We start from the raw sequence: 56,412 nt of genomic DNA on the forward strand, positions 1-56,412 counted from the left end.
GAAAGCGTCTCGGCGCTGGACGTCTCGGTGCAGGCGCGCGTGCTCGACCTCCTGAAGGAATTGCAGCGCGAATTCGGCGTCGCCTATCTCTTCATCTCGCACGACATGGCGGTGGTCGAGAATATCTCCGACCGTGTCGCCGTCATGTATCTGGGCCAGATCGTCGAGATGGGCACACGCGACCAGGTTTTTTCCAACCCCCGCCATCCCTACACCAGGCGCCTGATCGAAGCCGTGCCGGTGCCGGATCCGGCGCGTCGCCGAAGCCGTTTCGCCCGCCTCGACCAGGAAATCCCCAGCGCCACCCGCCGCATCGGCGAGGCGCCGCTGAAACTGGCGCTCAGCGACGTCGGCAACGGCCATCTCGTCGCCGCCGAGGGCTGAGGCCATCCGGGCCCAGACAAGCTCGGTCTGCGGCAGGTCGAGCTTCACATAGTCGTGTCGCACGCCATGGGCCGTCTCGCCGTCATGAAATCCGGGGCCGCCCCTTGCCCTTCCGCCTCATTTTCCTAATGTTGCATAGTGCTTGCGGATGACGATCGTAGGGGGCGGGCGGATTCATCCACATTGGGAGGAAGTAAACTCATGAAGCTACGCCATGTCGTTTCCGCCGCGCTTCTCGCGGCCACCACTATCCCCGCCTCGGCCGCCGAGATTTCCGATGGCAAGGTCAAGATCGGCATCCTCAACGATCAATCCGGCGTCTATGCCGATTTCGGCGGCAAATGGTCGGTCGAGGCGGCCAGGATGGCGGTCGAGGATTTCGGCGGCAAGGTGCAGGGAGCGCCGGTCGAGATCATCAGCGCTGACCACCAGAACAAGCCCGATATCGCCTCCAACATCGCCCGCCAGTGGTATGACACCGAGCAGGTCGACGCCATCATGGAGCTGACGACCTCTTCGGTCGCGCTCGCCGTGCAGGGGATTTCCAAGGAAAAGAAGAAGATCGACATCGTCACCGGTGCGGCGACCACCGACCTCACCGGCAAGCAGTGCTCGCCCTACGGCTTCCACTGGGCCTATGACACCCACTCGCAGGCGGTGGGCACCGGCGGCTCGCTGGTGCAGCAGGGCGGCGACAGCTGGTTCTTCGTCACCGTCGACTATGCGTTCGGCTATTCGCTGAAGGAGCAGACCGCCAAGTTCGTCGAGAGCCATGGCGGCAAGGTGCTGGGCGAGGTGCGTTATCCCCTCGGCGCGACCGACTATTCGTCCTTCCTGCTGCAGGCGCAATCTTCGGGCGCCAAGGTCATCGGGCTGGCCAATGCCGGCCTCGACACCTCCAATTCCATCAAACAGGCGGCCGAATTCGGCATCGTCCAGGGCGGCCAGCGCCTGGCGGCGCTCCTGTTCACACTGGCCGAGGTGCATGGGCTCGGCCTGCAGGCGGCGCAAGGCGTCGTGCTGACCGAGGGCTATTACTGGGACCGCGACGACAAGAGCCGCGAATTCGGGCAGCGCTTCTTCAAGCGCACCAACCGCATGCCGAACATGATCCAGGCCGCGACCTATTCGGCGGTGACGCAGTATTTGAAGGCGATCGACAAGGCCGGCACCGACGAGACCGAAGCGGTCGCCAAGCAACTCCATTCGCTGCCGGTGGACGACGCCGTCATCACCGGCGGCAAGGTCCAGGCCGATGGCAACATGGTCCACGATATGTATCTCTACCAGGTCAAGGCGCCCAGCGAGAGCACCAAGGACTGGGATTATTACAAATACCTCGCCACCATCCCCGGCAAGGAGGCGTTCCTGAGCGAGAAGGACAGCGGCTGCGCGACGGCCGCCCAGTGACCGGCGCGGCCACGGTGCCGCCTGATCTGAACGCGGAAGAGCCGCGGGTGGTGCTTTCCGCTCGCGGCCTGCGGCGTGACTTTGCCGGCTTCGTCGCCGTCAGGAATGTCGATCTCGATGTCCGCCATGGCAACATCCATGCGCTGATCGGCCCCAACGGCGCCGGCAAGACGACCGTTTTCAACCTGCTGACCAAATTCCTGGCGCCGACCAGCGGCAGGATCGAGCTGCTCGGCCACGACATCACCCGCACCTCGCCGGCCAAAGTAGCGCGGATGGGGCTGGTGCGCTCGTTCCAGATATCGGCGATCTTTCCGCATCTCAGCGTGCTCGACAATGTTCGCGTCGCGCTGCAGCGGCCGGCCGGGCTCGGCATCCAGTTCTGGCGCTCGCTGGCGGCGCTCGACCGGTTGACGCCGCGTGCCATGGAACTGTTGCGGTCCGTCGGCCTCGACGATGCCGCGAACAGGCTGGCCGGCGATCTTTCCTATGGCAGGAAACGCGTGCTCGAGATCGCCACGACGCTGGCGCTGGATCCCAAAGTGCTGCTGCTCGACGAGCCGATGGCCGGCATGGGCCATGAGGACGTGGCCACGGTTTCCGCCCTCATCCGCTCGGTGGCGGGCGACCGCGCGGTTCTGATGGTCGAGCACAATCTGACCGTGGTGGCCGATCTCTGCGACTGGATAACGGTGATGCAGCGCGGCGAGGTGCTCGCGGCCGGCGACTACGCCACCGTCAGCCGCGACGAGCGCGTCAAGGTGGCTTACATGGGCACCGCCGATGACTAGCGCTTCGCCCCTGCTCGCGGTCCGCGGCCTCAATGCCTGGTATGGCGAGGGCCATGCGCTGCACGGCGTCGACCTCGAAGTGTTTGCCGGCGAGACGGTCACATTGCTCGGCCGCAACGGCGTCGGCAAGACGACGACGCTGCGCGCCATCATGGGCCTGATCCGCCGGCGCACCGGCAAGGTCGTTTTCGACGGCGCCGACCTGATGCGGCTACCGCTGCACCGCACCGCGCACCAGGGCATCGGCTTCGTGCCGGAGGAACGCGGCATCTTCTCGACGCTGACCGTCGACGAGAACCTGGTGCTGCCGCCGGTCGTCGCCCCGGGCGGCATGAGCGTCGAGGAAATCTTCGATCTGTTCCCCAATCTGAAGGAGCGGCGCAACAGTCCCGGCACGCGGCTGTCGGGCGGCGAACAGCAGATGCTGGCGATCGCGCGCATGCTGCGGACCGGCGTCAAGATGCTGCTCTTGGACGAACCGACCGAGGGCCTCGCGCCTGTCATCGTCCAGCGCATCGGCGAGCTGCTGGCGACGCTGAAGCAGCGCGGCATGACCATCCTGCTGGTCGAGCAGAATTTCCGCTTCGCCAGCCGTGTCGCCGACCGTTTCTACCTGATGGAGCACGGCAAGGTCGTGGCCGGGTTTCCCACCGGCGAACTGGCGGACCGCATGACGCTGCTCCACGAAATCCTGGGTGTATGATGGCGCCATGACGATGATCTTCGGCATCCCCGTCCAGGCATTGCTCGGCCAATTGCTGGTCGGGCTGATCAACGGCTCCTTCTACGCCATGCTGAGCCTTGGCCTGGCCGTGATTTTCGGCCTGCTGCGCGTCATCAACTTCGCCCATGGCGCCCAGTATATGCTGGGCGCCTTCATTGGCTATCTCCTGCTCACCCATCTCGGCATCGGCTATTGGCCGGCGCTGGTCCTGGCGCCGCTGATTGTCGGCATCTTCGGCGTCGTGGTCGAGCGCCTGGCGCTGTCGCGGCTCTACGACACCGATCCGCTCTACGGCCTGCTCTTCACTTTCGGCCTCGCGCTCGTGCTCGAAGGCATCTTCCGCTACTATTACGGCGTGTCGGGAAACCCCTACGCCGTGCCGCCGCTGCTGGCCGGCGGCACCAATCTCGGCTTCATGTTCCTGCCCATTTATCGCGGCTGGGTCGTGGTCGCCTCGCTGATCGTCTGCTTCGGCACCTGGGCGCTGATCGAGAAGACCAGGCTCGGTTCCTATCTGCGCGCCGCGACCGAGAATCCTCGCCTCGTCCAGGCATTCGGCGTCAACGTGCCGTTGCTTTTGACCCTCACCTACGGCCTCGGCTCGGCGCTGGCCGGGCTCGCCGGCATCCTGGCCGCGCCGATCTACCAGGTCAGCCCGCTGATGGGATCGGATCTCATCATCGTCGTCTTCGCCGTCGTCGTGGTCGGCGGCATGGGCTCGATCCTCGGCGCCATCGTCACCGGCTACATGCTTGGCCTCGCCGAAGGCCTGACCAAGGTTTTTTACCCCGAGGCCTCCAACCTGGTGGTCTTCGTCATCATGGCGATCGTGCTTTTGGTCCGGCCGGCCGGCCTGTTCGGAAAGGACGCCTGAGATGGCGGAAGAGACATCCGACATGGCCGGGCTTTCGCTGCGCGAGGCATCGGCCAAACCCTCGCCAAGGCTCGAATGGGTGCTGGTCGGGCTCGGCATAGCGGCGCTGCTGGCGGCCCCGTTCTTCGTCTACCCGATCTTCCTGATGAAGATGCTGTGCTTCGCGCTGTTTGCCTGCGCCTTCAATCTCCTGCTCGGCTATACCGGCCTCTTGTCCTTCGGCCACGCCACCTTCTTCGGCGGCGCCGCCTATTTCACCGCGCACGCCGTCAAGGTCTGGGGCTGGCCGCCGGAAGCCGGCATCCTGCTCGGCATGGCGGGTGCGGCCCTGCTCGGCCTCGTCATGGGCTTCTTCGCCATTCGCCGGCAAGGCATCTATTTCGCCATGATCACGCTGGCGCTGTCGCAGATGTTCTTCTTCTTCTGCGTGCAGGCGCCGTTCACGCAAGGCGAGGACGGCATCCAGGGCGTGCCGCGCGGCGTCCTGTTCGGTGTCCTCGACCTCAACGCCCCGATGAACATCTATTATTTCGTGCTTGTCGTGGTCCTTCTCGGCATCTTCGCCATCTGGCGCATCGTCAATTCGCCCTTCGGCATGATCCTGCGTTCGATCCGCGAAAACGAGAACCGCGCCATTTCGCTGGGCTATTCCGTAGCCGGCTACAAGCTCGCCGCCTTCGTCATGTCGGCGGCGCTGGCCGGGCTCGCCGGCTCGCTGAAGGCGATCGTCTTCCAGTTCGCCACGCTCACCGACGTCACCTGGCAGATGTCGGGCGAGGTCATCCTGATGACGCTGCTCGGCGGCATCGGCACCATGGTCGGCCCCATCATCGGCGCCAGCCTCGTCGTCGGCCTGGAAAACACGCTCGCCACCTCAGGTTTCCCCGTGACCATCGCCACCGGCCTGATCTTCATGGTCTGCGTGCTGGTGTTTCGACGCGGGATTGTGGGGGAGCTTTACGCGCGGGTGCTGGGAAGGGCGGGGAAGGGGTGACCTAGGGTTTGCATCGCTACTGGCGATCCTTTACCGCATGCCTATCACCGAATTGATGATCGCACGATCTCGTCGACATAGGTCTGCAGTGCCTTCTTCACGGTTTCACGCGGGCCGGTCATCGCTGTTTCTACCGGAGTGAGTCGGTTTGATTGGCCGTCTCGTTCGCCTGCTGCCTCACTGCATCTATCAGGTCTCGTGTCGCCTGAGCGACCTTGGCAAAGGGTAGTCGATGAACGCAGTACACGCCGCCCGGATTGCCGGGCTTGCACAAATCGGGCGCAATGCACTGGCAAGGCAACGGCGGCTCAACCGTGCGGTGAAGCACCCCAAGAGGTCCCCAGATGTCGGGTGGCGTGAGGCCATAAAGCCCCACAACCGGGGTTCCGACTGACGCAGCCAGGTGCATTGGGCCGCTCTCGTTTCCCAGAAAGATAAATGCATCCGCAAGCAAAGCAGTTAATGTCTCAAGCGAGATCTTACCAACAACGCTCGCCAATGGTGACGCTGCCATGTCCAAGATTGTCTGCGCGGTTGAGCCTTCATTAGGTCCACCAACCAGTAGTGACCGCAGGCCCGTCGCGGCATAAACCTCGTCGATTATTGCAGCGAACCGTTCAGGTTGCCAACACCGCCCTTCGAACCTTGCTCCAGCGTGCACAGCGACGAAAGCTTTTACAGCCAGCTTGCTTTGCGCCAGAACCTGGGTAGACGCGCTTCGCCCAACCGGTGTGGGTTCAAGCCTCGGCGTCACTTCGCGTAATTCTATCCCAAGGGCTTCAAGCGGGGACAAATATCGGTACAAATAGTGCGCGCCTCCATGACCAAAGGGTTTAGCAAATATATTAGCAGGCTGACCTTCCCAAAACTTCAGGGGCTTTTCCGGGGGGGTGTACCCAACGCGCAGCGAAGCGCCGATTGACCTGTGCAATATCCTTGACGTCTTCGAGTCAGTTACATCAATGGTGAGATCGAATTTTCGGCGACGGAGGTCAGCTACCAAGCTTGAATATTCCTTCACCCGCTGAAGCAGACTTCTACCAGCACTTCTACCGTCGAACCCGATGGCCACGTCCGCGATATTCTGGCTGGTTACGAAGTCTCGCAGGCCAGGAGCGCAGAGCATGGCTATCGCAGCGTTTGGTAAGCGAGGCGCAGATTTCGCACGAGCACCGAAGTCAGAATGATGTCCCCGATGTACTTCGTCTGAATAACGAGAATGGACTTGATAGTCTGCCGATCAACCATCGAGATATTCAGCACACCAACCTCCTGGAGGGCGGGTAATGTTGGTCGTTGGTCGGTTCGCAGCTCCGAGAAATGGATATCTCATCGGAGCTAGATCATCTTTGCTATAGCGTTCGGGACAGCCCATGTTGCAATCCCTAAGAAGAACTCGTCATCGCATCTGTCCCTGCCATAAGGGCAATCCAGTTTCCGCGGCGAAGTCCCTATCCTCCGCGTAGATTGGCTCGCCTCTACTCACTACCAGGCGAAGCAAATCCGCATCTTCGTCGGCATGATATCGAAAGGCATTTCGGGTGTCGTATCCATGCCCAGCCTGGGACAGGGACAACCCGCTGACTACAACAGGGGCGAAGCCGGCGAAACGCGCCAACATGATCGCGAAGGCTCCGGTGGAGATTTTCCGGTGCCAGCCGCGGGACACATGATATTTGCCGCTAAGCCGCCAGACGATGTTGGCAAGTTGCCATTTGGTGAGCGCCTGCAAGGTATCAAAACCATAATTGAAGGTGCGACAACCAGCTTTCAGCTTGTCTTCAACGTCCGGCCAAACCGGCACGATCAGATGTTTCGCCTGCCGTCCCTTTAACAAATCGCGCTTGTAGAAGTCCTGTTCGCTCGCGCCGACTAAAATGCCGCGGCGGATGACTGCGATATCAGGAAGGCGGAGGCCGAACGTTTCCGCCAAAAGCTGGGAAGCATTGACGGTCACAAGTGCCCAATCGACACCATGTCCCTCCGGGAGGCGAAAATTCGGCGCCGACCCCATCACCAAGGCGGGACCAGTGGCCCTGGGCAACCGAAGAGTTGGCTTTGAGAAGATTGGCAAGAAATCCAAAAGCGGAGTTTTCATGCAGGAACCTGAACGGCATGTTCCTCAAACGCGCGCAGAATGCTCTCTTCTCGCCTCCACAATTCGTCCCATTGCGTGGTGCCGGACCAGCCCGCAAACCAAGGACCGCCGAGCGTGTAGTGCGCCAGCGAGACATCGGCGGGATCGAGTTCCGAAGCCGAAGCCCCTACGAGGTAGTTCCATGCCAGAGGCAATTCCCCGATCTCGTGGTCCTCAAGCCATTTGAAGGCGTGGAGGTCACGTCCAGGCCACGTATTGAGCATCTCGTTGGTCAGCCGTTTGTTGGAGGGATGATCTAGATTCCACAAAACGACCGACGACCAGTTTTTGCGGCGATAGAACGTCTGCATTTGTCCGTCCATCTTGACCGCTTCGGATTCGCGTTGCTGGTGCTTAACCGCCATAATCGCGTAGGAAGGATCGACTAGATCGAGCAGCTTGGCTGGATCCTTCAGAAACAGGACATCACAATCGCAGAACATGGCCCAGCCGCCTTGCCTTATAAACGGAACGGCAAAGCGCGATATGGCAAACTCTGTCGCCATCGGCGCCTCGGAAATCGGGCACCAGAGCTTACCATCCCGTACCACCATCGGTCGCTTCATAATTCCTTGGGCTTCAAGGTCTTTGAGCACCAATGGTAGTATCTGCAACGGCCTGCTTGTCCGCCGATAAGCGCTCCATCGCGCTACGTCTAGAACGCGGGATTCCCGTGGATCATAGCCGATGTAGATTGGTATCATGCCGCAACCCTATAATTGTGCAAATTTCCTCGAATTAAGCAGGGAAGCACTGCAAGCGGAAGACCGAAGTACAGCGGATCACTTGGTCACGATGGCGAGCGTGCACGGTGATCGGCACCAAATGCGCTATTGGAAAAGATCTCGGGAGAAGCGGCCCACGGCCTCTTCCCCGTCCTTGGCGTACCAAGGGTAAATCGTAGTCTTCGGCATTGCGCGTTCCTTTCAATCTGAAGTCAGCGTTCGTTCCTACCTTCTGAAGTAGGTCGCCAACTGTTTTTCTCCACCTTGCGGAAAAAAGTCGGCAGAAGCAGCTATCCACTCCGCGTCGGAGCGCAAATATCTTGACAGAACCCGGCCGCGGCTTGGCCGAGCCCGATCGTGTCTACCGGCTGTGGAACCTTGGCCCTGCAACGCTTTACAAGCGGGAACTAAGGACAAGTCGACATCACATATGGGTCACGGCTAGGTACGGTCCTGGCGCACCCGTCACGTCTGATGCGTCGTCACCAACGCCCGCTTTTTGGCGGCGGCACAGCTGACTTCGATAATCGAGATGAGGCGCAAAGCGGCCGTCCAACCGGTAGAGTTATGGACGTCTCTCTCCGGTCATTCGGGACGGCAGGCACTAACCGATGTCGGTTTCCTATTCACCCATAACACCCCCGCTCCACCGCCAGCCTCTTCACCAGCGCCAGCACCCCATCGATCGCCGGCGTCGGCTTGCCCGTCAGCCGGCCCAGCTCCTGCACGGCGCCCACCAGCGCGTCGATCTCCATCGGGCGGCCGCGTTCCAGGTCCTGCAGCATCGAGGTCTTGTGGTCGCCGACGTCGCCGGCGCCCTTGATGCGGCGGTCGACGTCTATGGGGAAGCGCACGCCGAGGCTTTCGCCGATCGCTTGCGCTTCCAGCATCATGGCGCGGGCGAGCATGCGGGTGCCCTCGTCGGCGACGATCGCGGCAAGCGTCGAGCCGGTCAGCGCCGAGATCGGGTTGAAGGAGAGATTGCCCCACAGTTTTATCCAGATCTCTGCGCGTATGTCGTCGCGCACCGGCGCCTGCAGCCCGGCCTTGACCATCTCCCCGGCCAGGAGCGTGACCCTTTCGCTCTTCTCGCCCGAGGGTTCGCCGAGCGAGAAGCGTTTTCCTTCGACATGGCGGATCAGGCCGGGCGCATCGACCTCGACGGCGGGGTAGACCACCGAACCGATGACACGCCGCGGGCCGAGCCGGTCCCAGATCGTGCCGCCGGGGTCGACCTGCTGCAGTCTGGTGCCTTCGAGCGCGCCGCCGTTTTTGTGGAAATACCACCAGGGAACGCCGTTCTGCATGGTGACGACCGCTGTGTGGTCCCCAAGCAGCGGGGCGATCTGGTCGAGCGCGGGCGCGACGGAATGCGCCTTCAGCGCCAATACGACATAGTCCTGTTCGCCAAGCTCTTCCGCCTTTGCGGCGGTCCTGACCGGGGCGGTCGTTTCCTGTCCTTCCTCTATCAGGCGCAGGCCATTGGCCTTGATCGCGTCGAGATGCGCGCCGCGGGCGACGATCGACAGCTCGGTGCGGCCGGCAATCGCCAGCTTGGCCGCGAGGTAGCCGCCGATGGCGCCGGCGCCGAAGATGGTGATCTTCATCATCAGAGCCCGAGCTTGGCGGCGAGCCCGATGCGCTGCAGCTTGCCGGTCGCGCCTTTGGGGATCTCCTCCAGGATCAGCACCTTGCGCGGCACCTTGAAGTCGGCGAGCCGCATCGCGGCATGGGCGCGGATATCGCCCTCGCTGGCGCTCATGCCTTCGCGCAGCACCACGGCCGCGGCCACCTCCTCGCCGAGCTTGTCATGCGGCATGGCGAAGGTGACGACCTGCGCCACCGCCGGATGGTCCATCAGCACATTGTCGACTTCGAGCGGCGAGATCTTCTCGCCGCCGCGGTTGATGATTTCCTTCAGCCGGCCGGTTACCCTGAGGTAGCCGTCATCGTCGAGCACGCCCTGGTCGCCGGTGTGGAACCAGCCATGCGCGAAGGCCGTGGCGTTGGCGTCCGGGGTCTTCTCGTAGCCTGAGGTGACATTGGGGCCGCGAATGACGATCTCGCCCGTTTCGCCGGCCTGCATTAGCCGGCCGTCCGGCGCCATCACGGCGACTTCGGGTCCGCCGGCGGCACCGACGCTGCCCGGCTTGCGCAGGCCGGGCGGCAGCCGGTTCGACGCCATCTGGTGCGCGGCCTCGGTCATCCCATAGGCTTCGATGACCGGGCAGCCGAAAGTCGCCTCGAGCTCGGCCATCACCTGCGCCGGCAGCGAGGCCGAGGACGAGCGGATGAAACGCAGGCGCGCCGCCGCCAATGCTTCCGGGTTACGCGCCGCGCGCGCCAGGATCGCCTGGTGCATGGTCGGCACGGCCGTGTACCAGCTCGGCTTCGCGTCACTCAGCCACTGGAAGAAGCGCAGCGCGTTGAAGCCTGGCGTGCAGTAGATGCTGCCGCCCGATGCCAGCGACGACAGCACCGCCGCGATCAGCCCATGGATATGGAACAGCGGCATGATGTTGAGGCAGCGATCGCTAGCCGTCAGGCCGAGCGTCGCGCCGATATGGCGGGCGGAGGCCGCGACATTGGCATGGCTGAGCGGCACCAGCTTGGGCCGCGACGTCGTGCCGGAGGTGTGCAGCAAAAGCGCGATGTCATCATCTCCAGCCATGGCGGGAGCCGCTTGCGGTCCGACCGCCGCGCCTTCGATGGTGAAGCTGCCGGCCGGCGCGTCCGGCGGCGCGATGAGCCGCAGCACGCCGATGCCAAGGCGCTCGGCCACAGTCACGGCAGGGCCAGTCTCGGTCTCGGCGACCAGGATCGCCTTGGCGCCGATGTCGGTCAGGTAGAAATCGAGCTCGTCCGCCCGGTAGGCGGGGTTGAGCGGCGCCGTCGAGGCTGTGGCGGCGACAGCGATGAAGGCCGTCGCCATCTCCGGCCCGTTGGGCAGCACGATCGCCACCCGGTCGCCTCGGCCGATGCCGCGTGCATGGAGCTGCGTGGCGGTGGTGGCGATCAGCGCGCGCAGCCTGCCATGGGTCAGCGTCGGCCTGTCGGGTGCCAGGATCGCCGGCGCGTCGTCGGCGCCGGCGACGAGGCGGTGGGAAAGGTCTGTGTGGATTTGGGTCATGGTCACCAGCTATGTTTCAAGACTATGGCTTGCGAAAGTCCATCTGATGTCAGCGCCGCCCCTCATTGCCCTGCCGGGCGTATAGGGACGGGGAGAAAGGGGCAGTTTCGGTCTCGGCGCCTGTTCAGCGTGGGCGATTGGCGAAACTGTCGATGACAGTGTCCCCTCTCCCCGTCACTATACGGGGAGAGGATGCCGGCAGGCAGGTGAGGGGCAGCGCCCGCGCCCGGTAGTTCCTCAATACCCCAGCGCCATCCCGTCCTTGCGCGGATCGGATGCCCCCGTCAGCGTTCCCTTTTCCCAGTCGATCAGCACCGCCTGGCCGCCGCCGAGCGGATGGTGCGGCTCGGTGATGGCGTGGCCGCGCCGCCGCAGGCCTTCGACCGCCTCGGCGGGCACGTTGCGCTCCGCCTCCACCATACCGTCATTGTAGAACACGCGCGGCGCGTCGAGCGCTTGCTGCGGGTCCATGCCGAAATCGATCATGTTGGTCAGAAGATGGACATGGCCGAAGGGCTGGTAGCCGCCGCCCATGACGCCGAACGGCATCACCACGCGGCCGTTTTTGGTCGCCATGCCGGGCATGATCGTGTGCATCGGCCGCTTGCTGGGCGCGATGGCGTTGGGGTGGGCCGGATCGAGGCGGAAGCTCGAGCCGCGGTTCTGCAGCACGACGCCGGTCTTGGGACCGACGACGCCGCTGCCGAACGAATAATAGGTCGAGTTGATGAAGGAGACCGCGTTGCGGTCGCGGTCGACGATCGAGATATAGACCGTGTCGCTGCCCGGCAGCTGCACGTCGGGCAAATGGGTCATGGCGCGCTCGCGGTCGATCTCGGCGCGCAGCCGGTCGGCATAGGCGGCCGAGAGAAGCTGCCTCACCGGCACCGGGACATGGTCCTGGTCGCCGACGAAACGGTCGCGGTCGCGATAGGCCAGCCGCCCGGCCTCGATCTCCAGGTGCAGGCGCTCGGCGCCGTTAGGGTCGAGCCCACCGAGCTTGAAGCCCGACAGCACGTTCAGCATCAAAAGCGCCGTCAGCCCCTGGTTGTTCGGCGGCATCTGGTGGATCTCGTGGCCGCCATAGCTGACGCTCACCGGCGCCACATAGTCGCCCCTGGTCGCGGCGAAATCGTCCGCCGTGTGCAGCCCGCCCAGCTCCTTGAGCCGGCGCACCATGTCGTCGGCGACCGCGCCTTCGTAGAACCCGGCGCGGCCCTGTTTGGCGATCACCCGGAGAGTGGCGGCCAACGCCGGCTGCTTGTGCACGTCGCCGGCCTTCGGCGCCATGCCGCCCGGCAGGAAGATGCGCGCGGCATGCTCGTCGGCGGAAAGATCGGTTTCGGGTTCGGCCCAGTCGAAGGCGACGCGGTCGTGCACGACATAGCCGCTCTCGGCATAGTGGATCGCCGGCGCCAGCACTTCGGCCAGGCTCTTGCTGCCATGGTCCTCCAGCAGCCGGCACCAGGCGTCGATGGCGCCCGGCACGGTCACCGCATGCGGCCCCTGTTTGGGGAGCTCGCTAAACCCCTTGTCGCGATACCAGTCGACGGTCGCGGCCGCCGGCGCACGCCCCGAGCCGTTGAAAGCCAGCACTTCGCTCCGTCCCTTGGGGCAGTAGAGGACAAAGCAATCGCCGCCTATCCCCGTCGATTGCGGCTCGACCACGCCCTGCACGGCGGCGGCGCAGATGGCGGCATCCATGGCATTGCCGCCGGCGCGCAGCATCTCGATGGCCGCAAGCGTCGAAAGCGGATGCGATGTCGCGGCAATCGCTTCCGTGGCACGAACCGGCGAGCGGCCGGGAAACTGGAAATCACGCATCTGATCTGGATATCCCCGGTGTCTTGAAAAAATGGGTCACTTGAAGCGAATGGGTCCGATGAAATCAATGCCGGCGGCCGAAGATCTGCGCCAGTGACAACAGCGCGACAGACAGCACGATCAGGCAGGTCGAGATGGCGGCGATGGTCGGGTCGATCTGGTCGCGCAGCGCGTTGAACATGCGGCGTGTCAGTGTCGTGGTCTCCCCGCCCGAGATGAACAGCGAGACGACAACTTCGTCGAAGGAGGTGATGAAGGCAAACAGCGCACCCGAGACGATCGAGAAGCGGATCTGCGGCATCGTCACTTGCCAGAAGGCGGCGATGCGCCCCGCACCCAGGCTGCGCGCCACCCGCTCCTGGTTCATGTCGTAGGAGCGCAGGCCCGACAGCACCGTCAGCACCACCAGCGGCAGCGCCTGCACCGTATGCGCGATGACCAGGCCGGTCAGCGTGTTGTTGAGGCCGATGCGCGCATAGAGGAAGAAGGTGCCGATGCCGACCAGGATCACCGGGATGATCAGCGACGCCGTGAGCAGCGCGTTGATGGTGCCGTTGAAGCGCAGCGTGCCCCGGTTGATCGCATAGGCGGCGGCAGTGCCGAGCGGGGTCGCCACCAGCGCGGTCATGACAGCTACCTTCACCGACACGATGGTGGCGTCGCGCCATTCCAGCGACTGGAAATAGCTTTCATACCAGCGCAGCGACCATTGCCGCGGCGGAAACTGCAGCAGCGTCGAATCCGAAAACGACATGATGACGATGATGACCGACGGCGCGATCAGGAACAGCAGCACGAGGCCGCCGAAGGCGTAGAGCCACAGCCGTTGCCGGTGCGAGATCGGCAATCCGATATCTTCACTCATCGCGAACTCCATACGCCGGTGGCCCGCGCGCCGAGCAGCCACTGGAACAGGCCGAGAAGCGCCAACGTGACCACCAGCAGCACCACGCCGAGTGCCGCACCGGCGCCCCAGTTGGAATAGAGGCTGGTGGTCTGTTCCATGCGCATCGCCCACATCACCACCTTGCCGCCACCCATCAGCGCCGGCGTCACGAAGAAACCGAGGCACAGCACGAAGACGATGACCACGCCGGAGGCGAGGCCCGGCACCGACAGCGGAAAGAAGATCTGCCGGAAGGTGGCGGCCGGGCCGGCGCCGAGGTTCATGCCGGCGCGCAGGCAGTCGGTGTCGATCGTCTTCATCGAGGCATAGAGCGGCAAGACCAGAAACGGCAGCAATATATGCGTCATGCCGATGACGACGCCCGAAAAATTGTTGGCCAGCGACAGCGGCTGGCTGATCACGCCGAGATCGATCAGCCAGCTGTTGATCAGGCCCTTGCGCTGCAGGATCACCAGCCAGGCATAGGTGCGCACCAGCACCGACGTCCAGAACGGCAGGATGACGAAGATCAGGCAGATCGATGCGGCCCGGCGCGGCAGCTGCGACAACATGTAGGCCAGAGGATAGCCTGTTAGCACGCAGGCGCCGGTGACGATGAAGGCGACCTCGAAGGTGGTGATGAAGGTCCTGATGTAGGAGGCCTGCTCGAAGAAACGCGCATAGTTGGCGGCGCTCAAGGCGCCGGTCTCGTCGAACAGCGACAGCCAGAACAGCCAGCCGATCGGCACGATGATGATCGCGCAGACAAGGAACAGGCTCGGCGCCAGCAGCGCCAGCAGCCGCAATGACTCGCGCCGCGCATCGGCGCGCAGGGCCTGCGCGTTCAGGTCCTGCCCCGCCGGACTGGCGGTCTCCGTCAGGAAGGCGGACTGCGCGCTCATCCCTCGGCCGCCACCAGGATCGTGTCCTTGGCATCGAGGCCGAGCGTGATCGGCTGGCCGGGCGCCGGCAGCCTTGCCAGCACATCGCTGCGGCAATAGTCGCGCAGCGTCAGCTGGCGGCCGTCGCGCAGGCTGGCATAGCAGACGAAACTGTCGCCCTGGTAGATGATGTCGCCGACCGTCGCATCGAGCACATTGACGCCGGTCGACGGGTCGGATGCCGTGACCAGCCGCAGCTTCTCCGGCCGCACCACCATCAGATGCGGACCGGCCGGCGGCGTCGGTGCGCCGGTCTGGATCAGCCTGTCCTCATACCAGACCGAGCCATTGCGGCTTTCGACCGGGATGAAGTTCGATTCGCCGATGAAGCCGGCTACGAATTGCGTCTTCGGCGCGGCATAAAGCGTTTCGGGCCGGTCGAGCTGTTCGATGCGGCCGCCGTTCATCACCGCGATACGGTCCGACATGGTGATGGCTTCGCGCTGGTCGTGCGTGACATAGACCGTGGTCATGCCGAGACGGCGATGAAGCGCACGCAATTCGATCTGCATATGCTCGCGCAGGCCCTTGTCGAGCGCCGACAGCGGTTCGTCCATCAAGACGATGCGCGGCTCGAAGACGATGGCGCGCGCCAGGGCCACGCGCTGGCGCTGGCCGCCGGAAAGCTGGTCCACCCGGCGCTCGCCCAGGCCATGCAGCTTCACCAGCTCCAGCGCCTTCTCCACCCGCTGCGCTGTCTCTGTCACACCGACGCCGCGCTGCTTCAGCGGAAAGGCGATGTTGTGGAAGACGTTCATATGCGGAAACAGCGCATAGTTCTGGAACACCATGCCGATATTGCGCCGGTGCGGCGGCGTGGTGATGATCTCGTCGCCGCCGACCTTGATCGATCCGCCATTGGCTCGCACGAAACCGGCCAGGATCATCAGCAGCGTCGTCTTCCCCGAGCCCGAAGGCCCAAGCAGCGTCAGGAACTCGCCGGCCTCGACATCGAGGTTCAGGTCGCGCAGCACCGGCACGCTGCCAAATCGTTTCTCGATCGCGCGCATGCCGATCGGCAGCGCGGATGGTGCAATGGACAAGATCGTTATCTCCGAGGCAGAGACTGAAGCAGCGGGGCGGCGCTGGTGCCGTCCCGCAATGTCAGGATTCCGGCTATTGCTGGATCAGGTTGTTGAACTTTTCCGTCGCCTCGACGAGGTTGTCGCGCCAGAACTCGGCATCCTGCAATACCTGCTTCTTGACGTTTTCGGGCGCCGAGTTGATGTCCTTGATCCGCTCCGGCGGGATCTTGCCGGTCTCGAAGGCCTTCTCGTTCACCGGCCCATTGTCGACATAGAGCGGCAGGTTGGCCTGCAATTGCGGGCTGACGAACATGGCCAGCGCCTTCATCGCCGCGTCCTTGTTCTTGGCGCCCTTGGGGATGACCATGCAATCGGCGGTGAGCACGCCCTGGTCGAAGGAGAAGCTGACCGGCGCGCCCTCCTTCTTCAAAGTGCCGGCGCGGCCGTTCCAGATGCTCGCCATGTCGACTTCGCCATCCTTCACCAGTTGCATGGCCTGGGCGCCGGAGGTCCACCAGGCATCGACATGGCCCCGGATTTTGTCGACCGATTTCAGCGCGCCGTCGATGTCGACGGGATAGACCTTGTCGATCGGCAGGCCGGAGGCGAGTGCTGCGACGCTCAGCGTCTCCGTCGCCTGGCTGCTGCTCAGCGCGCGCCGTCCCGGAAACTTTTCCACGTTCCAGAAGTCGGCCCATGTCTTCGGGCCCTTGTCGCCGAAGACATCGGTCCGATAGATCAGCACGACGGACGTGTAGGAAATGCCGACCCAATCGTCATGCACCAGCTTGGGGTTGATGCCGCTCTTGTCGATGATGCCGTAATCCAGCTTTTCGAACAGCCCTTCCTTCGAGCCGCGCGCGCATTCGTCGGCGCCGAGTTCGGTGATGTCCCATTTCACCGCATTGCCGGTCACCTGCAGGCGTACGTCATCGAGGCCGTTGGTCGTGTCTTCCTTGATGGTGATGCCGAGCGCATCGGCGGTCGGCTTGAAGAAGGCCTTGGTCTGCGCCTCCTGATAGGTGCCGCCCCATGAGGCGACGGTGATCGTGTCGGCGGCGACGGCGGGCACTGCCACGGAGGCAATGAGCCCGGCTATCGCTAGAGTTCTAAAGCTGGTGGTCCTGTTCATTTCGGTTCTCCGACCGGTGTTCCCACTTGTTTTTGATTTAGCATGCGATTTTGTATACAATTTAGAATGTAGCCGAGAGATCGGTGTTGTCAACTGCGGCGGGCGCGATCGGTTGGGCGGTAGGGACGACGCCGCGGGGCGTGGCAAATTACGCCGACTGCGACTACAAACGAGGCGATGTCCGGCTAAAGCGGCCGGAGAACTGGAAATGGAACTTGGCCAAGGAACCAAAAAACACGCTTCGCGACTCGGTCTATTCCGCGCTCAAGGCGATGATCGTGACCGGCCAGATTCCGCCGGGTTCACGCGTCACCGAAAGCGACATCGCGGCGAAACTCAATGTCAGCCGCACCCCCGTGCGCGAAGCCTTCAATCGCCTGGAGCGCGACGGGCTGGTCACCGGCCGGCCGCGCCAGGGCTATGCCGTCACCGAGTTCGACATCAACATGTTCCGCGAGGCCTTCGCCATCCGCGAACTGCTCGACGGTCATGCAACGGAATTGGCGGCGGCCGCCGCGACCGAGAAGGACAAGGCGCGGCTGCGCGCCATGCTGGCCGAATGCGAGCGGCTGGCCGCCATTCCCGACCGCACGACGCGGGAAAAATTCCAGGAGCTGGAGGTCGGCATCGATCTCCACCGCGTCATTGCCGAGATCAGCGGCAATGTCATGCTGCATGGCATGCTGTGCGGCATCCTCGACAAGTGCCAGCACTATGTCTGGACCGAACTCTTGTGGCTCGATGAATGGAAGATCGCCCGCGACGAACACGCCGAGATCGTCGAGGCGATCTGCGCAAAGGATGTCAGCCGCGCCGGCGCGCTGGCCCGCGCGCATGTGCGCGGTTCGCGCGAGAACGTGCTGCGCCTGCTGCAGGCGAAATCGGATTATCAGAGCTTCCTGGCCAAGGCGTCCTGAGCGGACAACCACTCGTCCTACCAGGTTAAGCCGCCCTTTCCGAGCGTGGCCACCGCGTCGACGATCCGGGTGAAGCTCGCGCGGGCGCGGCCAACGGCATGCCGGGCCCTGAGATAGCCGTGCACCAGGCCGGGCTCCTCGAACCAGGTGGCGCGCCCGCCTGCCGCGACGATGCGGTCGCGATAAGCCTCGCCATCGGATGACAGCGGGTCGCACTGGGCGGTAATCAGCACGGTCGGCGGCAGATTGGCGAAATCGGCATCGGCCAGCGGATACAGCGTGATGTCACCGGTCTGGTCCACGCCGCCGGTACGGACGTGTTTGTAGAATTCAAGGTCGCGCACCGTCAGCATCGGCGCTTCGGCATGCGTCACATAGGAGCCGCGCGCGCGATCGCCGCCGAGACCGGGATAGATCAGCACCTGGCCGATCGGCTTTTTCGCGCGGCCACGGGTCGCGTGCGCAACGGCGGCGCAAAGATTGCCGCCGGCGCTGTCACCGCACAGCAAGACCGGGCGGTCGTAGGTCCCGGCGGCCCATTCGATGGCGCTCATCGCATCGTCGAAAGCGGCCGGATGCAGATGCTCCGGCGCCAGCCGGTAGTCGACCGAGACCACCTCATAACCGGTGCGGCCGCAAAGCTCGGCGCAGACGTCGTCATGGCTGTCCAGCCCGCCGAGGATGAAGCCCCCGCCATGGAGGTAGAGCACCATGGCGGCATGGTCCGGCTTTGCGTTGCGGTAGATGCGGATCGGGACATCGCATGCCGGCCCGGCAATAGCGGTGGTCTCCGCAGTCACCCCCTCGGGATAGCCGGCAAAGAACTCACGGCACATGCGATCGTAGATCTCGCGCTGCTGCGCGACCGTGTAATCGATCGTGTCGGGCGGATAATAGGAATTCGTCCGCTCGATGAAGGCCCAGGTCTCGGCGTCGATCAGGGTTTTGTAGTCGGTCATGTCGGCTCAACCGACGTCAAAGGTCGAGCCCAGGCACCCCCCTCTGTCCTGCCGGACATCTCCCCCGCAAGGGGGGAGATTGGCAGCTTCGCCTGCGGTGCTTTTGTCGCAGCGCTGGCGATTGGCGAAGGCGGAAACGTCATCCGATCTCCCCCCTTGCGGGGGAGATGCCCGGCAGGGCAGAGGGGGGTGGCAGGCGCCGTCATCTCTGAATTATTTCCCCTTCCAAACCGGCTCCCGCTTCTCCGCAAACGCGCGGAAACCTTCCATATTGTCCTCGGAACCGTACAGCGCATCGACCGTCGGCAGTTGCCGGCGCGTCACCTTGTTCATCGCCTCCTGGAAGGTCAGCGATTCCGCCACCCGCGCGGTCTCCTTGATCGCTGCGAACACCAGCGGCGGGCCGCTGGCGAGCAGCCGGGCGATCTCCCAGACGCGGTCCTCGAGCTTTTCCTTGGGCAGCACCTCGTTGACCAGGCCCCAGCGATGCGCCTCGGCGACATCCATCCAGCGGCCGGTGAGCAAAAGGTCCATGGCGACATGATAGGGGATGCGCTTCGGCAGCTTGATCGTCGCCGCGTCGGCCAGCGTGCCGGCGCGGATTTCGGGCAGCGCGAAGGAGGAGTGGTCGGAGGCGTAGATGAGGTCGCAGGACAGCGCCAGCTCGAAGCCGCCGCCCACCGCCATGCCGTTGACGCAGGCGATGACCGGCTTGTTCAGGTCGCGCAGTTCCTGCAGACCGGCGAAACCGCCGACGCCATAGTCGCCGTCGACCGCGTCGCCGCTCGCGGCGGCCTTGAGGTCCCAGCCGGCGCTGAAGAACTTGTCGCCGGCGGTCTTGACGATGGCGACGCGCAGATCGGGATCGTCGCGGAACGCCTTGAAGGTTTCGCCCATCAGCCGCGATGTTTTCAGATCGATGGCATTGGCCTTGGGGCGGTCGAGCGTGACCTCGAGGATCAAGCCTTCGCGGCGGGTCGAAATGACGTCAGGCATTCTTGTTTTCTCCCAGCACCAGCAGCGCATCGGCGATCCAGGCACCCTTGCCCTCGGAGCAGACGATCAGTGGATTGATGTCGAGTTCCTCGATCTCGCCGGCATTCTCCTGCACGAAGCCGGCAATACCCGCGATGGCGTCGATGGCGGCCGCGAGATCGGCCTTCGGCCGGCCGCGATAGCCCTCGAGCAGCGGGAACAGTTTCAGGCCGCGCAGTGCGGCCTCGATGTCGTCGCGCGTTGCCGGCAGCATCAGCGTGACGCTGTCGCGCAGCAATTCGACCAGCACGCCGCCAGTGCCCAGTGTCATCACGGCGCCGAACATCGGGTCGCGGGTGAAGCCGACGATCAGTTCGGCGACGCCGTCGCGCACCATGCGCTCGACATAGAGCCCGGTGCCGAGGGGCAACAGGTCATGCGCCGCGGTGCTGACCGATTCGGCGTCCTTGAGGTTCAGCCTGACGGCGCCCACCTCGGACTTGTGGGTGACGCCAAGCGCCTTCAGGGCGACGGGGAAGCCGAGCGCCATCGACGAGATCACCGCTTCGACCGCATTGCCGGCGCGTTCGCCTTTTGGCACTGGAAGCCCGGCCTTGATCAGCCGCGCCTTGGCTTGCGCCTCGTCGGGCGTAACATGATCGCCACCGGCCGCGCCCGACGCCGATGTATCCACCGGCTGCGCCTGCGGCTCGCGCCAGGCCCAGCCGATGAAGGCCGCCGCCTGGGCGGCGTCCATCGCTTCGGAAATGCCGAAAAGCGGCACCATGCCGCGCGCCATCAGCTCGGCGGTGTATTCCTCCGGCAGGTTCTCCGGCAGCGAGGAGACGATGGCGCCATGCGCCTTGTTGGTCTTCAGCGCCGATTCGAAAGCGCGCAGCGTCGCCCACCAGTCGGTCACCGAGCAGCGATCGGGACGCGGGAAGTCGAGCACCAGCATGTTGAGGTCGAAGCCGCCCGACACCATGGCGGTGAAGGTGGCGGTCATCGCCGGCTCGTTGTTCCAGATGAAGGTGTGATAGTCCAGGGGATTGGCCACCGCGACCAGCGGCCCGAGCGTCGATTTGACATGGGCGCGATGGGTGTCGTTCAGGACCGGGAAGTTGACCCATCGGCCTTCGGCGCTGTCGGCCATGACCGATGCCTCGCCGCCCGAACAACTCATCGACGACAAGGTATATCCAGGCAGCGGGCCGGTGATGTGCAGCAGCTTCAGCGCCTCGATGAAGGAGGGGATGGAATCGACGCGAGCGATGCCAAGCCGCTTCAGGAAGGCGCCGGAAGCAGCGTCCGAGCCGGCGAGTGACGCCGTGTGCGAGACGGTTGCCTGCCGCGCCTGCTCGGAGCGGCCGACCTTCATGGCGATGATCGGCTTCTTGAGCTCACGTGCCCTTGCCGCCAGGCGCTCGAAGCCGGCTACCGAATCGAACGCCTCGATGTGCAGGCCAAGCGAGGTGACGCGCTCGTCCTCGATCAGGCCGAGCGCCATTTCGGACAGGCCGGTCTGCGCCTGGTTGCCTGCGGTCATCAGGAAGGCGATCGGTAGGCCGCGCTTCTGCATCGTCATGTTGATGGCGATGTTGGACGACTGGGTGATGATGGCGACACCCTTGCCGCCCTCTTCCAACCTGATGCCGCCATGCTGGTCTGGCCACAAAAGCGCGCCGTCGGCATAGTTGATCAGGCCGTAGCAGTTCGGGCCGATGATCGGCATCTGGCCGGCGGCGGCGACCAGTTCGGCCTGCAGCCTTTCGCCGTCCTCGTCATAGGCCTCGGTCTCGAGGAAGCCGGCGGCAAAGCAGACGGCGCCGCCGGCGCCGCGTTCGGCCAGCGCCTTGATCACCTCGATGGTGAGGTGCCGGTTGACGCCGACAAAGGCCGCGTCTGGCGCGCCGGGCAAATCGGCGACGGATCGGTAGGCCTTGCGTCCGGCAACTTCGTCCTTGGTTGGGTGCACCGGCCAGATCTCGCCGGCAAAGCCCATCTTGATCGATTGCGCCACGACGGCGGCGGCCTGCACGCCGCCGAACACGGCGATCGATTTGGGGCGCAGGAGGCGTTCAAGTTTATGCATCGATCAAGCCCCGAACGGGCGCAGCAGCGCCCGCGAAATAATATGTCGCTGAATCTCCGACGTGCCTTCCCAGATGCGTTCGACGCGGGCGTCGCGCCAGATGCGCTCCAGCGGCAGATCGTCCATCAGCCCCATGCCACCATGGATCTGGATGGCCTCGTCGGCAACGAAGGCGAGCATTTCGGTGGCCTTCAGCTTGGCCATGGCCATGTCCTGGTCGGTGACGGTTCCCTGATCGTACTTCCAGCCGGCTTCGAACACCATCAGGTCGGCGGCCTTGAGTTCCGTCGCCATGTCGGCGAGCTTGAACGACACGCCCTGGAATTTGCCGATCTGCTGGCCGAACTGCTGCCGCTGCGCGGCATATTCGACCGCATGCCCAAGCGCCCGCTCGGCACGGCCGAGGCAGGTGGCGCCGACCTGCAGGCGCGTGGCGCCGAGCCAGGAATTGGCGACGTCGAAGCCCTTGTGCACCTCGCCCAGAACCTGGGATGCCGGCAGCCGGCAGTCGTCGAATTCGAGAATGGCGTTGGTGTAGCCGCGATGCGAGACATTGCGATAGCCGTCGCGCACCGTGAAACCCTTGGTGCCCTTGTCGACGAAGAAGGCGGTGATCTTCTTGCGCTTTCCGCGCGGTGAATCCTCTTCGCCCGAGGCCATGAAGACGATGGCGAAATCGGCAAGATCGGCGTGGGAGATAAAATGCTTGGTGCCGTTCAGCACCCAGTCGTCGCCGTCCTGCACGGCGGTCGCCTTCATGCCGCGCAGGTCGGAGCCGGCGCCCGGCTCGGTCATCGCCAGGCAGTCCCATTTCTCGCCGCGGATGCAGGGGAAAAGATACTTTTCGCGCTGCTCCGGCGTGCCGGCGAGCAGGATGTTGGAAGGGCGCGCCACGCAGGTCCAGTGCAGCGCGTAATTGGCGCGGCCGAGTTCCTTCTCGTAGAGCAGCCAGGTCACCGTATCGAGCCCCGCGCCGCCGACATCGGCAGGCATGTTGGCGGCATAGAGGCCCGCCTCGATCGCCTTCGCCTTGATCTCCTCGATCAGCTCGCGGCGCAGCACGCCAGTGCGCTCGACCTCGCGCTCGTGCGGATAAAGCTCGTTCTCGACGAAGGCGCGCGTCGTCTCGACAATGAGTTTCTGCTCTTCCGAAAGACCGAAATCCATGGTCTCAGCCCTTCTTCTTTTTCCTCGGCTTTTCGGCTTTCTTCACCGGCTTGGCGGCCCTGGCCCTTTCCGCTGCCTTTGAGGCCACGGGCTTCTTCGCCGCCAGCTTGGCGAGCTGTCTTGTGTAATCCTTGTGCAGCGCGCCGGCGCCCCAGCCCTTGCCCTTGTTCTGCTTCGACAGCGCATCCATGATCGCGACCAGATTGTCGTCGCGGATCTTTTCCAGTTCGCGGATCGACAGGCCGTGCGCCTGGTCGTCAGATTGGGTGGCGATCAGGTCGACCAGCTCGTCGTTGAACTCCGGCACATCCATCAGTTTGGTCCACGGCCATTTCAGGCAGGGCCCGAACTGCGCCATGAAGTGGCGCATGCCGGCCTCGCCGCCGGCGACACGATAGACCTGGAACATGCCCATCTGCGCCCAGCGCAGGCCGAAGCCGTAGCGCATGATGTCGTCGAGTTCCTCGACCGTGCAGATGCCGTCCTTGATCAGCCACAGCGCCTCGCGCCAGGCGGCTTCGAGCAGGCGGTCGCCGACGAAAGCCTCGATCTCCTTGCGGATGACGACCGGCTTCATGCCGATCGAGGCATAGATCTCCTTGGCGACCTCGATGGCTTCCGGGAAGGTCTGGTCGCCGCCGACGATCTCGACCAGCGGCAGCAGATAGACCGGATTGAACGGATGGCCGACGACCAGCCGTTCCGGGTGCTTCTTCATCGCCACCTGCATGTCGGTCGGCTTGATGCCCGAGGTCGACGAACCGACGATGGCGTTGGCCGGCGCGTGGGTGTCGATCTCGGCCAGCACCTTGTGCTTGAGGTCGAGCCGTTCCGGCACGCTTTCCTGTACGAAGTCGGCATCCGCGACCGCCTCCGCGATCGTCTTGGCGAAGGTCAGCTTGCCCTCCTTGGGCAGGCCGCCCGGCACCATCTGCCTATAGGCGCGGCGCGCGCCCTTCATCACTTCCGAGACCTTGCGCGAAGCTTCGGGATCGGGATCGAAGATCGACACGTCGATGCCGTTGAGCAGGAGCCGCGCCACCCAGCCGGCGCCGATGACACCGCCGCCGATGGCGGCCGCCTTGTTGATGATGCTCATTGAGAGGCTCCGGTTCTTGTCCTGGCGGTTTCGGGATCGGTGAGAGGCACGCGCTCGCCGGCGCGGATGACCGATGGGTCGTAGGCTTTGCGGGCGAAGACTTCGATCACGAACGGCCGGAAGAAGTCGATCGGCAGTGTCTCATAGTCAGGGTCGAAGCTCGACTGGTCCCAGCGTTCGCAAAACTGGTCGCAATCGTCGAAATAGGCATGGCCGGCGAAGCGGTCGCGCGCATGGCGATTGCCGCCGAGATGGTGGGCGTAATAGAGGCGCTGGAAGTCGCCATGCTTCTCCACCACCCAGGTGCATTGCTCGCGCACGAAAGGTTTCAGGATCGAAGCGGCGTATTCGTCGTGATTGTAGGGCGCGTAGATGTCGCCGATGTCGTGCAGAAGCGCACAGGCTATCCAGTCGGTGTCGGCGCCGTCGCGCCAGGCCCGCGTCGCCGCCTGCAGCGAATGGCCGAGCCGGGTGATCTTGTAGCCGGACAGGCCTTCGTCGAGCTGCACCAGCGCGTCGAGCAGCCGCTCGCCGGTCCTGGCCGCGTAGTCGATCTCGTGCGCGGTCAGGAACTCGTAGTCTTGCCTGTCGCCATCCTTCATGGCGGTGAATTTTACAGTAGCCATATCGACCGTCCCTGCGAATAATTTATGCCGCGATCGGCGCTCGCTTGGTCAGGTTGAGCTTCTTGCGCACTTCTTCCGGCCCCAGGATCCGGGCGCCGAGATTGGTGACGATCGAGGCGGCACGCTCGACCAATTGCGCATTGGTCGCCAGCACCCCCTTGTCCAGCCACAGATTGTCCTCGAGGCCGACGCGGACATTGCCGCCGGCGAGCACGGCGGCAGCGGCGTAGGCCATCTGGTTGCGGCCGATGGCGAAAGCCGACCAGTTCCATGTCGACGGCACGTTGTTGACCATCGCCATGAAGGTGTTGAGGTCGTCGGGCGCCCCCCACGGCACGCCCATGCAGAGCTGCACCAGCGCGTCCGGATCGAGCACCTTTTCCTCGACCAGTTGCTTGGCGAACCAGAGATGCCCGGTGTCGAAGGCCTCGATCTCGGGCTTGACGCCGAGCGCCGTCATCATGCCGCCCATGGCGCGCAGCATGCCGGGCGTGTTGGTCATGACATAGTCGGCCTCGGCGAAATTCATGGTGCCGCAGTCGAGCGTGCAGATTTCCGGCAGGCACTGGCGCACATGTTCCATGCGGTTGGTGGCGCCGCCCATATCGGTGCCTTTTTCGTTGAGCGGCAGCGGCGCCTCGGGCGAGCCGAACACCATGTCGCCGCCCATGCCGGCGGTGAGGTTCAGGATGACGTCGATGTCCGCCGCGCGGATGCGCTCGGTCACCTCGCGGTAAAGATGCACGTCGCGCCTGGGCTTGCCGGTTTCGGGGTCGCGCACATGACAGTGGACGATGGCAGCGCCGGCCTTGGCCGCGTCGATCGCCGAATCGGCGATCTGCTTGGGCGAGCGCGGCACGTGGGGTGAGCGATCCTGCGAGCCGCCGGACCCGGTCACGGCACAGGTAATGAAAACCTCACGGTTCATCGCGAGCGGCATCGAAACTCTCCTCCCATTCGAAACAGCCACTACCATCGCTCGACTTGATCAAAGCTGCTTTGCGTTTTACGAAGGCCACATGATCAAAAGCGAAAAATCTGTCTTTCGCGCCGAACGTGAGACGCTCAAGGTAACGTTCCTGGTGTTTTCCGGCTCCTCGATCATGTGCGTCGCCTCCGCCGTCGACCCGCTGCGGGCCGCCAATCGCATTTCCGGCGAGACCCTGTTCGACTTCAAGCTGGTCTCGGTGACAGGCGAGGCGCCGGTTACCACCTGCGGCCTGCCGGTGGCGGTCAGCGGCCGTTTCGACGCCAAGGAGACAACTGACGTTCTCGTCGTCGTCGCCGGTTTCGGCACCCAGAATTACGCGACGTCGGCTCTGCTTTCAGGTTTGCGGAGGGCAGCGCGGGCGGCCCGCGCGTGCGGCGGCGTCGAGGCCGGCACCTGGCTGGTGGCGCGCGCCGGCCTGCTGGAGGGCCGCAGCGCCACCACCCATTGGGAAGACATGGAGGATTTTTCGTCGGCTTTTCCCGGCGTCGATGTCCGGCCGGACCGCTATGTCATCGATGGGCCGGTGTTCACCTCGGGCGGTGCCTCGCCGACCTTCGATCTGATGCTGCACTTGATTCGCACGCGGCTCGGCATGGCGGTGGCGCTCGATGTCGCCAGCGTCTTCATCTACGACCAAGCGCGTGCCGCGACTGATGCCCAGCCGCTGGTCTCGCTCGGCCGGCTCGACGGCTACGATCCGCGGCTGGCGCAAGCGATCCGCTTGATGGAAGCGCATGTCGACCAGCCGCTGACCATCGACGCGGTGGCCAAGCGCGCCGGGGTGACGGCGCGCACCCTGGAAAGCATCTTTCGCAAGTCGATCGGCGAGACGCCGGGCGCCTACTATCTCAGGCTGCGCCTGGGCGCCGCGCGCCGGCTCGTTGTCGACACGCGGATCGCCATGGCGGATATCGCCGGGCGGACGGGGTTCTCGTCTGCCGCGGCCTTTTCGAGAGCATTTTCAAGGGCTTTTGGCGAAGCCCCTGTCAGGCTTCGCCGAGGTTGAATCCAGGCGGCTCAGGCGGCGTTTTGCCGGTCGCTGCCGCCATCGATCTGCGAGCGCATCTGTCTGGCCAGATGGGTCTCGAAACGGCTGGCAACAGCACGATCCCATTCGTTGGACCGGCGCGCGCCATCCCTGGGATGCGGCATTGCCATCAGCCGGTCGATGATCGATCCGGCCTCGCCAGGTGAGAGCAGGGCGTCGATTTCACGTTCGTTCTGCATATCGGTTCGCCTCCTTCTTCCTCTCCCGCCACGAGCCATACCTATACGAGATTCGTGACGGCAGTTTGAAGGCAAGAGCGAGGTCATTGAGAGGCGGCAAGGGGCAAAACCTTGTCGTCGATTTCAGCATGGCGCGCAGAAAGTTTCCGCGCGCCAAGCTTTCGAATCGCATAGTGCGCCGGCTTGGATTGCCGACGGTCAGGCAGCGTCAGACGTAGCGGTTGACGATGTTTTCGAGCAGTTCCTGGCGGCCGGAGCGCGGCTGCGGCTCGATCTTCTTCTTCACCACGCGCTCGGCGATCTCTTCCAGCGTCCGCTTGCCTGACAGCATCGCCTTGGCCTCGGCGCTGTTCCAGCCGGCATAGCGCTCGGCGAGCGGACCCGACAGCGCCTTGTCCTCTACCATCTTCGCTGCCGCCTTGAGGCCGCGCGCGCAGGAATCCATGCCGCCGATATGGCCGATCAGCAGGTCCTGCGGGTCGAGCGACTGGCGGCGCAGCTTGGCGTCGAAATTGGTGCCGCCGGTCTTGAAACCGCCGGCCTGGAGCACCTGGTAATAGGCCAGCGCCATTTCCGGCACGTTGTTGGGGAACTGGTCGGTGTCCCAGCCCGATTGGTAGTCGTTGCGGTTCATGTCGATCGAGCCGAAGACGCCGAGCGCATTGGCCAGCGCCAGTTCGTGCTCGAAGGAGTGGCCGGCCAGGATGGCGTGGCCCTGCTCGATGTTGAGCTTGACCTCCTTCTCCAGGCCGAAGCGCTTGAGGAAGCCGTAGACGGTCGCGACGTCGTAGTCATACTGGTGTTTTGTCGGCTCCTGCGGCTTCGGCTCGATCAGGATCGTGCCCTTGAAGCCGATCTTGTGCTTGTAGTCGACGACGAGGTTCAGGAAACGGCCAGCCTGTTCCTGCTCGCGGGCAAGGTCGGTGTTGAGCAGCGTCTCATAACCCTCGCGCCCGCCCCACAGCACGTAGTTCTCGCCCTTCAGCCGCTTGGTGACGTCGATGCAGCTCTTCACCGTCGCGGCCGCGTAGGCGAACACATCCGGATCGGGATTGGTCGCCGCGCCCGACATGAAGCGGCGGTTGGAGAACAGGTTCGCCGTGCCCCACAAAAGCTTGACGCCGGTCTGCTTCATCTTGCCGGCGAAATAATCGGCGATCTCATCGAGGCGGGCCGCACTTTCGGAGAAATCCTTGCCCTCGGGCCGCACATCGGCGTCGTGGAAGCAGAAATAGGGAGCGCCGAGCAGCGAGAACATCTCGAAGGCGACATCGGCTTTGAGTTTCGCCAGTTCCATCGTGTCGATCCCGCCGGCCTTGGGGAACCAGGGACGGTCGAAGGTCTGGCCGCCGAACGGGTCGCCGCCCGGCCAGGCGAAGGAATGCCAGTAGGCGACGGCAAAGCGCAGATGGTCTTCCAGCCGCTTGCCGGCCACCACTTCGTCGGGATTGTAGAAACGGTAGGCCAGCGGATTGGTCGAATCCGGTCCTTCATATTTGATTGTCTGGATATCGCCGAAAAAGCCGCTGCTCATGGTTCTCTTCCTCTCCAAGATAGGTTTGCCCGATTACCTCAGGCGTAATTGGTTTCACACCGAGGCTGGTCGAAAACGGTCCTGTCAAAACCGTCAAACGAAGGAGACAGACCATGACCGACCTCAACACGATCGCCCTGAACTACATCACCGCCTGGAACGAAAGCGATGCCGACCGCCGGGCGGCCTTGCTCAAGGCTGTCTTCACCGAGGACGTCAGCTATCGCGATCCGCTCATGCAGGGCGACGGCCATGAAGGCGTCGCGGCGCTGATCGGCGGCGTCCAGCAGCGCTTTGCCGGCTTCCGCTTCTCGCTGAAGGGCACGCCGGACGGCTTTGCCGACAAGATCCGCTTCTCCTGGAATCTCGGGCCCGAGGGCACTGCTTCCGTCATCGAAGGCACCGACATCGGCATCATCGAGAACGGCCGCCTGAAGAGCGTCACCGGCTTCCTCGACAAGGTGCCGGCGCAGTGAGGTCCTGCCGGCAAGTCGAGTGGCTCCCACTCTTACGGTAGTTGCTTGTCCAATCTGTAGAGGGGACCGATTGGCGAAGTCGGCGCCGCCCCTCATCGCCCTGCCGGGCACTTCTCCCCGTATAGTGACGGGGAGAAGGGGGCCGGCGGCAATCTCGACGCCTTTCCTGCGACGTTGGTGATTGGCGAAACCAGCAATGACAGCGCCCCTCTCCCCGTCTCTATACGGGGAGAGGATGCCGGCAGGCAGGTGAGGGGCAGCGCCAGCGCCCGGACGAAAGGAATGGGACAAGCGCCAACTCACGCGGTTACGGCCTTGATCGCCGGATAGAGCGCGCGGTAGCGGTGATAGGCATCGGCGAAGGCGCCGCCAAGAGCTGCATCCGGCTCGATCGTGGCATCTGTCCTCGGCGCGGAGCACACGGCCAGCGGATCGGCGCCGGTCGCGGCGATCAGGCCAAGTCTGGCCGCTCCAAACGCAGCGCCGAAATCGCCATCAGCCGGAATATCCACCGGCACCTGCAGCGCGGTGGCGATCGCCTTCAGCCAATAGCGCGAGCGCGAGCCGCCGCCGATCGCGGTCACGCGCGTCAAGGTCGTGCCGGCGGTTTTCAATGCCTCCAGGCTGTCGCGGAAGGCAAAGGCGACCCCTTCGAGCACGGCCTGGGTCAACACCGGGCGGCCCGATTCATGCGCCAGGCCTGTGAATGAGCCGCGAATGGCGGAATCATTGTGTGGCGTCCGCTCGCCCGAGAGATAGGGCAGGAAGGACACGCCGGTTGGCGCCTTCAGCGTCTCGCCGAGTTCCGATGTCAGTTCGCCCGCGCCCTTGCCCGTGATCTCCGACAGCCAGTTGAGCGAATCGGTTGCCGACAGGATGACGCCCATCTGGTGCCAGGTATTGGGCAGAGCATGACAGAAGGTGTGCACCGCGCTGGCCGGGTTGGGCAGATAGGCGGCGTTGGCGGCAAACAGCACGCCCGATGTGCCGAGCGAGACAAAAGCGTGGCCGGCGCCGACCGTGCCCATGCCGCAGGCGGAAGCCGCATTGTCGCCGGCGCCGCCAGCCACCGGAGTGCCGGCCGCGATGCCCCACCGCGACGCGAGTTCGGCGCGCAGGGCGCCGGCTTTTTCCGTGCCCTCGACCAGCGACGGCATCTGCTTTTCCTCAAGCGAGGTCGCCGCAAGCAACTCGGAAGACCAGCGCCGCTTGCCGACATCGAGCCAGGACGTGCCTGCCGAATCCGACATTTCCGAAATATGCTCGCCGGTCAGCCAGAGCCGCAGGAAATCCTTGGGCAAAAGCACCTTTGCCACCTTGGCGAAGACAGCGGGTTCGTTGTTCTTCACCCAGGCGAGCTTGGGCGCGGTGAAGCCGGGAAAGACGATGTTGCCGGTGAGCGCGCGGAAGCGCGGATCGGCGTCCAGTGCCGCCGCCTCGACATGGCTGCGCGTATCGTTCCACAGGATGCAGGGGCGCAACACCTGATCGGCGGCATCGAGCAAGGTCGCGCCATGCATCTGGCCTGACAGGCCGATGCCCTCGATCGCCGCGAACTGCCCGGGATGTGCCGCCTTCAGTTCGGCGATCGCGTCTTCGCAGGCGCGTATCCAGTGCAGGGGATCCTGCTCGGACCAGCCCGGATGAGGGCGAGAAACATCAAGCGTGCCATGGCCGGAGCCGATGACGCCCTGTCCGGCATCGATCAGCAGCGCCTTGACGCCCGATGTGCCCAGGTCGAGGCCGAGATACATGGTTTCCTCCCACGTTCTTATTTTTTTCGGAACCCGAAAAATATGTTTGAGCCAGTTTTTAAGGCAAGATCCGCTCCGGGTCAATTCTCTGACAAATCGGCGGCACGTCTCGAAAACAGCGCCGACAGCGGACTGTCCGGGCGTACGGTCGAGCGCTCCGTCGTCAGCGCCCTGGCCAGTGCACCGTCGCCGGCACGCAAGGCGGCTTCTATCAGCGTCAGATCGATGACGTCGCGCTGCGCGTGGCTGCCGCCAAATCGATGGGCGATGGTCCGGATCGGCCGGATCAGTCGGATGGTTTCGGCGTAGTTGCCCTCTCCGAACGCCTTGATCGCAAGCGTCAGGGGATGGCCGACATCCCGCGTGAAAGCGGCATTGTCGTCACCGCCCCGCATCGCTTCGCGCTGTGCCCCGAGCAGGGTCCGGGCCGGAGCATCGAGCCCGGCGCCGACAAAGGCCATCATCGCGTGGGCGTCGTTGAAGGCATAGTTGGAGGCAGCGGCCTTGGGCACCCAATTGGCGGCTAGCGCCGTCCAGCGGTCGCCGACGTCGACGCCGCCGAGGTGAAGCCGCCACAGGATCGCCGATGCATCGACCATGTTGAGCGCCAGCGTCGATCTGCTGCCATAGATCGGCCCGTCATAGAGCGCCAGCACCTCGCCGGTCTCGCCGAGATCGTAGTGGAACAGCGCCAGGTGCCACCAATTGTGGACCTGGAGCAAGCTCTCCTTCGTCCAGGCTTCGGGATCGGTACGCATCCAGGCGATGCCGTCCCTTTGCCGGCTTTGCATCTCCATCACATGCGCGACCGCATGTTGCGCCCAGCCATCGCGCGGTTCGATCTCGACCGCCGTACGGCCGAGCCTTTCGGCCTGCGCATACTCAGCCATCTCTTCGAGCCCGAAGGCCTGCATGCCGAGAATGGCGTGATACCCCGGCATGTCCGCCTGCCATGACGGCAGGGCGCGGGCGATGCGGTCGCGCAGCATGCGGGCGTTGCCGGTGAAGAAATCGACCTGGTGTCCGACCTGGAGCGCCACGGCGTCGAGCGGAAAATCGATCGCTATGTCCCGCAGAATGCCGGAGGCCTGATGCCAGCGCCCGTTGGCGAGGTGGCCGAGGGCCGAGACATGCGCCCGCTCACGCGTTATTGCGGCAAGCGGCAGCGCCGCCTCGTGGCAGATCCTGGCCACGGCCGTCGCCTCCGGTTCGGTGGCAAGGCCGAAAAGGTAGCCCTTGAAGACATGCGCCATGACAAAACCGGGGTCCTGCGCGATGGCGCGATCGACGGATTTCACGGGATCGCCAATGAAACACTGCAATTCGCGCACGGCCTGGCCGTAGGGCGCGAATCCGGCTTCCGTCGCGCCCGAAAATGCCAGGCCAAATGCGTCCCTGATGGCCATGCGAGAGTCCCTGGTCGAGGCCGGATGGGCATGATGCCCTCGGTCCAGCATGATCTTAAAGCATAGGCCACGGCTACGCCATTTCACGAGTCGCGCCGCAGCATGTCAGGCATTTTTGCAGTTCATCAACCATGGGAGACAGAATAGGCTTTGTAAAACTGGACGAATTGTGGCTTGATTGCGGCGCGGGTAAGGGGCTTGAAATCGCGATCTGAGAGGGGACGCGATGCGGCATTTTGAAATACAGGTTCCGAACAGCGGTTCGGAGCACATTGGCAGGGCTGTTTCTTTGCCGCAGCGAAAGCCCAGGCGGATCAATGCTGGGTTTATTAGCTTACTTGCAACTACGACCCTTATGTTGCTGCCGAACTCCGCGGCCCTGGCGGCATGCCTGCTGGTTCCGTCTCCGGGCAATGACGTCTTCACTTGCGATAGTGGCGATTCGGGCGGCAGCCTCAACGACACCATCGGCAACAACACGCTGAACTTTCCCGCCGGCGGCACCGGCCAGGTGAGCGGTAACGTCACCTTCGGCCCGGGCACGGACCGCATCAACATGCAGTCCGGCACCATCACCGGCACGGTCGATCAGGGTGACGGCACGGATTTCTTCACCATCGGCGGCGGCACCGTCGCCGGCAATGTCCAGCAGGGCGCCGGCATCGACGACTTCAACATGAGCGGCGGCCAGGTCGGTTCGCTGAACCAGGGCGACGGGCTGGACACCTTCACCATGACCGGCGGGCGCATCGTCGATTTCTTCGACGACGGCGACCGTGCCGTGATGACCGACGGCCGCATCGGCCGCGTCAACATGAAGCTCGACAAGAACTATTTCAACATGTCGGGCGGCATCATCGACCGCAACCTGGTCACCGGCTTCGACCAGGACACCATCATTCTCTCCGGCGGCACGATCGGCGGCAACATCAGCGTCAGCGGCGGCAACGACAGCGTGACGATCACGGGCGGCACCGTCGGCGGCGATGTGCTGATGAGCTTCGGCGCGGACAATTTCGTGTGGAATGGCGGCGGCATCATCTATGGCGCCGTCGACCTCGGCGGCGACAACGATACGGCAAAGCTGAGCAACCTGACCAAAGCCAATCTGGGCGGCGCCGACGCGCTGAATGGCGGTCTCGGCACCGATACGCTGACCTTCGATAACGTCAAGCTCGACGGCATCAGCCGGATCCAGAACTGGGAGACCGTCGACGCCACCAACGACACCCAGCTCACGCTGGACGGCAATCTCGTGCTTGGAGACAGCGGCACCGGCACGGGATCGCTCAATGTCGATGCCGCGAGCACGCTCTATGGCGGCGGCTTCAACGCATCGATCCAGGCCTTTACGTCGGGCCAGCTTGCGGACGTCGTCAATGCAGGCCGCATCGACCTGACCAATGGCAGTACCGGCGCGACGGACCGGCTGATGATTTCGGGCAATTACACCGGGCTCGGCGGCCTGCTGCTCATCCAGACCGAGCTCGGCGATGATTCGTCGGCGTCGGACAGGCTGGTGCTTTCGGGCGGCACGGCTTCCGGCTCGACCGGCATCGCGGTGGTCAATGTCGGCGGCGCGGGGGCCGAAACGATGCAGGACGGCATCATGGTCGTCCAGGCGGTCAACGGCGCCACCTCCACCTCAAGCGCCTTCGCGCTCGACGTGCCGGTCGCGGCAGGCGCCTTCGAATATTATCTGTTCAAGGGTGGCGTCACCGCAGGCAGCGCGGAGAACTGGTATCTGCGCTCGTCGCTGATAACGCCGACATCGCCGGCCGCGGCGCCGCCGGCGGCAGAACCAACACCCGCGCCGGAACCGGTGCCGCCCGAGACCGAACCTCCGCCGCCGCCATCCGCGCTGCCGCCGGTGCCGGCGCCGACCGAGGGCGATATCAACACTCCGCCGGCCGACCCGACGCCCCCCGTGCAGGCTAGCGATCCGGTGCCCGTGCCGCCGCCACTGCCGCCGCCGGCGCCGGCGGCTGATCCACCGCCACCGCCCCCGCCGGTCCCGACCGCCGTGCCCGATCTTCCGATGCCCGCGGCAGGGGAGGAAATCCTGCTCTATCGCGTCGAGGTGCCGGTCTATTCCGCGGTGCCGCCTGTGGCCGAGCATCTGGCGATGACGACACTTGGCACCTTCCATGAGCGGCGCGGCGAACAGAGCCTGTTGTCGAACACGGAGCTGTCGCCGGTCTGGGGCCGCATCTACGGCCAGGACGCGAAGATGGGCTGGTCGGGAACGGTGTCGCCGTCCTTCGACGGCACCTTGTTCGGCCTGCAGGCGGGCTTCGACGTCTTCGGACGCGAAACCGCGTCGGGCGGGATCGATCGCGCCGGCCTGTTCGTCGCCTATGCCAGCATGAAGGGCGATGTGCGCGGCCAGGCGCTGGGGCAGAATGATCTGTCCGTCGGCGGCATCGATGTCAGCGGCACCAGCGTCGGCGGTTACTGGACCCGCATCGGCCAAGGCGGCTGGTACCTCGACGGCGTCCTCATGGCCACCTTCTTCGGCGGCGACGCGACGTCGTCGCGCGATGTCGGCATCGACATTGGCGGAACAGGTGTCACCGCCTCGCTGGAGGGCGGCTATCGCATTGCGCTGGCGCAGGGCTGGACGCTCGAACCGCAGGCGCAACTGATCTGGCAGCATCTGTCGCTCGACGATGCCAAGGATCGTTTCTCGTCGGTTTCCTTCGATAGCGAGGGCAGCGTCACCGGCCGGATCGGGGCTCGGCTGCAGGGCGAGTCCGCTGTCAATGGCATAGCGCTGCAGCCCTACCTCAAGGCCAATATCTGGCATGATTTTGGCGGCACCGATCGTGTCAGCTTCGACACCACCGACATCTCGACGGAGGGCAGGTCAACCTCGTTCGAGTTCGGCGGCGGTATCGTCGCCAAGGTGACCGACAAGGTCAGCATCTTCGCCACCGGCGACTACACCACCAATCTCGGCGGCGACAAACGCCGCATCCTCGAGGGCAATCTGGGCTTCAGCGTTAAATGGTGAGGCCCTCCGGGCCTCACCCGCGTCAGGACATCAATTGCCGGAACGCATCGCCACCGTGGCGATGCCGGCGCCGACCAGGAGCGTGCCGCCGGTGCGGTTGAAGATGCGGATCGCCTTGGGATTGCGGACCACGTTGCGGGCGCGTGCCGCGATCAGCGCGTAACCGAAGGCGTTGGCGAAGGCGAGCGCCAGGAAGGTCGTCTCGAAGATCAGCATCTGCGTCCGGAAGTCGGCGTGCCGGTCGAGGAACTGCGGCAGGAAGGCGACGAAGAAGGTGATGCTTTTCGGGTTGAGCGCGGTGACCAGCCAGGCATGCGCCATCATCTTGGCCGACGACACCGCGTCGGTGCGTGGTTCGGCCTTCAGCGTGCCGCCGGCGCGGAACAGTTTCACGCCGAGATAAATCAGATAGCCGGCGCCGATCAGTTTCAGGATGGTGAAAACACCAGCCGAAGCGGCAAGCAGCGCGCCGATGCCCAGCATCGACAAGGTCATGGCGGTGAAGTCGCCGAGCGCCACGCCGACGGCCATCGGCAAAGCGGTGCGCCAGCCCTGGCCCAGCGCATAGGAGACGACCAGAAGGATTGTCGGGCCCGGGATGATGAGGAGGATGGTCGACGCGGCAGTGAAGGCGGCCCAGTTTTCGAAGGACATGCTCGTCTCCTTTGAGCTCAAGGAAGAGGATAAATCCTTGGCTCCCGAAGAATGTAAAGGGGCCGAATCCCTGTTTTTGCGTATTCCGGCCGGGCAACCGGCACGACTCTTACGGGACCGCGACGTCAATTGCGCCAGCGGCAAAAAGCTTGATGACGGTTTCAACGTCTTGCAGATGTTTAATGGCGACCGCGCGGGAGGGCGGAGCGGCGCCTCGGCAAGGCGCAAACGCAAGCAGCGCAAGGCATTCACGCTTTATCAACCATGAATGATGAAAATGCCCACTATCCGGCCGGACCGTGCTTCCCGCCGACAGCGTAGGGTTTGGGTATATGCGTGAGTTGCCGCAAGGTCCGACGCCGCCACGAAACGGCGACGCAGTCGAAACCGATCTTCTTCTTTCCCGCCGCGCCGTCCTGTCCGGGGCGGGCGCTTTGGCATTGCTCGGCGTCGCCGGCTGCTCGACCTCGGGTGGTGGCGATCTGCCGGCGCTGCAGCTCGACGATACGGTCACCGGTTCGGTGCCGATCCGGCCCTCGATCAGCGTCGACAAGAACATCACCAGCCCCGACGTCATGTATGCCTCCTTGACGGATAACGGCTTCAACGTGCCCGAGGTGCCCTATCTCAAGGTCAAGCCGGAGTTCCGTCGCCAGATCGTCGTCGATACGACCGGCGAGGCGCCCGGCACCATCGTCGTGCATCTCAAGGAACGCATGCTCTATCTCGTCCAGCCGGGTGGCGACGCCATCCGCTACGGCGTCGGCATCGGCAAGGACGGTTTCCGCTGGTCCGGCCGCGCCAACATCCAGTACGGCAGGGAGTGGCCGACCTGGACGCCGCCGCCCGAAATGATCCAGCGCAAGCCGGAACTGGTGAAGTGGCAGGGCGGCCAGCCCGGCGGCCTGACCAATCCGCTCGGGGCGCGTGCGCTCTACATCTACCAGGACGGCAAGGACACCGGCTACCGCATCCATGGCTCGCCGGAATGGTGGAGCATCGGCCAGGCGATGTCGTCGGGCTGCGTGCGCCTGATCAACCAGGACATCATCGACCTCTACAGCCGGGTGTCGAAGAAAAACCCCGTCGTCGTCATGTGATCGTCCAGCCCTCCGTTTCTCCCGTTGCGCGATGCGGCAAGACAGGCCAAGGTGACCTGAAAACCATCGCCTAGAGCCGGATGATTTCAGGTCCGTTCGACTTGAAATCCGAATCCGTCTCTTTCGGCGTCATGCTCCAGGGAGACATCAAGCATGGCTGGAACTTTCGTCATCGCGCAGGGCGGCGGCCCGACCGCCGTCATCAACCAGACGGTCGTGGGCGCCGCGCTGGAGATCCGCAGGCGCCATCCCGGTGCCAAGGTGCTGGGCTCCCTGCACGGCGTGCGCGGCATCCGTGACGGCAACTATGTCGACCTCTCCGCCATCCCGGAGGACCGGCTGCGGCTGATCGCCGGAACGCCGAGCGCCGCCCTCGGGTCGACGCGCGACAAGCCGGATGCCGCCTATTGCGAGGTCATCCTGAAGGGCCTGCAGAAGGCGGGCGCCGACGCTTTCATCTATATCGGCGGCAACGACACCTCGGGCACGCAGCAGATCCTGACCGATGCCGCCGGCGGCAAGATCGCTTTCGTCCATGCGCCGAAGACCATCGACAACGATCTCGAGGAAAACGACCATACGCCGGGCTTCATGTCCGCGGCCGAATTCGTCGCTGGCGCCTTCCTGTCCGTCGATCTCGATTTCCGCGCGCTTCCCGGCATCTATGTCGGCATCGTCATGGGCCGTCATGCCGGCTTCCTGACCGCGGCGTCGGCGGCCTGGCAGCTCGATTCCGACAGCGGCCCGCATCTGGTCTACGTCCCGGAGCGGCCGTTCTCCGCCGCCGGTTTCATCGACGACGTGCGCGCCACCCTCGACCGCCACAAGCGCTGCATCGTCGCCGTGTCGGAAGGCGTCAGCACCGCCGACGGCAAGGCACTGGTCGAAAGCCTGGTGCCGGCGGACAAGCTCGAGCGCGACCAGCACGGCAACGTCAAACTCTCGGGCAGCGACCTGCCGGCGGCGCTCGAACGGGCATTGGCCGAGGGGCTGCCGGGCAAGCGTGCCCGCGTCGACGCACTCGGCTACATGCCGCGCGGCTATGTCGGCTCCGTCAGCCCGGTCGATGCGCAGGAGGCCTTCGATGCTGGCGCCTTTGCCGTCGGCGTCGCCGAACAGGGCGGCGGCTCGGTGGCGCTGCAATATGATGGCAGCAAGATAGTGCTGAAGAAGGTGCCGCTGAAGAACGTTGCCGGCAAGACCCGCCACATGCCCGACGATTTCATGAAGCCCGACGCCAACCAGTTGTCCGAGGCCGGAATGGCCTATCTCAAGCGGCTGGTGCCGGAAAAATACAAGGTCGGAAAGCCGTTCGTCTGATGCCGGGTCCGCTTGATGCCCGGCTCACACCTGATGCCAGGCTCACACTTGATGCCCAGGCTCACACCTGATGGATAGCTGGTTCTCCAGGCGCATCGTCGACGGCAGGACGACGATGCTGACCGAGCCGTTCGTGCACAACTATGTGCGCGCCAATATCTGGCATTTCACCGGCCGCGACGCCGACCTTCTGGTCGACACCGGGATGGGCATCTGTCCGCTGGCGCCGGAGATAAGGACGCCCGAAGGCAAGCCGCTTCTGGTCGTCGCCACCCATATCCACCTCGACCATGTCGGCTCGCTGCACGAATTTCCGCTGCGGGCCGGGCCAAGGATGAGCGCAGCGCAATTCGAGAGCATGGATGAGGCCGCGACTTACGCCTACATGTTCCACGATCTCGAGGGCGCAGTTTCGAAATTGCCGGCGCCTGGCTGGAAATCGGCCGACTATGCGATAGCGCCGGCACCGTTGACGCGTATGCTCGACGAAGGCGACGTGGTCGATCTAGGAGACCGCCGGTTTCGGGTGCTGCATCTCCCCGGACATTCGCCGGATTCGATCGCGCTTTTCGATGAGGCCGACGGCCTGTTTTTCAGCGGCGACGCCATCTATGACGACACGCTGATCGACGATTTGCCGGATTCCGACCGGGAGGCCTATCGCAACACGATGCGCCGGCTGCTCGACCTGCCGATCAGGATCGGCCATGGCGGCCACGGCCCGAGCTTCGACGGCGGGCGCATGCGCGAAATCGCGTCGGCCTATCTGCGATCCGTAAGCGCACTCTGAATTAAATCTTCGTAAGGTCGGGCTAAAACCCTAAATCGCGCAGATCGGCGCCCTAGATAGTTGTTGTCGATCCGGCCGGCTGCCATGCGTGGCGAGGCAGGCAACCCGGGCCGTCGGCACGCTGACGGGCACTTCTCCCAGGAAGACCCGCGGCGCGGATCAACCCCTCGCCCGGACAGAACGACCATGTCAAACCTGAGCATTCTTCGTAGGCATCGCATCGCCGCCCTGCTGGGCGCCGCGCTGCTGGTTTCTCCCTTTGTCGTCTCATTCGCCGACAGCGCGAACGGCGTCGGCACGGGCAACACGGTTGCAACGACGCAGACCCCCGTTGCCGGGACCACGGCCCCGAGCGGTTCGTTGGCGCCGATCGTGGCCACGACCAAGCCGGCCGTCGTGACCGTGACCACGGTCATGAAAGGACAGCCGGAAGCAATGAACGAAGCGTCGCCCTTCGATGGCGCCTCGCCCTTCGACGACTATTTCCGCCAGTTCTTCGGCGATCAGGGCATGCCCGCTCCCAAGACGCCTCCGCAACAGCGGTTGCCGCGGGCCGAAGCGCTCGGTTCGGGCTTCATCGTCGGTGCCGACGGCACCATCGTCACCAACAACCATGTCGTCGACGGCGCTTCCTCGATAAAGGTCACGCTCGACGACGGCACGGAGCTCCCGGCCAAGCTGGTCGGTCACGATGCCAAGAACGACCTCGCCGTGCTGAAGATCAACGCCGGCAAGTCGTTGCCAACCGTGAAGTGGGGCGACTCCGACAAGCTCATGACAGGCGACCAGGTGCTGGCGATCGGCAATCCGTTCGGCATCGGCACCACGGTAACGGCCGGTATCGTCTCGGCGCGTGGCCGCGACCTGCATAGCGGGCCCTTCGACGATTTCATCCAGATCGACGCGCCGATCAATCACGGCAATTCCGGCGGCCCGCTGGTGGACGTCAACGGGAATGTCGTCGGCATCAACACGGCGATCTATTCGCCCAATGGCGGCAGCGTCGGTGTCGGTTTCGCCATTCCGTCGGACCAGGCCGAGAAGGTGGTCGCCAAGCTGATGAAGGGCGGCAACATCGAATACGGCTATCTCGGCGTCGAGATCCAGCCCGTCACCCCGGATGTGGCAAGCGCCATCGGGCTGGACCATCCCAGCGGTGCCTTGGTCTCGCAGGTCAATGACGGCTCGCCCGCGGCCAAGGCCGGCGTCGAGACCGGCGACGTCATCACCGGCTTCGCCGGGCAGGACGTCAAGGATCCCAAGGACCTGTCACGAGCCGTCGCCGACGTCGCGCCGGGTGCCAAGGAGAGACTGGATGTCTGGCGCAAGGGCAAGGCCATGCAGATCTCGGTGGAGGTCGGGCGCAACAGCGACGATGTGAAAACGGCATCGACGGATGACTCCAGCGCGCCGGGCACCGGGCAGGGTTCCCGCGTGCCGGCCGTCGGCCTCGGCTTGATGGATATCACGCCGGACATCCGCCAGCAGATGAACCTCCCCGAGAACGAGCACGGCGCGGTGGTTGCGAGCGTCAATCCCGACAAGCCGGCAGCGACTGCCGGCATCCAGCCGGGCGATGTCATCGTCGCCGTCAACCAGGCTCCGGTGAAGAGCGCCAGGCAGGTGACCCAAGCGATTGCCCAAGCCGGCAAATCCGGACGCAAATCGGTGCTGCTTCTGGTCGAGCGTGGTGACACCCAGATCTATGTCGCCGTGCCGTTCGCCAATGGCTGACACATAAACAGCGGCGTGGCGGGCTTGTGGAGCGCCCGCTACGCCCAGTCTATCGGCTACAACTTGCGCAGCGCCACTTCCTCGATCAGGTGGTCGGCGCCCTTGCGCAGGATCAAGTCGGCGCGGGCACGCGTCGGCAGGATGTTTTCGCGCAGGTTCTTCAGGTTGATGTTGGTCCACAGGCCCTCGGCGATCGCCTTGGCCGCATCCTCCGACAGCTGCGAATAGCGGTGGAAGAAGGAGTCCGGATCGCGGAAGGCGGTTTCGCGCAGCCGCATGAAGCGGGAAATATACCAATTGTGGATCAGCTTCTCGTCGGCATCGATGTAGATGGCGAAGTCGAAGAAGTCCGACAGGAAGGGCACGATCTTGCCGTCCTGCGGCAGCTTGCCCGGCTGCAGCACGTTGATGCCTTCGAAGATCAGGATGTCGGGCCGGTCGATGGTGACGAACTCGCCGGGGATGACGTCATAGGTAAGGTGCGAATAGACCGGCGCGCGGACATCGGGCAACGCCGACTTGATACCCGAGAGGAAACGCAGCAGCGCACCGACATCGTAGCTGTCGGGGAAACCCTTGCGCTCCATCAGGTTTTGGCGGCGCAGCACCTCGTTGGGCAGCAGGAAGCCGTCCGTGGTGATGAGGTCCACCTTCGGGCTCGACGGCCATCGCGCCAGCAATTCCTTCAGCACGCGCGCCGTGGTCGATTTGCCGACCGCGACAGAACCGGCAATGCCGATGATGAACGGCGTCTTGGCCACGTCGGCGGCGTTGAAGAAGGCCTGGCGCTGCCGGAACAGAAGCTGGCTCGCCTCGACATGCGCCGACAAAAGCCGCGACAAGGACAGATAGATGCGCTTGACCTCTTCGAGGTCGACCGGGTCGTTGAGCGAACGCAGGCGGCGGAACTCGTCCTCGCTCAGCGTCAGCGGCGTATCGGCTCGGAACCGCGACCATTGCTCGGCTGAGAAGAAGCGAAACGGAGAATATTTCTCGGTTGGCGCGAGCTGATCCATCGAGATACCTGCCCTTCCTCCCGATCAGCCCTTGGGCCGCGACGCCTTCTCGGCGATGCCCGAACGCCCGGTACGGGCTTCAAGCTCCTTGAGCACGTCGTTCAACGGGACACCCGAGATGCCGAGAACGACAAGCCAATGATATATAAGATCGGCGCTTTCGGAAACGAGGCCCTGTTTGTCGCCCTTGACGGCGGCGATCACGGTCTCGACCGCCTCCTCGCCGAGTTTCTGCGCCGCCTTGTCGATGCCCCGGGCGTAAAGCTTGGCCGTCCACGAATCCGGATCGCCGGAATGGGCGCGGTCGCTGACGATTTTTTCCAGGTCGGAGAGCGAAAACTCGGCCATGTCGATCTATCTTCTTGTTTAAACCGGGTTTTTCCCGAAAGCCGGCTTCGGGAGCATGCTCTAGGACCTGTTGCCCAGCGAGTCCAGCCGCATCGGCAGGCCGGCCTTGGCCATATGCGCCTTGGCTTCGGCGATGGTGTAGGTGCCGAAATGGAAAATGGACGCCGCCAGCACAGCACCCGCACGGCCGTCGCGAATGCCTTCGACCATGTGGTCGAGCGTGCCGACGCCACCCGAAGCGATGACCGGCGCGCGCACCGCGTCCGACACCGCGCGGGTCAGCGCGATGTCGTAGCCGGCCTTGGTGCCGTCGCGGTCCATCGAGGTCAACAGGATCTCGCCGGCGCCGCGATCGACCATTTTTCGCGCGAATTCCACGGCGTCGATGCCGGTCTTCTCGCGCCCGCCATGGGTGAAGATCTCCCAGCGGCCGGCCTCGCCGGGGCCGGAGACTTTCTTGGCGTCGATGGCGACGACGATGCATTGGTTGCCGAACTTGTCGGCCGCTTCGGCGACGAAATCCGGGTTCTTCACCGCCGCCGTGTTGATCGACACCTTGTCGGCCCCGGCCAGCAGCAATTTTCGGATGTCGGCCACCTGGCGCACGCCGCCGCCGACGGTCAGCGGCATAAAGCATTGTTCCGCGGTGCGGGCGATGACGTCGAAGATGGTCTCGCGATTGTCCGACGAAGCGGTGATGTCGAGAAAGCAAAGTTCGTCGGCGCCGGCGGCATCATAGGCCTTGGCGGCCTCCACGGGATCGCCGGCGTCGATGAGGTCGACGAAATTGACGCCCTTGACGACACGGCCGTCCTTGACGTCGAGGCAAGGGATGACGCGGGCCTTCAGCATCAGCGGCCCTCTATCGTGGCAAGCAGATCGTTGAGCAGCTGGCCGACCAGCGGCGGCACATCGGCCTGGGCATCGAAGGCCGGATCGTAAGCGGAAACGGTGATGCCGACGACCGGCACCGCAAGCGCCATGGCGCAGGCCGCGTCGCGCAGCTGCTCCGGGTTCGGTCCGCCTGCGGTGACGTAGCGGTTGGCCTGAAGCGCCTTGGGGTCGTGCACGTCGAGATCGAGATGCATGTGCACGCTGTTGGCGCCGGCGGCCTTCAGTTTTTCCGTCGCTTGCGCCACGCCTGGACATTCCGTCCGGATGACCGGCAATGTTTCGAGTAGTTTCTCCTCCGCCGGATCGAGATCGCGGGCGTTGACGAGCACGCAGCGCGCGGGATCGATCGGCCTGAAGCCGGGAATGGCGGCCGCCATCGGACGCCAGCACAGGCCGAGCACCGTCGACAGCGCCATGCCGTCGAGAAAGCCGTAGACGGACGTCTCCGGCGTGTTGAGGTCGCCGTGCTGGTCTGCCCAGATGATGGCGTCGGCGCCTTCGCCGGCGACCGCGCCGGCTGACGTCAGGCAGTTTCCGGCCAGCACGATGGGGAACCGCCCCCTGTCGCGGGCCATGCGGACCTCGCCCGAGACGGCGTTGCAGACGGCAAAACCCGTGGCGATCTCGCGCTCCTGGCCGTCGCCGACCCTGCCGATATCCTCGACCGTGACGTCGTGGCCGGCAAGGGTCAGGGCATCGACGAGCCCGCCCGATATCAGCGCGTCGGGCCCCTGGCCCATGCCGCCATGATAGTGGCCGCTGTCATAGGAGGCCAGGATGAGCGAAACTTTCACGACCGCGCCTCCATCGCCGGCCGGCCCCGCAGGATCGCCAGCGCCTCTGTGGGATCGATGCGGCCGTCATAGAGGGCACGGCCCGAGATCGCGCCTTCGAGTTTTTTCGCATCGGGCATGGTCATGCGCACGATGTCGGCGATCGAGGCCAGTCCGCCCGAGGCGATGACCGGGATCGACACCGCGTCGGCAAGGTCGATGGTGGCGTCCCAGTTGATGCCGGTCAGCACGCCGTCGCGGTCGATGTCGGTATAGATGATGGCGGCGACGCCCGCGCCTTCGAATTTCCTCGCCAGTTCGATGACGCCGAGGCTCGAGGCTTCCGCCCAGCCTTCGACCGCCACCTTGCCGCCCTTGGCGTCGATGCCGACGGCGACCTTGCCCGGAAATGCCTTGCAGGCCTGCCTGACCAGATCGGGATCGCGCACCGCCACCGTGCCGAGAATGACGCGGGCCAGCCCACGGTCGAGCCAATCCTCGATCTGCTCCAGCGTGCGAATGCCGCCGCCGAGCTGCACCGGGTTCCTGGTCGCCTTCAGGATGGCTCCGACCGCGGCGCTGTTTACGCTCTGGCCCTGGAAGGCGCCGTTCAAGTCGACGACATGCAGCCACTCGAAGCCCTGCTCTTCAAAGGCTTTTGCCTGCGCGGCGGGGTCATCATTGTAGATCGTCGCGGTCGCCATATCGCCGTGCTTCAGCCGCACGCATTGGCCGTCCTTGAGGTCGATGGCTGGAAACAGGATCACTCAGGCACCCTCGACGATCGCGAAATGTCCGGTCGAAGCCGCCAGCCTGTTCTGCAACGCTGTCTGGTAGGCTGGCGATCGATAGCAGCTGAGCGCGGTTTCATAAGAGTCGAACTCGACCACCACCTGCCTGCCAAATTCCGACCCTTCGGGATTGGTCACTTGTCCGCCGCGCACGAGATAGCGGCCTCCGAAAGACGAAACCGCGTCGCCGATGGCGTCGCGGTAACGCTGATATCCTTCCGGGTCTGTCACCGTCAGCATTACCAGCCAATAGCCCTTCTTGCCCATGGTTCAGGGCCTCCAGCGCAGGAAATTGGTGATCAGCGCCAGGCCCAGCGCCTGGCTCTTCTCAGGATGGAACTGCGTGCCAGCGAGATTGTCACGGGCGACCGTGGCCGTCACCGGGCCCCCATAGTCGGCGACCGCGAGGATCTCGTCCGGTTTTTTTGCGTCGAGATGGTAGGAGTGGACGAAATAGGCATGCAGTCCCGCCGCGCCGGTCGGAATGCCGGAGAACAATGGGTGCTTATGCCTCAATTCGATCGTGTTCCAGCCGATCTGCGGGATCTTCAGCGCCGGATCGGAAGGCGTGATCTCCTTGACGTCCCCCGATATCCAGCCGAACCCGTTGGTGACGGTCTTTTCGAGGCCGCGCTCGGACATCAGCTGCATGCCGACGCAAATTCCCAGGAAAGGCCGGCCCTTGGCGATGGCGACGTCCTCGACCGCCTCCCACATGCCGTCCACGGCACGCAGGCCGGCCGCGCAATCGGCGTAAGCGCCGACGCCGGGCAGGACGATGCGGTCCGCGGTGCGCACCCGGTCGGCATCGGCCGTCAGGTCGATCTCGGCCGCGATGCCGGTCTCGCGCGCGGCGCGCTCGAAGGCCTTGGTGGCCGAGCGCAGATTGCCCGAACCGTAATCGATGATCGCAACCCGCATCTCAGCGCCGTCCCGGAATGTGGGTCAGCCCCAGCGCCATGCCTGGCTGTGCCGGGCGCGCCAAAGCGGCATCTGGGACGATGCGCGGCGCGGGTGCCGCTTCATCCGAAAGCCCTTCGACCTCAAGGGCATAGCGCATGTCGGCGTCGGCGAGCCAGCCGGCCTCGACGACGCCCCACTCATGCCAACCGCGGCGGCGCAGTGCCGCGATGCGCAAGCCCTGTCCTTCCAGTCCGACATAGAGCGAGACGAGCAGCGACAAAAGCGAGCCGGCCACACCGAGCCCAAGTCTCTCGCCAAGCATCGACAGCACGCCCATGACGACAAAGGCGAGCGCCGCTTCGACCCACAGCCGGTGCCAGGCAAGCCACAGCGGCGGCACAAGCAGGCCGAGCCAGGTGAAGCCGTCGCGGACTAAGGTCGTCGTGTCGACTTTCTCGCTGCGGCCAGGTGGCTCCATCACGACATAGGCGGTCATGAGGCTATCCCTTCAAAGAACCCTTGGTGGAGGGAACCGCGTCAGGCTGGCGCGGATCGCGCTCGAGCGCGGCGCGCAGCGCGCGCGCCACCGCCTTGAAGCAGGTCTCGGCGATATGATGGTTGTTGGCGCCATAATGGTTGGTGACATGCAGCGTGATGCCGGCGTTCTGCGCCAATGCCTGGAAGAATTCGCGCACCAGTTCGGTGTCGAAGGTGCCGATCTTGGGCGACGAGAACGACACGTTCCAGACCAGGAAGGGGCGGCCCGACACGTCGATCGCCGCGCGCGTCAGCGTCTCGTCCATGGCAAGGTCGATCGAGGCGTAGCGCATGATGCCGCGCCGCTCGCCCAGCGCCTTGCTCAGGGCCTGCCCGAGCGCGATGCCGGTGTCCTCGACCGTGTGGTGGTCGTCTATGTGCAGGTCGCCCGTTCCCCTGACGGTCATGTCGATCAAGGAATGGCGGGAAAGCTGGTCCAGCATATGGTCGAAGAAGCCGACGCCGGTGGCGATGTCCGATTTGCCGGAGCCGTCGACATGGATCGACACGGAGATGTCGGTTTCCCCAGTCTTGCGGCTTGCATCGGCGGAACGAGGCGCCATCACTCTATCCTTGTGCCATTGGTACAGATCGTGACCGGTTCACGGGTCTCAAGCGCTCGCTGGCTTGAAAACGAGAGCCTTCTAGCAGCATGATCCGGCGATTGCCAGTTGCGATCCCGGCCGCTATCGAGCGGTTTGCAATCATTGGCCCCGTGCATACATATGGCCGATCAAGTCACTCGTACCGCGCCAAATCGCCTTTTGAAGGGATGGTGCGAATCGGAGCCAAGAAATGTCCAATGAATTGACCATGCACGCCACGACCATCGTGACCGTGCGCAAGGGCAACAAGGTGGTGATCGCCGGCGACGGCCAGGTCAGCCTGGGCCAGACCATCATGAAGGGCAATGCCCGCAAGGTCCGCCGCATCGGCAAGGGCGGCAATGTGATTGCCGGTTTCGCGGGCGCCACCGCCGACGCCTTCACGCTGCTGGAACGCCTCGAAGCCAAGCTCGAACAATACCCCGACCAACTGACGCGCGCCTGCGTCGAGCTCGCCAAGGACTGGCGCACCGACCGCTATCTGCGCCGGCTGGAGGCGATGATGCTGGTCGCCGACAAGTCGGTCTCGCTGGCGCTGACCGGCAATGGCGACGTGCTGGAACCCGAATATGGCGTCATGGCAATCGGTTCGGGCGGCAATTACGCGCTGGCCGCGGCGCGCGCGCTGATGGACACCGACAAGGATGCCGAGGAGATCGCCCGCAGGGCGATGCAGATCGCGTCCGATATCTGCGTCTACACCAACAACAATTTCGTCGTCGAAACGCTCGATGCCGCCTGACCCAGACCATGACCCCGCAAGGTGGGAACCGGTTTTCGGAAAAGATCATGGTCAAACGAGAAAGTAGCTACGATTTTCGGCCGGTGACCAAAAAGGATCTCCCGATGATCGCCGGCTGGCTCGCCGAGCCGCATGTCGCAGAGTGGTGGGACGACCCCGTGACGGAAATCGCGGAGATTGCCGATCACATAGACTCGATTTCCGTCGAGCCGCTGATCGTTGAGCTCGACGGAAAGCCGATCGCCTATCTGCAGAGCTATGACCCGCACATGGAAGACGGCCATCCCTATGCCGATCAGCCGTTCGGCACGCTGGGCATCGATGTCTCGATCGGCCGGCCGGAATTGATCGGCATCGGCCATGGCTCAGCCATCGTGCGTCAGTTCGTCGAAGACCTGTTCGAAGAAGGCGTGCCGCGTGTCATCATCGATCCCGACCCCGCCAATCTCAGGGCCATCCGCGCCTATGAAAAGGCGGGATTCCGGGCCATTGATCGCAGGCAGTCGATCCATGGCGACGTCGTGCTGATGGCGATCGATGCCGAAGACGCGCAAGAGGGGTAATCCAGGGCATGGTCACATCCAGCGAGGACAAGGGCCTTTCGGCCTACGAAGACAGCTGGCGGATGGGGCTGCTGATCGTCGCCGGCCTGCTCGTCGCCCAGGCTCTCACGCTCTATCTGATGGGCCATCCGCCGATCTGCACCTGCGGCTATGTCAAGCTGTGGCATGGCGTGGTGAACAGTTCGGAGAACTCCCAGCACATTTCGGACTGGTACACTTTCTCGCACATCATCCACGGCTTCCTGTTCTATGCGCTGGCCCGGTTCCTGTTCCCGCGCTCGCCGATTGGCTTGCGGCTGGCATTCGCCGTCCTCGTCGAGGGCGGCTGGGAAATCCTCGAAAACAGCCCGTTCATCATCGAGCGCTACCGCGCCGGCACCATTTCGCTCGATTATTACGGCGACTCGATCATCAATTCGGTGTCCGACACACTGGCCATGGTGCTGGGATTTGTGATGGCGCGAAGGCTACCTATATGGGTGATCGTCAGCCTCGCCATCCTCTTCGAACTGGGTACCGGCTATCTTATCCGGGACAATCTTACACTCAACGTGATCATGCTGCTGCATCCGTTCGAGGCCATCAAGCAGTGGCAAAGTGGAATTCAGTGATATGAGCACATTTTCTCCCCGCGAAATCGTTTCGGAACTCGACCGCTTCATCATCGGCCAGAAGGACGCCAAGCGCGCCGTGGCCATTGCCTTGCGCAACCGCTGGCGCCGCCAGCAGCTCGAAGGCCAGATGCGCGAAGAGGTGATGCCGAAGAACATCCTGATGATCGGCCCGACCGGCGTCGGCAAGACCGAGATCTCGCGCCGCCTGGCCCGGCTGGCCGGCGCGCCTTTCGTCAAGGTCGAGGCGACCAAGTTCACCGAAGTCGGCTATGTCGGCCGCGACGTCGAGCAGATCATCCGTGACCTGGTCGAAATCGCCATCGGGCTGGTGCGCGAAAAGATGCGCGAGGACGTGAAGGCACGCGCCCATGTCAACGCCGAGGAACGCGTGCTGGAAGCGTTGGTCGGCAAGACGGCGAGCCCGGCGACGCGCGATAGTTTCCGCAAGAAGCTGCGCGACGGCGAACTCGACGACAAGGAAATCGAAATCGAGGTGGCCGACACCGGCAATGGCGGCATGCCCGGCTTCGAAATTCCCGGCATGCCGGGCGCCAATATCGGCGTGCTCAACATCAACGACATGCTGTCGAAGGCAATGGGCGGCAAGAAGACCAAGCTGCGCAAGACGACGGTGAAGGAGTCCTACGACCTGCTGGTCAGCGACGAGTCCGACAAGTTGCTGGACCAGGACGAGGTGGTGCGCCGGGCTCTGGACGCAGCGGAAAATGACGGCATCGTCTTCCTCGACGAGATCGACAAGATTGCCGCCAGGTCGGACATTTCGGGCGGCCCCTCGCGCGAAGGCGTGCAGCGCGACCTGCTGCCGCTGGTCGAGGGCACCACGGTGGCGACCAAATACGGGCCGTTGAAGACGGACCACATCCTGTTCATCGCCTCGGGTGCGTTTCACGTCTCGAAGCCGTCAGACCTGTTGCCGGAATTGCAGGGTCGCCTGCCGATCCGCGTCGAACTGCGTGCGCTGGAGAAGGACGATTTCGTCCGCATCCTGACCGAGACCGAGGCCAGCCTGATCAAGCAGTATATCGCGCTGATGAAAACCGAGGGCGTCGAGCTGACCTTCACCGACGACGCCATCGATTCGCTGGCCGGCGTCGCCGTCGACCTCAATGCCAGCATCGAGAATATCGGCGCGCGGCGGCTGCAGACGGTGATGGAGCGAGTGCTGGACGAGATCTCCTATGATGCGCCCGACCGCAACGGCACGGCCGTCACCATCGATGCTGCTTATGTGCAGAAGCATGTCGGAGACCTCTCCAGAAACACCGATCTGTCGCGGTTCATCCTCTGAACGAAGACGCCGGAGCGGTCCGGCGCGGCATCGAGTACAAACTCCGGCAGGAGCCATGTGTGGCCAGATGGTACCATCTGGCCACCTTTCGTCTCGCCGGATGAAGAGGCGCTCTCGACTCGACCAGGTGCTTTACCTAGTTTGCGCGGCAATTCTCTAGGCGGCGGCGCATGAAAAAACTCATCCTGGTCATTCTCGGCTTGACGCTGGCGGCGACGCTGTTCGCCGCCGACGCGGCGACATTGGTGCCGCCGGGAAACCGCAATGCCGAGCAGCCCGACATTCCCGGCGCCTCCAGTCGCCGCACCCAGGCGACCAACACCAGCTTCCAGGCGAAGTATCGCAAGGTCTACGCGCTGTTGCAGAACGACCCCGACCTGCGCGGCAAGATCAAGAAGGCGGCAAGCGCCTATGGCATCGACCCGATGCACATCGTCGGCGCCATCGTCGGCGAGCACACCTACAATGTCGACGCCTATGACCGGCTGCAGACCTATTATGTCAAGGCGATCTCCTACCTCTCGAGCAAGCTCTCCTTCGCCTATGATGGTGAGGACATCACCGATTTCGTGCAGCGGCCGGAATTCAGGAAGTGCGCCGCGATTTCGGACAGCTACGATCTGTGGGAATGCCGCGAACAGGTTTGGAACCGCTCGTTTCGCGGCAAGACCGTCGGCGGCGAGGATTTCCCCGACAACCGCTTCGGCGCCACCTTCTTCCAGCCCTATTATGCCGGCCAGACCTTCGGTCTCGGCCAGCTCAACCCGCTCACCGCCCTGCAGATGAGCGATCTCGTGCACAAGGTCTCCGGCTTGCCGAAGCTCGACGTCTCCGATCCCAATTCGGTCTACAAGACCATCATGGATCCGGACCTGACGCTTCCTTACGTCGCCGCGACGATCAGGAAGTCGATCGACGCCTATAAGAGCATCGCCGGCTTCGACATTTCGGGCAATCCGGGCCTGACCGCCACGCTCTACAATGTCGGCAATCCGGAACAGCGCGCTTATGCGCTGAAGGTGGAAAACGAAAAACGCCGCGCCACCGGCGAGCCGGAGAAGCTGCCGGAAGAGAATTATTACGGCTGGCTGGTCAACGACAAATTGCCGGAGCTGAAGGCGCTGTTTTAGGGCGGACCCGGCGCGCTGACGTTGATTTGCCAAAGCCGCGCCGCCCCTCATTGTCCTGCCGGACATTTCTCCCCGTGTAGTGACGGGGAGAAAGACGCTGTCATCAATGATTTCGCCAATCGGTGCATGAATTGCGGCGAGGTTGCCATAGCCCCCTTCTCCCCGTTCTACGGGGAGAAGATGCCGGCAGGCAGATGAGGGGCGGCGCCGACATCCACAAGGTGCACGACCCCTATGCCGCCAGCAACGCCTTCAGCTTGACTTCAGGCGATCCCAGCGCGTCCGCCGACGGTTTTGCCCGCTTCGCGATCAGCATCTCGGCCAGCCTGATGTCGCGCGCCACCGCATTGCCCGGGCCGATGCCGCTGGCCGCCACCAGCCTGCCGTCCTCGGCCAGATGAAAGAGGATGAAGGCGCCGTCACCGAGATCGCGGCGCACGGTGCTACGGCCTTCGTCGGATAATCCCGCGATCTGCAGGGACAGGCCATACTGATCCGACCAGAACCACGGCACCGCGGCATGCGGCTCGCCGGCGCCCAGCATGTTCCTGGCCGCCAGTGCGCCCTGTTCCTGCGCGTTGCGCCAGGCTTCCAGCCGCACGCGGCGGCCGCCATAGATGGCAAGCGGGAACGAGCAGCAGTCGCCGGCGGCGAAGATGTCGGGATCGCTGCTGCGCAGTTCTGCGTCGACCGCGATGCCGTTTTCGATGGCCAGGCCGGCCCCCGCCGCCAGTCCGGTCACCGGCACGGCGCCGATGCCGATCACGGCGAGGTCGGCAATGATCTCCCGGCCGCCGGCGAGCGTCACCCGCACCTCCTTGCCGTCGTCGGCGACGGCGGAGATGCCTTCCCCACAGATCACGTCGACACCCTCGGCGACATGCGCGTCATGGGTGATTTCGGCGATCTCGGCCGGAACGCCGCGCATCAGGATGCGCGACTGCGCCTCGATGACGGTGACATCTGTGCCGAGCTTGCGCGCCGCCGCGGCAAGCTCGAGGCCGATGAAGCCGCCGCCGATGACGGCGATGCGATTGCCGGCGCTGAGATGAGCGCGGATGGCCAGCGCATCGGCGAAGGTCCTGAGATAGACGCAGCGCCCGCCAAGGCCAGGCATCGGCAGCTTGCGTGGGGTCGAGCCAGTGGCCAGCAGCAGCTTGTCGTAGGGCAGCACCGAGCCGTCGGACAGGCGCACCGTGTGCGCCGCGCGATCGATCGCGATCGCCTGAACGGAATGGATATGCCGGATCGCTTTTCCCGCCAGGATTTCGTCGCTGGCGATCGCCTTGATTGCAGGCGCGTCGCTGGCCATCGCCTCCTTGGACAGAGGTGGCCTCTCATAGGGCAGATGCGGCTCGTCGCCGACCAGCGTCACCGGCCCGTCATAGCCGAGATCGCGCAGCGTCAGTGCTGCCCGTCCGCCGCATTCGCCGGCCCCGATGATCACCATTCCCGGCGCCATGCCCTTTACCCGATCTGAACCAGCACTTTGCCGGCGTCGACCTTGACCGGATAGGTCCTTAGGTTGACGCAGACCGGCGCGCCCCTGGCCGCGCCCGTCTTGTAGTTGAAGCGGCCATTGTGCTTGGGGCATTCGATGATGTCGTCCATCACCAGCCCGTCGGCGAGATGCACCTTCTCATGCGTGCAAAGTCCGTCGGTGGCGAAATAATCGTCGTCAGCGCTGCGATAGATGGCGAAGGTACGCCCGCCATGATCGAAGCGCATCACATCTTCTTCGTCGATGTCACCGGCGGCACAGGCCTCGACCCAATCGCTCATTCAGTCCTCCCTTGAGTCGTCGGATGTCATTGCGCCGCCGCGGCGACGATGTCGTTGTGGAATTCCTCGCGGTACGGCCTGGCGGTCGGCGGCAGCTCGCGCTTGAGGAAATAATCCTCGTTGCGCAGCTGGCGGCGGAAGGCCGGGATCATCTCGCGGTAACCGGCCAGGATCGAGGGCGTCGGCGCCGGCAAATCGTGCTTGATCAGCGCGTGCAGCCTGGGCAGCGCATGGTAGGGCACCATCGGGAACATGTGATGCTCGACATGGTAATTCATGTTCCAGTAGATGAAGCGGCTGATCGGGTTCATGTAGACGGTACGGCTGTTCAGCCGATGATCGGTGACGTTGTCGGCAAGGCCGCCATGCTGCAGCAGGCCGACCATCACATGATGCCAGGCGCCGTAGAGCCGGGGCAGGCCGACCAGCATCAAAGGCAGGAACGACCCGGTATAGAGTGCCAGCGCGATAGTCGCTGCATAGATCGCCGTCCAGATGCGGGCAATATGGATCGCCTTGGGCTGCTCCTGTTCGGGAATGAAGGTTTTTTCCGCAGCGCTGATGTTGCCTGCGGCGTTGCGCAGCATGTCCGACATCGCGTGCCAGGCGTCGAGCACGCCGACAAAACCGAGGACGAGGCGCGCCAGGTCCGGCGGCCGCATCACCGAGATCTCGGGATCGCGGCCGACGATGATGGTGTCGGTGTGATGGCGCGTGTGGCTCCAGCGCCAGGTCACCGGGTTGCGCATGATCATGAAACAGGCGATCTGATAGACCGCGTCATTCATCCACTGTGTGCGGAACGCGGTTCCGTGGCCGCATTCGTGCCAGCGTGAATCGGTCGACGAGCCGTAGAGCACGCCATAGACGAAGAAGAACGGCACGCACCACCAGCTGCCCCAGAACCAGGCACCGCCGGCGCCGCTGACGATGAGGGCGGTCAGCCACATCGCGGTGTCGCGGATCGCCGGGCCATCGGAGCGCTGCATCAGTTCCTTCATCTGCTTGCGGGGAATGTCGGTGTGATACCACTCGGCGGCCGACAGGCCGTTCTCGACGGCAAGCCGGGCGTCGCGGCCGATCAGGCTGTAGTCACGCCGGGACGGCGCTGCGGTCATGATTGCCTCCCAAGGCAACGGGCTCGATACCCAGAAATAACGCCGCGCCATGATAGACTCAACATCACAAAGATAGTTTCTATCATTTCCTATCAAAGTAAGGTATCGATATCAGGCAATCGAGCGGGGACGATCATGGCGAAACGGCCGACCATCACTGATCTGGCGCGCGTCTCCGGCGTCAGTGTCGCCACGGTGGACCGCGTGCTCAACAATCGCTTGCCGGTGCGCGAGGAAACGGCGCGCCGCGTCTACGAGACCGCGACCGAGATCGGCTATCATGCCGCCGGCCTGATCAAGCAGAGGATGCGCCACGAGCTGCCGGAATACCGGCTAGGCTTCCTGCTTTTGAGAGGCAACGACGTCTTCTACACGGAGTTCGCGCGGCAGCTCGAACTCGCGGTGTCGCAATCGCAGCGCTTCCGCGGCGTCGCCATCATCGACTTCGCCAGTTCGCTGACGCCGGATGAAATCGTCGAGCGCACGCGCAAGCTGGCGGCCAAATGCAGGGCGGTCGCCCTGGTCGGGCCCGATCATCCGGCGCTGACGGTCACCGTCGAGGAGATGAAGGCCAAGGGATTGCCGGTCTTTTCCCTGCTGTCCGACTTCGCGGCCGGCATTCGCGAGGGCTATGTCGGCCTTGACAACCGCAAGGTCGGCCGCACCGCGGCCTGGATGATCTCCAAGGCGGCGAAGCGGCCGGGCAAGGTCGCGCTCTTCGTCGGCAGCCACCGCTTCCACGGCCATGAACTGCGCGAGATCGGCTTCCGCTCCTTCTTCCGCGAGCAGGCGCCGGACTTCACCTTGCTGGAAACGCTGGTCAATCTCGAGGCCAACCAGATCACGCAGGACACGCTGCTCGACCTGCTCGGCCGCCACCCGGACCTCGTCGGCTGCTACGTCGCGGGCGGCGGCATGGAAGGCGCGGTCGCGGCGCTGCGGCAGGCTAGGCCCGCCGAGATGCCGGCGGTCGTCTGCAACGAGATATCGGCGGTCTCGCGGTCCGCCCTGGCGGATGGGGTGCTGACCATGGTGATCTCCACGCCGCTGGCTGCCTTGTGCCGCGAACTGCTCGGCCTCATGGCGCATGCCATCGAGACGGGCGCGGCCAACGCACCCGGCCAGACCTTCCTGCCGTTCGACATCTACCTGCCCGAGAACATCTAGCGAGCTTTGGCCTAAAGCATAGCGCCCGACCTGCATCCAAATTGACGCATTACCGATCGCTAATATATACATACCCAATGGACGGGGATGGGTTTGGGTATATCGCTTTTGGGAGCGACGAGCTCTATGCGCGCGGCGCGCTGTTCAGCGCGCTTCGCTTGCTTCACTATTGCCCGGGTGCCAGGATCACGGTGCTGACCGACCGACCCTCCATTTTCGACGGCTACCCCATCGAAGCGATCGAGCTCACGGCCCAGAGACAGACCGAGATGTCCTTCGGCAATCGATACAGATTTGGCATCAAGGCCGCCGGCATCATCGATCTGCTTCAACGTTGCGAGCGCCTGTTCTTCATGGATGCGGACATGTATCCGACCGGCGACATATCGCGCTGTTTCAACCGAATTTCAGCCTTGTCCTCGATAATGTGGCGGTGCGAAGGGCGCCCAAAGGCTCCCTATCGCTCGCTCGAAGGCGAGGGGCTCTCCATTGGAGGCCGCATCCTGATCGGAGATGAAACGATGTGGGCGAGCGGCGTCCTTGGCGTTCATCATCACAACATTCCGGCGCTGGAGCGAGCATACGCGGCCAGCGAGAAAGTCAGTGAAATCGTGCATTTGCACACCCCGGAACAATTCTGTACCGGCGTCGCGCTATCCCAGGATGGGCGAACGATCAGCCGCCACTGGCTGCCGATCCGCAACTACAGTACCAGGGGAAAGAAGCTCCATGCCCGAAGGCGAATTGGAGCTTTCTTCGATCTCAACGGCAAGCTCAGTGTCGAACGGCAGGTGAAGCAGGCGGCGTCGTGCAGGGTCTGGAGAGCGCCGCTCGACCTCTTGTTGCAGAGAGACATCTGGCATTTCTGAACGCCATGCCATCGCCCGCCGACGGCATCCAAGGAATGGACCCGGCGCGCAGACGCCGTCGGCTCCGCACCGCATTCCCGTGTCCGCCAAAATCGCACATCCGGTTCTGGAATCTCCCTTGACGCCTCCCGAGCAAATGGAATAAATATTTCACCAGTCACGTATTTTGGTTCTTTCGTTCCGGAACATCTGTTTCATCAAGAGGCCTTGGCGTTCCAGCAAACGGCAGGCGCAACCCGGGGAGAGAGACGGTAATCGGGAGAGATTCCCCAGGCAGAACGGGGATTCCGGAGAGATCGGTGCAACCGGACACCAAAAGTGGAGGAGAAATACAATGAAGAAACTGCTTTTGGGCGTCGCCTTCGCGGCGCTGATGAGTTCATCGGCCATGGCCGCCAAGATCGGCGTGTCGATGGCCAAGTTCGACGACAATTTCCTCA

At 64.0% G+C, this 56,412-nt stretch carries 57 protein-coding genes (2 of these 57 running past the window's edge); 23 read left to right on the forward strand and 34 right to left on the reverse strand.

All coding sequences use genetic code 11. From position 1 onward, the window contains the following. The 6 genes from LB524_RS07715 to LB524_RS07740 all read left to right on the forward strand — a co-directional run. On the forward strand, positions 1–384 hold the final stretch of the coding sequence (locus tag LB524_RS07715) for an ABC transporter ATP-binding protein (protein WP_224524935.1). The gene continues 1,380 nt to the left of window position 1, outside the view; 384 of the gene's 1,764 nt are visible here — the last part of the coding sequence; its start codon lies beyond the left edge, outside the window; the stop codon is at positions 382–384. 201 nt (positions 385–585) lie between these two features. Beyond that, positions 586–1,794, forward strand: a complete 1,209-nt coding sequence (locus LB524_RS07720; RefSeq protein ID WP_224524937.1) for an ABC transporter substrate-binding protein — start codon at positions 586–588, stop codon at positions 1,792–1,794. Further along, positions 1,791–2,585, forward strand: coding sequence for an ABC transporter ATP-binding protein (locus LB524_RS07725; RefSeq protein ID WP_224524940.1), 795 nt, complete (start codon positions 1,791–1,793; stop codon positions 2,583–2,585). The genes LB524_RS07720 and LB524_RS07725 overlap by 4 nt, the downstream gene beginning before the upstream one ends. Next, positions 2,578–3,288: an ABC transporter ATP-binding protein gene (locus tag LB524_RS07730; protein WP_015314622.1), complete on the forward strand. Its 711-nt coding sequence runs from the start codon at positions 2,578–2,580 to the stop codon at positions 3,286–3,288. The genes LB524_RS07725 and LB524_RS07730 overlap by 8 nt, the downstream gene beginning before the upstream one ends. Before the next feature lie 7 nt (positions 3,289–3,295). Then, positions 3,296–4,183 (forward strand): branched-chain amino acid ABC transporter permease, encoded by an 888-nt coding sequence (locus LB524_RS07735; RefSeq protein WP_140619728.1) that lies wholly within the window; start codon positions 3,296–3,298, stop codon positions 4,181–4,183. Positions 4,184–4,205: 22 nt separating this feature from the next. Beyond that, positions 4,206–5,177 (forward strand): branched-chain amino acid ABC transporter permease, encoded by a 972-nt coding sequence (locus LB524_RS07740; protein ID WP_411909904.1) that lies wholly within the window; start codon positions 4,206–4,208, stop codon positions 5,175–5,177. A 130-nt stretch (positions 5,178–5,307) separates the two neighbouring features. Here the strand turns inward: LB524_RS07740 and LB524_RS07745 are convergent, their stop codons facing one another. The 10 genes from LB524_RS07745 to LB524_RS07790 all read right to left on the reverse strand — a co-directional run bounded on the left by LB524_RS07745 (position 5,308) and on the right by LB524_RS07790 (position 16,977). After that, the gene (locus tag LB524_RS07745) at positions 5,308–6,249 is read right to left on the reverse strand and encodes a glycosyltransferase family 9 protein (protein WP_224524948.1); all 942 of its coding nucleotides are present in this window, start codon (positions 6,247–6,249) and stop codon (positions 5,308–5,310) included. Positions 6,250–6,576: 327 nt separating this feature from the next. Beyond that, on the reverse strand, positions 6,577–7,275 hold the full coding sequence (locus LB524_RS07750) for a hypothetical protein (protein ID WP_224524950.1): 699 nt from the start codon (positions 7,273–7,275) through the stop codon (positions 6,577–6,579). Then, a complete protein-coding gene (locus LB524_RS07755; RefSeq protein ID WP_224525446.1) occupies positions 7,272–7,910 on the reverse strand; it encodes a hypothetical protein in 639 nt (212 codons plus the stop codon). Before LB524_RS07755 ends, LB524_RS07750 begins: the two co-directional genes overlap by 4 nt. Positions 7,911–8,665: 755 nt before the next feature. Further along, positions 8,666–9,646, reverse strand: a complete 981-nt coding sequence (locus LB524_RS07760; protein ID WP_224524968.1) for a 2-dehydropantoate 2-reductase — start codon at positions 9,644–9,646, stop codon at positions 8,666–8,668. 2 nt (positions 9,647–9,648) lie between these two features. Beyond that, positions 9,649–11,169, reverse strand: a complete 1,521-nt coding sequence (locus LB524_RS07765; protein ID WP_224525449.1) for an acyl--CoA ligase — start codon at positions 11,167–11,169, stop codon at positions 9,649–9,651. 237 nt (positions 11,170–11,406) lie between these two features. Next, positions 11,407–12,993: a gamma-glutamyltransferase gene (gene ggt / locus LB524_RS07770; protein WP_224524970.1), complete on the reverse strand. Its 1,587-nt coding sequence runs from the start codon at positions 12,991–12,993 to the stop codon at positions 11,407–11,409. 64 nt (positions 12,994–13,057) lie between these two features. Continuing rightward, on the reverse strand, positions 13,058–13,858 hold the full coding sequence (locus tag LB524_RS07775) for an ABC transporter permease (protein WP_224524973.1): 801 nt from the start codon (positions 13,856–13,858) through the stop codon (positions 13,058–13,060). Then, positions 13,855–14,781: an ABC transporter permease gene (locus LB524_RS07780; RefSeq protein ID WP_015314612.1), complete on the reverse strand. Its 927-nt coding sequence runs from the start codon at positions 14,779–14,781 to the stop codon at positions 13,855–13,857. Before LB524_RS07780 ends, LB524_RS07775 begins: the two co-directional genes overlap by 4 nt. Further along, on the reverse strand, positions 14,778–15,863 hold the full coding sequence (locus LB524_RS07785) for an ABC transporter ATP-binding protein (RefSeq protein WP_224524988.1): 1,086 nt from the start codon (positions 15,861–15,863) through the stop codon (positions 14,778–14,780). Before LB524_RS07785 ends, LB524_RS07780 begins: the two co-directional genes overlap by 4 nt. Before the next feature lie 73 nt (positions 15,864–15,936). Further along, complete coding sequence (locus LB524_RS07790) at positions 15,937–16,977, reverse strand: ABC transporter substrate-binding protein (RefSeq protein ID WP_023772116.1); 1,041 nt, start codon at positions 16,975–16,977, stop codon at positions 15,937–15,939. A 215-nt stretch (positions 16,978–17,192) separates the two neighbouring features. Between LB524_RS07790 and LB524_RS07795 the strand changes: the two genes are divergently transcribed. Beyond that, entirely contained in the window at positions 17,193–17,894 is a 702-nt protein-coding gene (locus tag LB524_RS07795) for a GntR family transcriptional regulator (RefSeq protein WP_224524993.1), read from the forward strand. 17 nt (positions 17,895–17,911) lie between these two features. Here LB524_RS07795 and LB524_RS07800 read toward each other — a convergent pair whose 3' ends face one another. From LB524_RS07800 to LB524_RS07830, 7 genes are all read right to left on the reverse strand, one after another. Further along, positions 17,912–18,853 (reverse strand): alpha/beta hydrolase, encoded by a 942-nt coding sequence (locus LB524_RS07800; protein WP_224524995.1) that lies wholly within the window; start codon positions 18,851–18,853, stop codon positions 17,912–17,914. 213 nt (positions 18,854–19,066) lie between these two features. Beyond that, on the reverse strand, positions 19,067–19,849 hold the full coding sequence (locus LB524_RS07805) for a carnitinyl-CoA dehydratase (protein WP_015314607.1): 783 nt from the start codon (positions 19,847–19,849) through the stop codon (positions 19,067–19,069). After that, on the reverse strand, positions 19,842–21,920 hold the full coding sequence (locus LB524_RS07810; protein WP_224524999.1) for an acetate--CoA ligase family protein: 2,079 nt from the start codon (positions 21,918–21,920) through the stop codon (positions 19,842–19,844). The genes LB524_RS07805 and LB524_RS07810 overlap by 8 nt, the downstream gene beginning before the upstream one ends. A 3-nt stretch (positions 21,921–21,923) precedes the next feature. After that, positions 21,924–23,087, reverse strand: coding sequence for an acyl-CoA dehydrogenase family protein (locus LB524_RS07815; protein WP_023772121.1), 1,164 nt, complete (start codon positions 23,085–23,087; stop codon positions 21,924–21,926). Between the two features lie 4 nt (positions 23,088–23,091). Continuing rightward, on the reverse strand, positions 23,092–24,186 hold the full coding sequence (locus LB524_RS07820; RefSeq protein WP_224525002.1) for a carnitine 3-dehydrogenase: 1,095 nt from the start codon (positions 24,184–24,186) through the stop codon (positions 23,092–23,094). Further along, on the reverse strand, positions 24,183–24,812 hold the full coding sequence (locus tag LB524_RS07825; protein ID WP_224525005.1) for an HD domain-containing protein: 630 nt from the start codon (positions 24,810–24,812) through the stop codon (positions 24,183–24,185). Before LB524_RS07825 ends, LB524_RS07820 begins: the two co-directional genes overlap by 4 nt. A 22-nt stretch (positions 24,813–24,834) precedes the next feature. Next, positions 24,835–25,752 (reverse strand): 3-keto-5-aminohexanoate cleavage protein, encoded by a 918-nt coding sequence (locus tag LB524_RS07830; RefSeq protein WP_224525008.1) that lies wholly within the window; start codon positions 25,750–25,752, stop codon positions 24,835–24,837. Between the two features lie 79 nt (positions 25,753–25,831). On the opposite strand from LB524_RS07830, the gene LB524_RS07835 reads away from it, so the two are divergent. Then, on the forward strand, positions 25,832–26,809 hold the full coding sequence (locus tag LB524_RS07835) for a GlxA family transcriptional regulator (RefSeq protein ID WP_140875927.1): 978 nt from the start codon (positions 25,832–25,834) through the stop codon (positions 26,807–26,809). 11 nt (positions 26,810–26,820) lie between these two features. Here LB524_RS07835 and LB524_RS07840 read toward each other — a convergent pair whose 3' ends face one another. Together LB524_RS07840 and xylA are read right to left on the reverse strand one after the other, a co-directional pair. Next, positions 26,821–27,030, reverse strand: coding sequence for a hypothetical protein (locus tag LB524_RS07840; RefSeq protein WP_015314600.1), 210 nt, complete (start codon positions 27,028–27,030; stop codon positions 26,821–26,823). Positions 27,031–27,238: 208 nt separating this feature from the next. Continuing rightward, entirely contained in the window at positions 27,239–28,564 is a 1,326-nt protein-coding gene (xylA, locus tag LB524_RS07845; RefSeq protein WP_015314599.1) for a xylose isomerase, read from the reverse strand. A gap of 113 nt (positions 28,565–28,677) precedes the next feature. Between xylA and LB524_RS07850 the strand changes: the two genes are divergently transcribed. After that, on the forward strand, positions 28,678–29,040 hold the full coding sequence (locus tag LB524_RS07850; RefSeq protein ID WP_140620574.1) for a nuclear transport factor 2 family protein: 363 nt from the start codon (positions 28,678–28,680) through the stop codon (positions 29,038–29,040). A 299-nt stretch (positions 29,041–29,339) separates the two neighbouring features. Here LB524_RS07850 and xylB read toward each other — a convergent pair whose 3' ends face one another. Then, on the reverse strand, positions 29,340–30,794 hold the full coding sequence (xylB, locus tag LB524_RS07855) for a xylulokinase (RefSeq protein ID WP_224525010.1): 1,455 nt from the start codon (positions 30,792–30,794) through the stop codon (positions 29,340–29,342). Between the two features lie 80 nt (positions 30,795–30,874). Next, a complete protein-coding gene (locus tag LB524_RS07860; RefSeq protein ID WP_224525011.1) occupies positions 30,875–32,200 on the reverse strand; it encodes a tetratricopeptide repeat protein in 1,326 nt (441 codons plus the stop codon). A gap of 355 nt (positions 32,201–32,555) precedes the next feature. Between LB524_RS07860 and LB524_RS07865 the strand changes: the two genes are divergently transcribed. Continuing rightward, positions 32,556–35,213: an autotransporter outer membrane beta-barrel domain-containing protein gene (locus LB524_RS07865; protein ID WP_411909901.1), complete on the forward strand. Its 2,658-nt coding sequence runs from the start codon at positions 32,556–32,558 to the stop codon at positions 35,211–35,213. A gap of 30 nt (positions 35,214–35,243) precedes the next feature. Here LB524_RS07865 and LB524_RS07870 read toward each other — a convergent pair whose 3' ends face one another. Continuing rightward, positions 35,244–35,867 (reverse strand): LysE family translocator, encoded by a 624-nt coding sequence (locus tag LB524_RS07870; protein ID WP_140660230.1) that lies wholly within the window; start codon positions 35,865–35,867, stop codon positions 35,244–35,246. On the opposite strand from LB524_RS07870, the gene LB524_RS07875 reads away from it, so the two are divergent. The 5 genes from LB524_RS07875 (at position 35,866) to LB524_RS07895 (ending at position 40,811) form a co-directional block, all read left to right on the forward strand. Then, complete coding sequence (locus tag LB524_RS07875; RefSeq protein WP_224525015.1) at positions 35,866–36,135, forward strand: hypothetical protein; 270 nt, start codon at positions 35,866–35,868, stop codon at positions 36,133–36,135. The two genes, LB524_RS07870 and LB524_RS07875, sit on opposite strands and share 2 nt — an antisense overlap. 64 nt (positions 36,136–36,199) lie before the next feature. Then, positions 36,200–36,967 (forward strand): L,D-transpeptidase, encoded by a 768-nt coding sequence (locus LB524_RS07880; RefSeq protein WP_140620583.1) that lies wholly within the window; start codon positions 36,200–36,202, stop codon positions 36,965–36,967. Positions 36,968–37,120: 153 nt separating this feature from the next. Then, a complete protein-coding gene (locus LB524_RS07885) occupies positions 37,121–38,287 on the forward strand; it encodes a diphosphate--fructose-6-phosphate 1-phosphotransferase (protein WP_224525017.1) in 1,167 nt (388 codons plus the stop codon). 70 nt (positions 38,288–38,357) lie between these two features. Continuing rightward, positions 38,358–39,077: an MBL fold metallo-hydrolase gene (locus tag LB524_RS07890; RefSeq protein WP_224525018.1), complete on the forward strand. Its 720-nt coding sequence runs from the start codon at positions 38,358–38,360 to the stop codon at positions 39,075–39,077. A 186-nt stretch (positions 39,078–39,263) separates the two neighbouring features. Beyond that, entirely contained in the window at positions 39,264–40,811 is a 1,548-nt protein-coding gene (locus tag LB524_RS07895) for a DegQ family serine endoprotease (protein ID WP_224525020.1), read from the forward strand. A gap of 56 nt (positions 40,812–40,867) precedes the next feature. Here LB524_RS07895 and coaA read toward each other — a convergent pair whose 3' ends face one another. The 9 genes from coaA to hisB are packed head-to-tail and all read right to left on the reverse strand — an operon-like array spanning position 40,868 to position 46,636. Further along, on the reverse strand, positions 40,868–41,827 hold the full coding sequence (coaA, locus tag LB524_RS07900) for a type I pantothenate kinase (RefSeq protein WP_015314589.1): 960 nt from the start codon (positions 41,825–41,827) through the stop codon (positions 40,868–40,870). Between the two features lie 24 nt (positions 41,828–41,851). After that, positions 41,852–42,175: a phosphoribosyl-ATP diphosphatase gene (locus LB524_RS07905; RefSeq protein ID WP_015314588.1), complete on the reverse strand. Its 324-nt coding sequence runs from the start codon at positions 42,173–42,175 to the stop codon at positions 41,852–41,854. 60 nt (positions 42,176–42,235) lie between these two features. Next, positions 42,236–43,030, reverse strand: coding sequence for an imidazole glycerol phosphate synthase subunit HisF (gene hisF / locus LB524_RS07910; protein WP_224525451.1), 795 nt, complete (start codon positions 43,028–43,030; stop codon positions 42,236–42,238). Further along, entirely contained in the window at positions 43,027–43,863 is an 837-nt protein-coding gene (locus LB524_RS07915; protein WP_224525022.1) for an arginase family protein, read from the reverse strand. Before LB524_RS07915 ends, hisF begins: the two co-directional genes overlap by 4 nt. Beyond that, entirely contained in the window at positions 43,860–44,609 is a 750-nt protein-coding gene (gene hisA / locus LB524_RS07920; RefSeq protein ID WP_224525025.1) for a 1-(5-phosphoribosyl)-5-[(5-phosphoribosylamino)methylideneamino]imidazole-4-carboxamide isomerase, read from the reverse strand. The genes LB524_RS07915 and hisA overlap by 4 nt, the downstream gene beginning before the upstream one ends. Continuing rightward, the gene (locus LB524_RS07925; RefSeq protein ID WP_140711852.1) at positions 44,610–44,900 is read right to left on the reverse strand and encodes a DUF1330 domain-containing protein; all 291 of its coding nucleotides are present in this window, start codon (positions 44,898–44,900) and stop codon (positions 44,610–44,612) included. A gap of 3 nt (positions 44,901–44,903) precedes the next feature. After that, entirely contained in the window at positions 44,904–45,554 is a 651-nt protein-coding gene (hisH, locus tag LB524_RS07930; RefSeq protein ID WP_224525028.1) for an imidazole glycerol phosphate synthase subunit HisH, read from the reverse strand. Between the two features lies 1 nt (position 45,555). After that, positions 45,556–46,032 carry a DUF2628 domain-containing protein gene (locus LB524_RS07935; protein WP_224525031.1) on the reverse strand — a complete coding sequence of 159 codons (477 nt, stop codon included), beginning with the start codon at positions 46,030–46,032 and terminating at the stop codon, positions 45,556–45,558. Positions 46,033–46,036: 4 nt separating this feature from the next. After that, positions 46,037–46,636: an imidazoleglycerol-phosphate dehydratase HisB gene (gene hisB, locus LB524_RS07940; protein ID WP_224525034.1), complete on the reverse strand. Its 600-nt coding sequence runs from the start codon at positions 46,634–46,636 to the stop codon at positions 46,037–46,039. Positions 46,637–46,868: 232 nt separating this feature from the next. Between hisB and hslV the strand changes: the two genes are divergently transcribed. The 5 genes from hslV to LB524_RS07965 all read left to right on the forward strand — a co-directional run bounded on the left by hslV (position 46,869) and on the right by LB524_RS07965 (position 51,036). After that, the gene (hslV, locus tag LB524_RS07945) at positions 46,869–47,420 is read left to right on the forward strand and encodes an ATP-dependent protease subunit HslV (protein WP_224525036.1); all 552 of its coding nucleotides are present in this window, start codon (positions 46,869–46,871) and stop codon (positions 47,418–47,420) included. A gap of 47 nt (positions 47,421–47,467) precedes the next feature. After that, on the forward strand, positions 47,468–47,983 hold the full coding sequence (locus LB524_RS07950) for a GNAT family N-acetyltransferase (protein WP_224525041.1): 516 nt from the start codon (positions 47,468–47,470) through the stop codon (positions 47,981–47,983). A gap of 8 nt (positions 47,984–47,991) precedes the next feature. After that, entirely contained in the window at positions 47,992–48,594 is a 603-nt protein-coding gene (locus tag LB524_RS07955; protein WP_224525044.1) for a DUF2585 domain-containing protein, read from the forward strand. A gap of 1 nt (position 48,595) precedes the next feature. Next, positions 48,596–49,906 (forward strand): ATP-dependent protease ATPase subunit HslU, encoded by a 1,311-nt coding sequence (gene hslU / locus LB524_RS07960; RefSeq protein ID WP_015314577.1) that lies wholly within the window; start codon positions 48,596–48,598, stop codon positions 49,904–49,906. 170 nt (positions 49,907–50,076) lie between these two features. Then, positions 50,077–51,036, forward strand: coding sequence for a DUF1402 family protein (locus tag LB524_RS07965; protein WP_140711844.1), 960 nt, complete (start codon positions 50,077–50,079; stop codon positions 51,034–51,036). A gap of 232 nt (positions 51,037–51,268) precedes the next feature. Here the strand turns inward: LB524_RS07965 and LB524_RS07970 are convergent, their stop codons facing one another. The 3 genes from LB524_RS07970 to LB524_RS07980 are packed head-to-tail and all read right to left on the reverse strand — an operon-like array spanning position 51,269 to position 53,936. Further along, positions 51,269–52,486 (reverse strand): NAD(P)/FAD-dependent oxidoreductase, encoded by a 1,218-nt coding sequence (locus tag LB524_RS07970; RefSeq protein WP_224525048.1) that lies wholly within the window; start codon positions 52,484–52,486, stop codon positions 51,269–51,271. A 17-nt stretch (positions 52,487–52,503) separates the two neighbouring features. Further along, complete coding sequence (locus LB524_RS07975; protein WP_224525051.1) at positions 52,504–52,818, reverse strand: MocE family 2Fe-2S type ferredoxin; 315 nt, start codon at positions 52,816–52,818, stop codon at positions 52,504–52,506. A 26-nt stretch (positions 52,819–52,844) separates the two neighbouring features. Beyond that, entirely contained in the window at positions 52,845–53,936 is a 1,092-nt protein-coding gene (locus tag LB524_RS07980; RefSeq protein ID WP_224525054.1) for a fatty acid desaturase family protein, read from the reverse strand. Between the two features lie 135 nt (positions 53,937–54,071). On the opposite strand from LB524_RS07980, the gene LB524_RS07985 reads away from it, so the two are divergent. The 3 genes from LB524_RS07985 to LB524_RS07995 all read left to right on the forward strand — a co-directional run. After that, positions 54,072–55,103: a LacI family DNA-binding transcriptional regulator gene (locus LB524_RS07985; protein ID WP_015314572.1), complete on the forward strand. Its 1,032-nt coding sequence runs from the start codon at positions 54,072–54,074 to the stop codon at positions 55,101–55,103. 77 nt (positions 55,104–55,180) lie between these two features. Next, entirely contained in the window at positions 55,181–55,972 is a 792-nt protein-coding gene (locus LB524_RS07990) for a hypothetical protein (protein WP_015314571.1), read from the forward strand. A 334-nt stretch (positions 55,973–56,306) separates the two neighbouring features. Next, positions 56,307–56,412: the 5' portion of a sugar ABC transporter substrate-binding protein gene (locus LB524_RS07995; RefSeq protein WP_015314570.1), read on the forward strand. 836 nt of this gene lie beyond the right edge of the window; 106 of the gene's 942 nt are visible here — the first part of the coding sequence; the start codon lies at positions 56,307–56,309; its stop codon lies beyond the right edge, outside the window.

This window comes from Mesorhizobium sp. ESP6-5, assembly GCF_020164695.1.
GTDB classification, from domain to species: domain Bacteria; phylum Pseudomonadota; class Alphaproteobacteria; order Rhizobiales; family Rhizobiaceae; genus Mesorhizobium; species Mesorhizobium australicum.

Excerpts from the sequence above, each read along its gene's own strand:
- LB524_RS07720 (WP_224524937.1), top strand. The coding sequence starts at position 586 with ATGAAGCTACGCCATGTCGTTTCCGCCGCGCTTCTCGCGGCCACCACT.
- LB524_RS07730 (WP_015314622.1), top strand. The coding sequence starts at position 2,578 with ATGACTAGCGCTTCGCCCCTGCTCGCGGTCCGCGGCCTCAATGCCTGG.
- LB524_RS07735 (WP_140619728.1), top strand. The coding sequence starts at position 3,296 with ATGACGATGATCTTCGGCATCCCCGTCCAGGCATTGCTCGGCCAATTG.
- LB524_RS07740 (WP_411909904.1), top strand. The coding sequence starts at position 4,206 with ATGGCCGGGCTTTCGCTGCGCGAGGCATCGGCCAAACCCTCGCCAAGG.
- LB524_RS07750 (WP_224524950.1), bottom strand. The coding sequence starts at position 7,275 with ATGAAAACTCCGCTTTTGGATTTCTTGCCAATCTTCTCAAAGCCAACT.
- LB524_RS07760 (WP_224524968.1), bottom strand. The coding sequence starts at position 9,646 with ATGAAGATCACCATCTTCGGCGCCGGCGCCATCGGCGGCTACCTCGCG.
- LB524_RS07765 (WP_224525449.1), bottom strand. The coding sequence starts at position 11,169 with ATGACCCAAATCCACACAGACCTTTCCCACCGCCTCGTCGCCGGCGCC.
- ggt (WP_224524970.1), bottom strand. The coding sequence starts at position 12,993 with ATGCGTGATTTCCAGTTTCCCGGCCGCTCGCCGGTTCGTGCCACGGAA.
- LB524_RS07775 (WP_224524973.1), bottom strand. The coding sequence starts at position 13,858 with ATGAGTGAAGATATCGGATTGCCGATCTCGCACCGGCAACGGCTGTGG.
- LB524_RS07780 (WP_015314612.1), bottom strand. The coding sequence starts at position 14,781 with ATGAGCGCGCAGTCCGCCTTCCTGACGGAGACCGCCAGTCCGGCGGGG.
- LB524_RS07790 (WP_023772116.1), bottom strand. The coding sequence starts at position 16,977 with ATGAACAGGACCACCAGCTTTAGAACTCTAGCGATAGCCGGGCTCATT.
- LB524_RS07800 (WP_224524995.1), bottom strand. The coding sequence starts at position 18,853 with ATGACCGACTACAAAACCCTGATCGACGCCGAGACCTGGGCCTTCATC.
- LB524_RS07805 (WP_015314607.1), bottom strand. The coding sequence starts at position 19,849 with ATGCCTGACGTCATTTCGACCCGCCGCGAAGGCTTGATCCTCGAGGTC.
- LB524_RS07810 (WP_224524999.1), bottom strand. The coding sequence starts at position 21,920 with ATGCATAAACTTGAACGCCTCCTGCGCCCCAAATCGATCGCCGTGTTC.
- LB524_RS07815 (WP_023772121.1), bottom strand. The coding sequence starts at position 23,087 with ATGGATTTCGGTCTTTCGGAAGAGCAGAAACTCATTGTCGAGACGACG.
- LB524_RS07820 (WP_224525002.1), bottom strand. The coding sequence starts at position 24,186 with ATGAGCATCATCAACAAGGCGGCCGCCATCGGCGGCGGTGTCATCGGC.
- LB524_RS07825 (WP_224525005.1), bottom strand. The coding sequence starts at position 24,812 with ATGGCTACTGTAAAATTCACCGCCATGAAGGATGGCGACAGGCAAGAC.
- LB524_RS07830 (WP_224525008.1), bottom strand. The coding sequence starts at position 25,752 with ATGCCGCTCGCGATGAACCGTGAGGTTTTCATTACCTGTGCCGTGACC.
- LB524_RS07835 (WP_140875927.1), top strand. The coding sequence starts at position 25,832 with ATGATCAAAAGCGAAAAATCTGTCTTTCGCGCCGAACGTGAGACGCTC.
- LB524_RS07840 (WP_015314600.1), bottom strand. The coding sequence starts at position 27,030 with ATGCAGAACGAACGTGAAATCGACGCCCTGCTCTCACCTGGCGAGGCC.
- xylA (WP_015314599.1), bottom strand. The coding sequence starts at position 28,564 with ATGAGCAGCGGCTTTTTCGGCGATATCCAGACAATCAAATATGAAGGA.
- LB524_RS07850 (WP_140620574.1), top strand. The coding sequence starts at position 28,678 with ATGACCGACCTCAACACGATCGCCCTGAACTACATCACCGCCTGGAAC.
- xylB (WP_224525010.1), bottom strand. The coding sequence starts at position 30,794 with ATGTATCTCGGCCTCGACCTGGGCACATCGGGCGTCAAGGCGCTGCTG.
- LB524_RS07860 (WP_224525011.1), bottom strand. The coding sequence starts at position 32,200 with ATGGCCATCAGGGACGCATTTGGCCTGGCATTTTCGGGCGCGACGGAA.
- LB524_RS07865 (WP_411909901.1), top strand. The coding sequence starts at position 32,556 with ATGTTGCTGCCGAACTCCGCGGCCCTGGCGGCATGCCTGCTGGTTCCG.
- LB524_RS07875 (WP_224525015.1), top strand. The coding sequence starts at position 35,866 with ATGCTCGTCTCCTTTGAGCTCAAGGAAGAGGATAAATCCTTGGCTCCC.
- LB524_RS07870 (WP_140660230.1), bottom strand. The coding sequence starts at position 35,867 with ATGTCCTTCGAAAACTGGGCCGCCTTCACTGCCGCGTCGACCATCCTC.
- LB524_RS07880 (WP_140620583.1), top strand. The coding sequence starts at position 36,200 with ATGCGTGAGTTGCCGCAAGGTCCGACGCCGCCACGAAACGGCGACGCA.
- LB524_RS07885 (WP_224525017.1), top strand. The coding sequence starts at position 37,121 with ATGGCTGGAACTTTCGTCATCGCGCAGGGCGGCGGCCCGACCGCCGTC.
- LB524_RS07890 (WP_224525018.1), top strand. The coding sequence starts at position 38,358 with ATGGATAGCTGGTTCTCCAGGCGCATCGTCGACGGCAGGACGACGATG.
- LB524_RS07895 (WP_224525020.1), top strand. The coding sequence starts at position 39,264 with ATGTCAAACCTGAGCATTCTTCGTAGGCATCGCATCGCCGCCCTGCTG.
- coaA (WP_015314589.1), bottom strand. The coding sequence starts at position 41,827 with ATGGATCAGCTCGCGCCAACCGAGAAATATTCTCCGTTTCGCTTCTTC.
- LB524_RS07905 (WP_015314588.1), bottom strand. The coding sequence starts at position 42,175 with ATGGCCGAGTTTTCGCTCTCCGACCTGGAAAAAATCGTCAGCGACCGC.
- LB524_RS07925 (WP_140711852.1), bottom strand. The coding sequence starts at position 44,900 with ATGGGCAAGAAGGGCTATTGGCTGGTAATGCTGACGGTGACAGACCCG.
- hisH (WP_224525028.1), bottom strand. The coding sequence starts at position 45,554 with ATGCGGGTTGCGATCATCGATTACGGTTCGGGCAATCTGCGCTCGGCC.
- LB524_RS07935 (WP_224525031.1), bottom strand. The coding sequence starts at position 46,032 with ATGACCGCCTATGTCGTGATGGAGCCACCTGGCCGCAGCGAGAAAGTC.
- hisB (WP_224525034.1), bottom strand. The coding sequence starts at position 46,636 with ATGGCGCCTCGTTCCGCCGATGCAAGCCGCAAGACTGGGGAAACCGAC.
- hslV (WP_224525036.1), top strand. The coding sequence starts at position 46,869 with ATGTCCAATGAATTGACCATGCACGCCACGACCATCGTGACCGTGCGC.
- LB524_RS07950 (WP_224525041.1), top strand. The coding sequence starts at position 47,468 with ATGGTCAAACGAGAAAGTAGCTACGATTTTCGGCCGGTGACCAAAAAG.
- LB524_RS07955 (WP_224525044.1), top strand. The coding sequence starts at position 47,992 with ATGGTCACATCCAGCGAGGACAAGGGCCTTTCGGCCTACGAAGACAGC.
- hslU (WP_015314577.1), top strand. The coding sequence starts at position 48,596 with ATGAGCACATTTTCTCCCCGCGAAATCGTTTCGGAACTCGACCGCTTC.
- LB524_RS07965 (WP_140711844.1), top strand. The coding sequence starts at position 50,077 with ATGAAAAAACTCATCCTGGTCATTCTCGGCTTGACGCTGGCGGCGACG.
- LB524_RS07970 (WP_224525048.1), bottom strand. The coding sequence starts at position 52,486 with ATGGTGATCATCGGGGCCGGCGAATGCGGCGGACGGGCAGCACTGACG.
- LB524_RS07975 (WP_224525051.1), bottom strand. The coding sequence starts at position 52,818 with ATGAGCGATTGGGTCGAGGCCTGTGCCGCCGGTGACATCGACGAAGAA.
- LB524_RS07980 (WP_224525054.1), bottom strand. The coding sequence starts at position 53,936 with ATGACCGCAGCGCCGTCCCGGCGTGACTACAGCCTGATCGGCCGCGAC.
- LB524_RS07985 (WP_015314572.1), top strand. The coding sequence starts at position 54,072 with ATGGCGAAACGGCCGACCATCACTGATCTGGCGCGCGTCTCCGGCGTC.
- LB524_RS07990 (WP_015314571.1), top strand. The coding sequence starts at position 55,181 with ATGGACGGGGATGGGTTTGGGTATATCGCTTTTGGGAGCGACGAGCTC.